Origin of the sequence: Paenibacillus sp. Marseille-Q4541 (assembly GCF_018310695.1) — a bacterium.
Lineage (GTDB): Bacteria > Bacillota > Bacilli > Paenibacillales > Paenibacillaceae > Paenibacillus.
Genome location: NZ_JAGXCY010000021.1, coordinates 1 through 57,671, shown reverse-complemented (window position 1 = coordinate 57,671; position 57,671 = coordinate 1). Strand labels below are relative to the sequence as shown.

The 57,671-nt window shown below is 44.3% G+C and carries 56 protein-coding genes, 1 tRNA gene, 1 other RNA gene and 1 pseudogene (1 of these 59 running past the window's edge); 17 read left to right on the top strand and 42 right to left on the bottom strand.

What is annotated here, in order from left to right; translation table 11 throughout:
* Both KFT32_RS18635 and KFT32_RS18630 read left to right on the top strand, forming a co-directional pair.
* On the top strand, positions 1-327 hold the final stretch of the coding sequence (locus tag KFT32_RS18635) for a hypothetical protein (protein ID WP_211748751.1). The gene continues 342 nt to the left of window position 1, outside the view; the window shows 327 of its 669 coding nt (coding positions 343-669); its start codon lies off the left edge, out of view; it ends in the stop codon at positions 325-327.
* A gap of 135 nt (positions 328-462) precedes the next feature.
* A complete protein-coding gene (locus tag KFT32_RS18630; RefSeq protein WP_211748750.1) occupies positions 463-690 on the top strand; it encodes a hypothetical protein in 228 nt (75 codons plus the stop codon).
* A 172-nt stretch (positions 691-862) separates the two neighbouring features.
* On the opposite strand, the gene KFT32_RS27710 is transcribed toward KFT32_RS18630, so the two are convergent.
* Entirely contained in the window at positions 863-1,057 is a 195-nt protein-coding gene (locus tag KFT32_RS27710) for a helix-turn-helix domain-containing protein (protein WP_481856351.1), read from the bottom strand.
* Between the two features lie 161 nt (positions 1,058-1,218).
* On the opposite strand from KFT32_RS27710, the gene KFT32_RS18620 reads away from it, so the two are divergent.
* The 11 genes and pseudogenes from KFT32_RS18620 to KFT32_RS18570 all read left to right on the top strand — a co-directional run bounded on the left by KFT32_RS18620 (position 1,219) and on the right by KFT32_RS18570 (position 10,344).
* Positions 1,219-2,574 (top strand): hypothetical protein, encoded by a 1,356-nt coding sequence (locus KFT32_RS18620; RefSeq protein WP_211748748.1) that lies wholly within the window; start codon positions 1,219-1,221, stop codon positions 2,572-2,574.
* Positions 2,575-2,867: 293 nt separating this feature from the next.
* The gene (locus KFT32_RS18615; protein WP_211748747.1) at positions 2,868-3,320 is read left to right on the top strand and encodes a sigma factor-like helix-turn-helix DNA-binding protein; all 453 of its coding nucleotides are present in this window, start codon (positions 2,868-2,870) and stop codon (positions 3,318-3,320) included.
* 138 nt (positions 3,321-3,458) lie between these two features.
* Positions 3,459-3,890, top strand: coding sequence for a hypothetical protein (locus KFT32_RS18610; protein ID WP_211748746.1), 432 nt, complete (start codon positions 3,459-3,461; stop codon positions 3,888-3,890).
* A 360-nt stretch (positions 3,891-4,250) separates the two neighbouring features.
* Complete coding sequence (locus KFT32_RS18605; protein WP_211748745.1) at positions 4,251-4,655, top strand: hypothetical protein; 405 nt, start codon at positions 4,251-4,253, stop codon at positions 4,653-4,655.
* A gap of 141 nt (positions 4,656-4,796) precedes the next feature.
* A complete protein-coding gene (locus tag KFT32_RS18600; RefSeq protein WP_211748744.1) occupies positions 4,797-5,270 on the top strand; it encodes a hypothetical protein in 474 nt (157 codons plus the stop codon).
* Positions 5,271-5,371: 101 nt separating this feature from the next.
* The gene (locus KFT32_RS18595) at positions 5,372-5,908 is read left to right on the top strand and encodes a hypothetical protein (RefSeq protein ID WP_211748743.1); all 537 of its coding nucleotides are present in this window, start codon (positions 5,372-5,374) and stop codon (positions 5,906-5,908) included.
* A 184-nt stretch (positions 5,909-6,092) separates the two neighbouring features.
* On the top strand, positions 6,093-7,292 hold the full coding sequence (locus tag KFT32_RS18590; protein ID WP_211748742.1) for a DUF927 domain-containing protein: 1,200 nt from the start codon (positions 6,093-6,095) through the stop codon (positions 7,290-7,292).
* A complete protein-coding gene (locus KFT32_RS18585; protein ID WP_211748741.1) occupies positions 7,280-7,771 on the top strand; it encodes a hypothetical protein in 492 nt (163 codons plus the stop codon). The genes KFT32_RS18590 and KFT32_RS18585 overlap by 13 nt, the downstream gene beginning before the upstream one ends.
* Before the next feature lie 337 nt (positions 7,772-8,108).
* A pseudogene (locus tag KFT32_RS18580) lies at positions 8,109-8,508 on the top strand (JAB domain-containing protein).
* Positions 8,424-8,738 carry a hypothetical protein gene (locus KFT32_RS27705; protein ID WP_211748784.1) on the top strand — a complete coding sequence of 105 codons (315 nt, stop codon included), beginning with the start codon at positions 8,424-8,426 and terminating at the stop codon, positions 8,736-8,738. Before KFT32_RS18580 ends, KFT32_RS27705 begins: the two are co-directional and overlap by 85 nt.
* A gap of 64 nt (positions 8,739-8,802) precedes the next feature.
* On the top strand, positions 8,803-10,344 hold the full coding sequence (locus tag KFT32_RS18570; RefSeq protein ID WP_249435973.1) for a recombinase family protein: 1,542 nt from the start codon (positions 8,803-8,805) through the stop codon (positions 10,342-10,344).
* A gap of 1 nt (position 10,345) precedes the next feature.
* On the opposite strand, the gene ssrA is transcribed toward KFT32_RS18570, so the two are convergent.
* From ssrA to KFT32_RS18530, 8 genes are all read right to left on the bottom strand, one after another.
* Positions 10,346-10,709, bottom strand: a transfer-messenger RNA (tmRNA) gene (gene ssrA, locus KFT32_RS18565).
* Between the two features lie 253 nt (positions 10,710-10,962).
* Positions 10,963-11,439 carry an SsrA-binding protein SmpB gene (gene smpB / locus KFT32_RS18560; protein WP_211748740.1) on the bottom strand — a complete coding sequence of 159 codons (477 nt, stop codon included), beginning with the start codon at positions 11,437-11,439 and terminating at the stop codon, positions 10,963-10,965.
* Positions 11,440-11,748: 309 nt separating this feature from the next.
* Positions 11,749-12,777: a Gfo/Idh/MocA family protein gene (locus tag KFT32_RS18555; protein WP_211748739.1), complete on the bottom strand. Its 1,029-nt coding sequence runs from the start codon at positions 12,775-12,777 to the stop codon at positions 11,749-11,751.
* Positions 12,778-12,842: 65 nt separating this feature from the next.
* Complete coding sequence (locus KFT32_RS27615; protein ID WP_349304925.1) at positions 12,843-13,901, bottom strand: Gfo/Idh/MocA family protein; 1,059 nt, start codon at positions 13,899-13,901, stop codon at positions 12,843-12,845.
* Between the two features lie 13 nt (positions 13,902-13,914).
* A complete protein-coding gene (locus tag KFT32_RS18545; RefSeq protein WP_249435972.1) occupies positions 13,915-14,808 on the bottom strand; it encodes a sugar phosphate isomerase/epimerase family protein in 894 nt (297 codons plus the stop codon).
* 63 nt (positions 14,809-14,871) lie between these two features.
* On the bottom strand, positions 14,872-15,696 hold the full coding sequence (locus KFT32_RS18540) for a carbohydrate ABC transporter permease (RefSeq protein WP_211748738.1): 825 nt from the start codon (positions 15,694-15,696) through the stop codon (positions 14,872-14,874).
* A gap of 45 nt (positions 15,697-15,741) precedes the next feature.
* Positions 15,742-16,704, bottom strand: a complete 963-nt coding sequence (locus tag KFT32_RS18535) for a carbohydrate ABC transporter permease (protein ID WP_211748737.1) — start codon at positions 16,702-16,704, stop codon at positions 15,742-15,744.
* A 21-nt stretch (positions 16,705-16,725) separates the two neighbouring features.
* On the bottom strand, positions 16,726-18,105 hold the full coding sequence (locus KFT32_RS18530) for an ABC transporter substrate-binding protein (RefSeq protein ID WP_211748736.1): 1,380 nt from the start codon (positions 18,103-18,105) through the stop codon (positions 16,726-16,728).
* Between the two features lie 135 nt (positions 18,106-18,240).
* Between KFT32_RS18530 and KFT32_RS18525 the strand changes: the two genes are divergently transcribed.
* The gene (locus tag KFT32_RS18525) at positions 18,241-20,058 is read left to right on the top strand and encodes a cache domain-containing sensor histidine kinase (RefSeq protein WP_211748735.1); all 1,818 of its coding nucleotides are present in this window, start codon (positions 18,241-18,243) and stop codon (positions 20,056-20,058) included.
* 46 nt (positions 20,059-20,104) lie between these two features.
* Entirely contained in the window at positions 20,105-21,175 is a 1,071-nt protein-coding gene (locus KFT32_RS18520; protein ID WP_211748734.1) for a response regulator, read from the top strand.
* A gap of 146 nt (positions 21,176-21,321) precedes the next feature.
* Here KFT32_RS18520 and rnr read toward each other — a convergent pair whose 3' ends face one another.
* From rnr to KFT32_RS18475, 9 genes are all read right to left on the bottom strand, one after another.
* Positions 21,322-24,015, bottom strand: a complete 2,694-nt coding sequence (rnr, locus tag KFT32_RS18515; RefSeq protein ID WP_211748733.1) for a ribonuclease R — start codon at positions 24,013-24,015, stop codon at positions 21,322-21,324.
* A gap of 282 nt (positions 24,016-24,297) precedes the next feature.
* Positions 24,298-24,528 (bottom strand): preprotein translocase subunit SecG, encoded by a 231-nt coding sequence (gene secG, locus KFT32_RS18510; RefSeq protein ID WP_211748732.1) that lies wholly within the window; start codon positions 24,526-24,528, stop codon positions 24,298-24,300.
* A 91-nt stretch (positions 24,529-24,619) separates the two neighbouring features.
* A complete protein-coding gene (locus tag KFT32_RS18505; RefSeq protein WP_211748731.1) occupies positions 24,620-24,805 on the bottom strand; it encodes a YjfB family protein in 186 nt (61 codons plus the stop codon).
* A 221-nt stretch (positions 24,806-25,026) separates the two neighbouring features.
* Complete coding sequence (gene eno, locus KFT32_RS18500; RefSeq protein ID WP_211748730.1) at positions 25,027-26,313, bottom strand: phosphopyruvate hydratase; 1,287 nt, start codon at positions 26,311-26,313, stop codon at positions 25,027-25,029.
* A 113-nt stretch (positions 26,314-26,426) separates the two neighbouring features.
* Positions 26,427-27,971: a 2,3-bisphosphoglycerate-independent phosphoglycerate mutase gene (gene gpmI / locus KFT32_RS18495; protein WP_211748729.1), complete on the bottom strand. Its 1,545-nt coding sequence runs from the start codon at positions 27,969-27,971 to the stop codon at positions 26,427-26,429.
* Between the two features lies 1 nt (position 27,972).
* On the bottom strand, positions 27,973-28,728 hold the full coding sequence (tpiA, locus tag KFT32_RS18490; RefSeq protein WP_211748728.1) for a triose-phosphate isomerase: 756 nt from the start codon (positions 28,726-28,728) through the stop codon (positions 27,973-27,975).
* Positions 28,729-28,766: 38 nt separating this feature from the next.
* Entirely contained in the window at positions 28,767-29,948 is a 1,182-nt protein-coding gene (locus KFT32_RS18485) for a phosphoglycerate kinase (RefSeq protein WP_211748727.1), read from the bottom strand.
* Positions 29,949-30,198: 250 nt separating this feature from the next.
* Positions 30,199-31,203, bottom strand: a complete 1,005-nt coding sequence (gap, locus tag KFT32_RS18480; protein WP_211748726.1) for a type I glyceraldehyde-3-phosphate dehydrogenase — start codon at positions 31,201-31,203, stop codon at positions 30,199-30,201.
* 114 nt (positions 31,204-31,317) lie between these two features.
* Positions 31,318-32,340 carry a sugar-binding transcriptional regulator gene (locus KFT32_RS18475; RefSeq protein ID WP_211748725.1) on the bottom strand — a complete coding sequence of 341 codons (1,023 nt, stop codon included), beginning with the start codon at positions 32,338-32,340 and terminating at the stop codon, positions 31,318-31,320.
* A 302-nt stretch (positions 32,341-32,642) separates the two neighbouring features.
* Here KFT32_RS18475 and KFT32_RS18470 point away from each other — a divergent pair.
* Together KFT32_RS18470 and clpP are read left to right on the top strand one after the other, a co-directional pair.
* Positions 32,643-32,717 (top strand) — tRNA-Arg (locus tag KFT32_RS18470).
* Between the two features lie 196 nt (positions 32,718-32,913).
* A complete protein-coding gene (gene clpP, locus KFT32_RS18465) occupies positions 32,914-33,510 on the top strand; it encodes an ATP-dependent Clp endopeptidase proteolytic subunit ClpP (RefSeq protein WP_211748724.1) in 597 nt (198 codons plus the stop codon).
* Between the two features lie 84 nt (positions 33,511-33,594).
* On the opposite strand, the gene KFT32_RS18460 is transcribed toward clpP, so the two are convergent.
* The 24 genes from KFT32_RS18460 to KFT32_RS18345 form a co-directional block, all read right to left on the bottom strand.
* Complete coding sequence (locus KFT32_RS18460; RefSeq protein ID WP_211748723.1) at positions 33,595-34,359, bottom strand: SIMPL domain-containing protein; 765 nt, start codon at positions 34,357-34,359, stop codon at positions 33,595-33,597.
* Positions 34,360-34,528: 169 nt separating this feature from the next.
* Positions 34,529-34,798 (bottom strand): HPr family phosphocarrier protein, encoded by a 270-nt coding sequence (locus KFT32_RS18455; protein WP_211748722.1) that lies wholly within the window; start codon positions 34,796-34,798, stop codon positions 34,529-34,531.
* Between the two features lie 128 nt (positions 34,799-34,926).
* Entirely contained in the window at positions 34,927-35,871 is a 945-nt protein-coding gene (gene whiA / locus KFT32_RS18450; RefSeq protein ID WP_211748721.1) for a DNA-binding protein WhiA, read from the bottom strand.
* Positions 35,872-35,876: 5 nt separating this feature from the next.
* A complete protein-coding gene (locus KFT32_RS18445; RefSeq protein ID WP_211748779.1) occupies positions 35,877-36,842 on the bottom strand; it encodes a gluconeogenesis factor YvcK family protein in 966 nt (321 codons plus the stop codon).
* Positions 36,843-37,031: 189 nt separating this feature from the next.
* On the bottom strand, positions 37,032-37,937 hold the full coding sequence (gene rapZ / locus KFT32_RS18440) for an RNase adapter RapZ (RefSeq protein ID WP_211748720.1): 906 nt from the start codon (positions 37,935-37,937) through the stop codon (positions 37,032-37,034).
* A 77-nt stretch (positions 37,938-38,014) separates the two neighbouring features.
* Positions 38,015-38,965, bottom strand: coding sequence for an ROK family glucokinase (locus KFT32_RS18435; protein ID WP_211748719.1), 951 nt, complete (start codon positions 38,963-38,965; stop codon positions 38,015-38,017).
* A gap of 178 nt (positions 38,966-39,143) precedes the next feature.
* The gene (gene trxB, locus KFT32_RS18430; RefSeq protein ID WP_211748718.1) at positions 39,144-40,106 is read right to left on the bottom strand and encodes a thioredoxin-disulfide reductase; all 963 of its coding nucleotides are present in this window, start codon (positions 40,104-40,106) and stop codon (positions 39,144-39,146) included.
* Positions 40,107-40,144: 38 nt separating this feature from the next.
* Complete coding sequence (locus tag KFT32_RS18425) at positions 40,145-41,890, bottom strand: tetratricopeptide repeat protein (protein WP_211748778.1); 1,746 nt, start codon at positions 41,888-41,890, stop codon at positions 40,145-40,147.
* A gap of 306 nt (positions 41,891-42,196) precedes the next feature.
* Positions 42,197-43,144: a ribose-phosphate diphosphokinase gene (locus KFT32_RS18420; protein ID WP_211748717.1), complete on the bottom strand. Its 948-nt coding sequence runs from the start codon at positions 43,142-43,144 to the stop codon at positions 42,197-42,199.
* Positions 43,145-43,275: 131 nt separating this feature from the next.
* The gene (gene hisJ, locus KFT32_RS18415) at positions 43,276-44,094 is read right to left on the bottom strand and encodes a histidinol-phosphatase HisJ (RefSeq protein ID WP_211748716.1); all 819 of its coding nucleotides are present in this window, start codon (positions 44,092-44,094) and stop codon (positions 43,276-43,278) included.
* Between the two features lie 19 nt (positions 44,095-44,113).
* The gene (hisIE, locus tag KFT32_RS18410) at positions 44,114-44,812 is read right to left on the bottom strand and encodes a bifunctional phosphoribosyl-AMP cyclohydrolase/phosphoribosyl-ATP diphosphatase HisIE (protein WP_211748715.1); all 699 of its coding nucleotides are present in this window, start codon (positions 44,810-44,812) and stop codon (positions 44,114-44,116) included.
* Complete coding sequence (gene hisF, locus KFT32_RS18405; RefSeq protein ID WP_211748714.1) at positions 44,809-45,567, bottom strand: imidazole glycerol phosphate synthase subunit HisF; 759 nt, start codon at positions 45,565-45,567, stop codon at positions 44,809-44,811. The genes hisIE and hisF overlap by 4 nt, the downstream gene beginning before the upstream one ends.
* 56 nt (positions 45,568-45,623) lie before the next feature.
* On the bottom strand, positions 45,624-46,379 hold the full coding sequence (hisA, locus tag KFT32_RS18400; protein WP_211748713.1) for a 1-(5-phosphoribosyl)-5-[(5-phosphoribosylamino)methylideneamino]imidazole-4-carboxamide isomerase: 756 nt from the start codon (positions 46,377-46,379) through the stop codon (positions 45,624-45,626).
* 27 nt (positions 46,380-46,406) lie between these two features.
* On the bottom strand, positions 46,407-47,030 hold the full coding sequence (gene hisH, locus KFT32_RS18395; protein WP_211748712.1) for an imidazole glycerol phosphate synthase subunit HisH: 624 nt from the start codon (positions 47,028-47,030) through the stop codon (positions 46,407-46,409).
* 3 nt (positions 47,031-47,033) lie between these two features.
* Positions 47,034-47,651 carry an imidazoleglycerol-phosphate dehydratase HisB gene (hisB, locus tag KFT32_RS18390; RefSeq protein WP_211748711.1) on the bottom strand — a complete coding sequence of 206 codons (618 nt, stop codon included), beginning with the start codon at positions 47,649-47,651 and terminating at the stop codon, positions 47,034-47,036.
* Between the two features lie 90 nt (positions 47,652-47,741).
* Positions 47,742-49,043, bottom strand: a complete 1,302-nt coding sequence (gene hisD / locus KFT32_RS18385) for a histidinol dehydrogenase (protein ID WP_211748710.1) — start codon at positions 49,041-49,043, stop codon at positions 47,742-47,744.
* A gap of 248 nt (positions 49,044-49,291) precedes the next feature.
* Positions 49,292-49,927, bottom strand: coding sequence for an ATP phosphoribosyltransferase (gene hisG, locus KFT32_RS18380; RefSeq protein ID WP_211748709.1), 636 nt, complete (start codon positions 49,925-49,927; stop codon positions 49,292-49,294).
* Between the two features lie 38 nt (positions 49,928-49,965).
* Positions 49,966-51,186, bottom strand: a complete 1,221-nt coding sequence (locus KFT32_RS18375) for an ATP phosphoribosyltransferase regulatory subunit (protein WP_211748708.1) — start codon at positions 51,184-51,186, stop codon at positions 49,966-49,968.
* A gap of 271 nt (positions 51,187-51,457) precedes the next feature.
* Positions 51,458-51,973, bottom strand: a complete 516-nt coding sequence (locus KFT32_RS18370; RefSeq protein WP_211748707.1) for an acyltransferase — start codon at positions 51,971-51,973, stop codon at positions 51,458-51,460.
* Positions 51,974-51,978: 5 nt separating this feature from the next.
* Entirely contained in the window at positions 51,979-52,623 is a 645-nt protein-coding gene (gene ppaX, locus KFT32_RS18365) for a pyrophosphatase PpaX (protein WP_211748706.1), read from the bottom strand.
* A gap of 17 nt (positions 52,624-52,640) precedes the next feature.
* Entirely contained in the window at positions 52,641-53,663 is a 1,023-nt protein-coding gene (gene lgt, locus KFT32_RS18360; RefSeq protein ID WP_211748705.1) for a prolipoprotein diacylglyceryl transferase, read from the bottom strand.
* Between the two features lie 108 nt (positions 53,664-53,771).
* On the bottom strand, positions 53,772-54,710 hold the full coding sequence (hprK, locus tag KFT32_RS18355; protein WP_211748704.1) for an HPr(Ser) kinase/phosphatase: 939 nt from the start codon (positions 54,708-54,710) through the stop codon (positions 53,772-53,774).
* A gap of 244 nt (positions 54,711-54,954) precedes the next feature.
* The gene (locus KFT32_RS18350) at positions 54,955-56,073 is read right to left on the bottom strand and encodes an ABC transporter ATP-binding protein (protein WP_211748703.1); all 1,119 of its coding nucleotides are present in this window, start codon (positions 56,071-56,073) and stop codon (positions 54,955-54,957) included.
* 147 nt (positions 56,074-56,220) lie between these two features.
* The gene (locus tag KFT32_RS18345) at positions 56,221-57,375 is read right to left on the bottom strand and encodes a PucR family transcriptional regulator (RefSeq protein WP_211748702.1); all 1,155 of its coding nucleotides are present in this window, start codon (positions 57,373-57,375) and stop codon (positions 56,221-56,223) included.
* Positions 57,376-57,671 lie beyond the last annotated feature (296 nt).

Here is a 57,671-nt window from a genome sequence, read left to right as displayed (position 1 = left end):
TTCAACACGGTCGCCTTTCTTACTCATCTTCTTTGTTCCGAGCAAATCGAACTTACCGATTCACGCAGCGTCAAAGGCATGAACGACCTGCTCACAGAAGCTGAACTACCAGATGAATGCGTAGAGCTTGAAGATGTTGCTATATCTGTGGAGCATTACACTCACTTCTACCGTCAACTTCTGCCCAAGACACAATCCATCCTCGGCGATCAGGCTTCCTTGAAGCTAGGTCGCTTTTTGTTTGCCTACGGATACCGAGATGTCCTAAGCAAAGTGGCCGAAAGTTCACCGAATCAACCCGAACCAATCATAACGGTGTTGGACTAGGAAACGGTAAGCAGCCAACGGTTCAATCTGAACCTAATTACCGAAAGAGCAAATGCAGATCGCCTGTTTGCTTGCCTCTTACTTGCACTGGACAATCAGCCTGAAAGCCCCGAACAACTAGACATTCAGGACATTATGAATCTGATCCCTTTAGGTAGTGGAGGCATCTGCAATCCAGGTAGCTACAACTATGCCTTCATTGCCTTGCTAGGAAAGCAGAAAGGCAGAGATTACTTTCTGTTTGATGAACCTGCGATGGCTGAGGCATTTACACAACAAGCCAACCAGTCTACGAGAAATATGGGTTTTCACAAACATCATGCCAATCTTACTGTAAAGATAAATCCAAAATACAAAAAATAAATATAACAGTCATGAATCATCCAAAAGTAAAAAGGAACGGGCAAAGAACAACTGCTTCTAAGCCCACTCCTCTATTTTCTACGGTATTGTTCATCTATGTTGTTGAATAGATCATCAAGCATACGCTGCACCAACCTGACATCCTCAAGAGAGCGACTTTGTAGCTTTGATCTCACAATTTCGATATGCTGCTGCTATTTGAGCAGGCTTTCAGTTTTCTCAAAAAGGTCGTCACAGACACCTCCAAAGTATCGACTATTTTCACCAACATCTTCAGTGAAATATTACGGTTCCCCCGCTCAATTTCTCCAATGTAGGTGTCTTGTGATTTTGCTCTTTCTGCAAGCTCCACCTGAGACAGTCCCATTTGTGTCCGCAACGTCTTAATTCTGGCACCTACCAGCGTCAATAGATATAAGCTTAATAGGCGGAGACATATCTCATAGTTTTTCGCTATTTTCTTATTCTCAAAATTGATTTTATCGTAAAATACACATCAATAGGATAACCTTAGGAGGTACATTGTAAGTGAATAGATTCCGATATAATTCCATATTTCTTTTTATACTAATATTAACCCTTCTCCCTTTCGGTAGCTTCGCTAACGCCGCTGAAAAGACTGCTACACCTGTAAAGGAAAACTATTACTTTGTCTACAATAGCGCTAAGGTCGACAGTAAAGATCTCGCTGCTATCAAACTGTACATGGCAAAATTCAAGAACACCAATAACATCTCGTTTGACGCCAAGGGTTATGCCACTGCACCTAAGCTTTATGATGCACTGAAAGCCTATCAGAAGAAAGTAGGCGGCAAGGTCGCCGGTGTCCAGATCTTCGGCCTGGCTAGCGACGTGCCTTCCTTCACTTACACCCACAAGATGAAGTTTTTTCTGGGAAACGCCGAATGGAACGGGGTCGAGGAAAATAAGAATGACAAGTTCGTATCCGACTTCCTCTATTCTAACTTCAAAAACGACAGCAAGTACCTGAAGGACGTCTCCGTCTACGGCATCGTTCAGGAGAAGCTTCCGATCAGCGTCATCCCGGAATGGCCCGTCTCCCGCCTGCCTTTAACGAAGGGCGAGATCGCCAAGTACATCGGCAACTATGACACCTACCGTATGCAGACCAAAGGTAAATCTGTTCCGACCGTTGTCCTTTCGGCCCCTGTCGAGTTTCAAAAAGGACTGGACACCGCTCAGGACGACATTGCATTCTTCATGAACCGCCTAAAAGAGAACAAGGAATTCAGCCTTTTTCAAAATACCGACCAACGCATATATTATAAGGATCTGGCTGTGAACTTGGCTAAGGAGAATAAGACTGGAGTAATGGACCTTGTGGTGGGCAGCCGAGGTGACAGCGGTGGGGCTTCCCTGAAAAAAGAAAATATGAAATATTTCTTCGACCGTAAGAGCGTCGCCGGCCTGAATGCGAACTACTATACGGCCTTCCTCTGGAACTTCGACGCCGCTGTGGGTCTTGACGGGAACAGTGTCGTCCATGACGGCCTATTGAAAGGGAAAATGATCAATCCTATCGCCCATACCGTCCCGATGTTCGGCAGGGGTGTCTTTAACTATCTGTGGCTCCACATCCCCACGCCGGAGGGTGAGACGGGGGACGACTGGAACGACTACGTCGCGGTGGATAAGGAGCATCTAGAGTGGGATAATCCATTCTTCTTCGTCTACAAGTACTACGAGGCGATTGGCAGCGGCAAAACCCGCCTGCAGAGCTTCTTTGAGGCTGACGTGGCCTACGCAACCCTGACCGTGGCCAACAAGAACACCTCTCGGTTTTACGGATTTAATGCCATGTATTCCGCGAACAGCTTCGAAAACCTGTTCTCAATGCACTATCTTGGACTGGCCGACTATTAATTGTTTGGGTCTACCGGAATCATCCGGTAGACCCTTCTTTTTTTCTAGAATTACTTCTAGAACCTTACTCTAACAAACAGTCAAAATTGCTAAAGTCTTTGTTGATACATACTTTGTAAATAAATTTGAAAATAAATGTATATTATATATCTGTATAACGCCGAGACGCTCGGCGTGCGGCACGTAGGATCATAGAAAGCACACAGTTAAAATCATTAAGCTACTCTAGCATACAAATACTCTCTTGATGAGCGAATGACTTCAGACAATATAACGAAAGATGCGTGTTGATTTTGGAGAAAAACATCAAATATGCCTTAGAAGATGGATCTTTACCGAAATACAAAGCTAGGAACATCCTAGCAAGACAACTTGCCGAGGATGGAAAATCAACTAAAGAAATTGCCGAGATACTAGGGGTAAGTATTCGAACTGTACAGAGACATCTAAAAATGATGCCAGATATTCATGATCCGGCAAGAAGACTACCGGGCAACAATTATAAGCTTTCAGGAGACCAGATGCGAGCCATAACAACTGCTATCTCCTCACCTCCCACTGAATCTGGATTCTTGCTTTCCGAGTGGACAACTCACATGTTACAACAGTATATATGGGACGAATTTGAGATCATTGTGTCAAGAGAGAAGGCACGGCAATTACTTCAGAGCAATTGTTCTACCACCAAGCAAATACCCTCAGAATGCCGAGCTAAAGACAAAGATCAGGAAGTGGAAGCAAAATAACGATACAGCAATTTGGATATTTGGACACTTGTACTTAGGCACCCAAAATAGGCAGGTAAAATTTAAAAGCAGGAAAAAACCTTTCATTGATGATGATCTATTGATGACCCTGAGGAAATTGAGCAGGCGAAAATTGATTTGACTAAAAAGGCAACACCTCAGATTGCGCTCTGTGCATTGAATTTGAAGACTAACGACCTTCGATGTATCTTCTTAAATCCAATTGCTGATGAAAATAAGCAGGTAAATAAACTCTTCGTCAAAGCTGCGAATCTATCACGAAAGAAACAAGTCATATTTTTAACAACTAGATCGAGCATCATTGGAAAAAATCTAGAAACAAGAAGATACTCTCTCCGAAACAAATCAATTATTCTTGAGTATCTTCCCGCCTCTTCATTCATATTCGAGCCCCTCCGTTCTTTTAGAAGAGCAATTCTAACTAAATTCTCACTTTTAGACCACAAAGAATCCAACGGCATAAAGGAAAGAAGTTCGAAAGCAAAAGAGTTCGGAAAAACAACATATGATGTTTTATCAAAATATTTCGAAGAGAAGAGCACCTTTTAGCGTGTCTTCTCTTTTTTTATTGTTCTGCGACATATTTGATTGTAGCGACATATTTATTTGCATAGAAGAAAATCCAAGAAAATATATGATAATTATAGATTTATTTCATTAAATCAATTCTAATCAAACTAGTTAAGAAACAATTATAGCTTATCAAACAGACCTTCCTTACCAGTCAGATGATTTACAATATTTGTATCCTATTGGATAAAAAAGAGCTCCTTAAAGTAATATTTAATTCAGAAATACTACTGTTCCTTGAAAACTAAAGCGCCGGAAATTATACGCTCTGACCGGGTAGTCGTTTCCAGACACAACAGTCGATATTTGTCGGACTACTATTCATATGGAGGTTTATTCATGACAACCGCTTCTCGTGTAATCAAATTTTTGGAGAATGATGATCTCCTCCAACTACTTCTAACACTCACCCAAGAGCAAGTAAAAAATCAATCATTACAGCTGAATAACCCGAAAAACGCAGCTAAGCAAACCCGTGTCAGCACCTATCAATCTCTAGCATCCGAATATACCCAATTTCTTGATAGTGAGTATCTTGACAATATTGTGCTGAAAATTAATGGAACGGACGGTACTCCCTTCTCATCAACCGGAGGGAAACTTCTTATTGCCGAAGCCAGCCGCCGTCTCGAATCACCACTATTCGGTTCTCGACTCGGCCTCCACGAATGCGAATCCGAACTGAACGTCTTATGGTTTCCACCTGTTCCTATTAACATCAAAAATTTGGGACAGGAGAATTAAGAGATTATTAAAAGAAATGTTATCCGTTACTTCAATGTAGAGCTTGGTCTTATAGTAAACGATGTGAGTTTATCTATCTTAACCGATGGTGCGGGATGGGAAAAATTCTTTTATGAGTGTTATTTTGTCCCAAAAAAGTTCATGGAGATCACCAGGATTTCCGAACAACACCAACCATCTCCTTGTTCAGAATATAAAGAATCCATCATGGATTACATCCAGGAGGGCAAAACGGAGTCGCTCAAAGCCCTTGTCAAGGAACAACTACCTCATCCGCTTGACTTTGAAATAAATCTACCCGACCCGTTTGTTCCGTCTGAGTCGACTGCTTTGTTTATGCCTTTCTTCCATGTCTCCTTAGATGTTGGTCCCGATACAACGGCAACCGCAATCATTCATAATGTCACACAAGGGTATCAGGTACTGGAATGTAAGGAAGTGGATGGCCGTCTGACTTTGCTCTGCATGTCTCATGAAGGCCCATACGCAGAAACAGTGTCAGATATAATCGGCAATATTCGTGAATTACTTAGCCCATATGTCATGCAGTTCTTCAACAAGAATAGCCTGAAACCGCTTAGTCTGGCCTTCATCTTGACCGATTTAGAGCATTAATCACGGACTGTCTGTCGTTTAAAGCTTTATCCATTTCATTTCTGATGGAAAGAACCCCCGGAGGTTCTTTCCAACTAATCTATCAATAAGGAGCATAACTTATGAGCTTTATGATCAATCGCGAAAAAAAACTGCGGAAATCGAATATCCAAGATGGATCTTATCTAGCTGAAATTATTGAAATCAAGCAGGGCAAGTCCGATTGCAACATCTGGCATGTGGAATTCAAGCTTTTGGCAGAAGGAGAGACTATCAGTAACCGTTATGTAGACAACCCTGAAGTTTATGGCGCTTTCGATGCCTTGATAGATGCAGCGCTCGGGATAGACTCGTGCAATGTTGACCTCAGTGAACTCGTTGGGCACTACGTCAAGGTCATTATCGCGAACGAAGGCAGATATACGAATGTCAAAAGGGTCTACAAAGTTAATAGGCAGGACATGGAAGAAATTGAACGCTATCAGGAAGATCATTTGGAGGAAGATGACTCTGACAATGAGCTAGACGATGATGAATTGGACGATGACGAGCTTGAAATCGAAGATGATCTAGAAGACGATTCTGATCCCGAAGATGAACAGCCTCGGAGAAACCGGCTTTCATCCAATTTGGGACGCAGACGGCGGAATGAATTTTAGTTCATACAGAAGCCATCGTTTCAAGGGTGTTCCCGTTTGGAGACGGGAAAATCCCGTTCTTACTCCGATGAATCTACAAGAAGACGCCTGTTAGAGCAAGGAAAACGCTAAAATTCCCGTTTTCACGTGTATTTGCAAAGAAAATTTAAAAAAGAAAAGACAGAGAACAGAAGGAGTAAACAAAATGACGGATACGGGGAATGAGTATTCAAAGGCTGCCATGAATTACTTCTATCCTGAAATCGTGATGGAAAACGGATTCATATGGGAGGATCGCGGCGAAAAGAAAGGCCGCTTAAAAGTGGCCAAAGCAATTCAGATTAACGAAGTACATGAAAATATAGATACAGGAGAGCTCTCCTTCACTATTACCTTTGAATACAATGGTCAGCAAAAAGGGGCTACTCTTAGACGTGCTGATTTCCAAAGAAACAAAATCATTGAGCTCGCGAAGTATGGAGCAGATGTCTACGAACACAATGCCACCCAGATCATCAAGCACCTCAGAAATGAGGAAGCCAAAGCCCCTAAAAACAGGGTCCATCAAAAGCTTGGATGGGACAGGTATGATAATCAGTTGGTCTTTAAACACTATAAAGCCATCGGAATGGATTCAACTTACAGCGGGACATTGGCCATTCAGCCAAAAGGCAAATATGAGAACTGGAAGCAAGCCGTTGAAAAATGGGTGATGGGAAATAGGAATTTGGAGCTTGCGATTCTGATCGGTCTTTCGTCAGCAGTTGTCGGACTAATTAGTTCCGTAACCAAGATTGACAGTCTCATTTTTCACATTTTCGGAAAAAGCACACATGGAAAGACTACTGCGTCCTCCCTAGCCATTTCAACATTTGGATATCCCGAAACGAACAAGGATGGGCTCATGCAGACCTGGATGTCTACCCAAAATGCTATCATCGGAAGTCTAGTTGGCAACTTCGGACTAATTTTCGGTCTTGATGAAATTTCTATGTCTGATAGTCTGGACTTTTCCAACATGGCTTATTATCTTGCAGGCGGAAAAGAAAAGGGACGCCTGGACAAAGAGTCTCGCTTAAAAGAAACCGGAGCCTGGAGCACGACTATTGTATCCAACGGGGAACAGGCACTGACGTCGAAAACGAATCATAACACTGGGATTCACATGCGAATTTTGGAATTGGGCCATATCACCTGGACGAAAGATGCGCAAAGCGCAGATCGTTTAAAAAGTACCATCTTTCATAACTATGGACATGCGGGACCAATACTGGCTGCAAACCTTCTAGATCGAGGACAATCCAAGTTATACAGATGTGGAAGGATTGGAGTCGTCAAATTGTTGAGTCGATGCATGGACAAGGCCACTTTTCCCAAAGAATCGCCAAAAAGTTGGCTATTCTAATGGTTACGGGAGAAATTGCCCAGAATGCTCTTCGGCTTGATTTCGATCTGAAGAGGATTCTGGATCTACTCCTTGAAAATGAAAAGGCCGTAAACGATGAACGAGATATCGGAGCAAAAGCGCTAGACTACTTCTACGAGCAATTCACCATGAATCGTTCAAACTTTAACGAACTGAGGCAGACTAAGAACGCTCATATGGGTACAGACATTCTTGAGAACAGAAAGGTCTTCGGCGGAACTTATTGGAAGTCTGATGAGCAATTTGTATATATTCTTCCATCTGTATTTCGTCAATGGATGAAGGACGGAGGCTTTGAAGACTCCAAAATTATATTGAAAGACTGGAAATTGAAAGGCCTGCTCGATGCCGAAGAAGATCGCTTCACTCGTAAACGGAAAATTCACGATGATTCAACAGCAGTAACTGTGTATTGTATTAGACTTAACCCGGGACAAGCAGCTTCTACCGAGCAATAATGCAAAATCAGAGTAAGTGGGCCCTCTGCGGGAAAACGGGAAATATCCTATAGCTCCGCCGAGTTCCAACGTTTTGCTGGCCAAGCGATCGGCAATCTGGCGTGATTTTCACGCGGGATTCTCCCAGATTGCCTGAGATTACAGAAAAACCACCATTTTCTATGGTTAAATCCGTCTTTGCCATAATTTCATTCATTTAATATATCCATGATATGGAAAATCTATCATGGAGGCGATTCATAGATGAGTAACAAGTATAACTTACAAGCAGTCGATAGCGGTAATCCGAAATGAGCAAAAAAAGCCGACTCCAGCTATTCAGGTCGTCGGTCTCCGCATGGTTAGAGAGGCATCATCCATACTCTACCCAGGAAGGCGGATTCGCAAGCCCCAGGATGCTGCCGATTTGTTTCGCCAGTTCATTGGTGACTGCGACAGGGAAGCCTTTTGCATTCTCTGTCTGGACACCAAGAATGAGCCGACCGCAATCCATTTAGTATCTACCGGGATGCTGAATGCTTCTCTTGTTCATCCTCGAGAAACGTTTAAGTTGGCGGTTCTAGCCAACTCCGCTGCCATTATCGCTTGCCATAATCATCCTTGATCCAAGCCCAGAGGACATTGAAATAACCGAGCGACTACGGGATTGCGGATGTTTGCTTGGCATCGATTTATTGGATCACATTATTCTCGGACATGGCAACTTCACCAGTATGAAGGAGAACTCGCTGATGTAGACATCATCTACTCAGCACAAGCACTACAAGCACAGAACAAGGGGGAAACAGGAATGAAAATCGCAAACTACCGAACCCGCATCTCACGAGATAAGCTCAAGAAAGCACTCTACAATCCAGATATCTCGGCTTGGGAACAAGCTGGGCAAGTCCGTGAAACGCCAGAACAGTATTACCAATCCGCCGTTGAAGCACTTGATGCGATCGTACGCCGAAACCGAGCCATTTAACCTGACAGATGCAACTCCGTGTCTAAACGGGGTGCCGTCCATAAAACAAAAGGGGGAATCCACCATGACTATTCAACGTGCCGCAGCGTACTGTCGATTCTCCAGTGATAATCAAAGAGACGAATCCATTGACGCACAGGTTCGCGCCATCGAAGAATACTGCAAGAGGAACAGCTACAAGCTTGTGAAGGTCTATGCTGACCGTGCCAAAACGGCGACTTCCGACCGCCGCCCTGAGTTTCAACAGATGATCGCCGACAGCGAAAAGAATCTTTTCGATTGTGTTATTGTCCATAAACTTGATAGATTCTCAAGGGATAAATATGACAGTGCCAAATACAAGCGTAAGCTTAAAGTTAATGATGTAAAGCTATTGAGCGTTACCGAAAATCTAGATGGCTCACCAGAAAGTATTATTTTGGAATCACTGCTTGAGGGTATGGCGGAGTATTATTCCAAGAACCTCACCCGCGAGGTCATGAAGGGAATGAAGGAGACGGCGTACCAATGCAGACATACCGGTGGGCTCCCTCCTATCGGTTACGCAGTCGATCCAACCTCAAAGAAATACATTATTGATGAGAATGAACGCGGCATTATTGAAACAATCTTTTCTATGTTCCTTGATGGCTTCGGCTATAACCAAATAATTACGGCACTCCAGGAGAAAGGGTACCGTTCTCGCTACGGAAAACCGATTGGCAAGAACACCATACATGATGTTCTACGTAACGAGAAGTACATGGGTGTCTATATTTTCAATCTGACGGATGGCAAAGATGCGCTTGGCAAGCGGAACAGTAACCGAAAAAAGAATAGTGAGGATGTTATTCGAATCGAAGGCGGAATGCCTGCAATCATCTCAAAAGATGTGTTTCAGCAAGTTCAGGACAAGTTGTCCACGAACAAGCGGAAATCTGGAAGGTATAAAGCGAAGGAATTATATCTTTTGAGCGGCCTGATTGTTTGCGGAGAATGCCTAAACAATCTCGGTTATGAGTACGCCATGATGGGCAACACAAAGTACAGTGGACGCAACAAGCTAAAGTATGTCACCTACCGCTGTGGCAACCGTGATCAATGCAAAGCCTGTAAGAATCCCGAATTGCGCCGGGAATACGTAGAAAGCTACGTCATCGACGAGCTTCAAAAGAAGATTTTTAACGATGATGCCATCCCGCTACTAGCACGGGAACTTACTGATTTCCAGGAAAAGAAAGATGAAACCTCTCAAATGGAAGCCGTAAGGCTCGAAAGGAATCTGCGCGAGGCAAACAAGCAGATTGAAAATATCGTTAGTGCAGTGGCCAGTGGTGTTTCTAATACATCTCTGTTCAGTAAACTGGATGAACTCGAAGACCAAAAGCTGAAACTCGAACAATCCATCATTGAGCACTGTGCAAAAAAGAAAAAAGCACCTATTACAGAAGAAACTCTACGTCAACTGCTTTCCAAATTCAAAGACCATGTAGTCGCTAGGAACCTTCCCGCAATCAAGAAGTTCGTTGCCAGTTATGTTGAAAAAGTAATTGTATACAAAGAACACGTCGAGCTTATCATATCCCTGAAACGCAAAATCCACAACCGGATTCGGTTGTGGATTTAACATATGGAGGCGAGGGGAGTCGAACCCCTGTCCGAAGATAACGCCACATAAGCTTCTACGGGTGTAGTAACAGATTTAATGTCACCCTAGAGACTCCCCGTTACCGGATTCCCTTCAGGTCAGCCTGATTGTCTTCTTCAGCTAGCCGCAGGCGGAGACTAGACAGCGTATCCCACTAAAGTTGAGCCCTTATCCCGGTACATGGGCGATACAGAGTAAGAGCACGCTCACAGGTTATTAAGCTGCGAAAGCGTAGTTGTTTTGTTGTTTGCCGTTTAATAGGCTTTAGCGTTGATGAAGCGGACGCGTCCCCACTACCCGCTACTCATGCTCGAACTATCCCCGTCGAATCCATAAACGCCCCCTTAATAAAAAGGGCTTCTTTGGATAGATCGGATGTAGTATCCTGAGCAAAAGTAGATCTATTCCGCATCCTTTTCCTCCATGGTAAAAGGATGATCAGAAGCAAAAACTTGTCTTCACGAGATCGTACGTTCCTCTCTCGTACAAACTTAGTATATCACAAACATATATATAATGCGACATACGGAACTCTATATCTTGCAGGAAAACAAGGAGATAGATACCATATATAGCTTCATACCATAAACATTAATCTTACCGGGCAATCTTCTGCTTCTCGCGCAGTGCACGCTGAATGTCACGCTGTGCATCCCGCTTCGCTGCGGTATCCCGTTTATCATACTGTTTCTTACCTTTACCAAGTCCAAGTAACAGCTTCGCATACCCATTCTTTATATAAATCTTCAAAGGTACGATCGAGTATCCATCCTGCTTGGATAGTCCAAGTAGTTTGTGGATCTGAGCTTTATGCATAAGCAGCTTCCGTGTTCTTGTTGGATCATCCGGATTGTTACGGTTCCCTTGCTCGAACGGACTGATGTGCATGTTGTGAATATGAATCTCTCCATTACGAATGGTCGCAAAGGCGTCTCCGATATTCGCACGACCGTTCCGCAGAGATTTGATCTCCGTACCGGTTAGCACCATCCCTGCTTCATAGGTATCCTCGATGAAGTAGTCATGGGAAGCCTTTTTATTTTGCGCAAGCACCTTACTGTCATTCTTCGCCATGTTCTCACCTCTTCTCAAGCATACTGATTAACCATCATAGCGTGGACGGTCTTGCCTGTTACTCTTTTCAAATACAATCTTTTCCGGTCTTCATTGTAACAAATTCGCTCACCCAAAATCAAGGTAACAAACCTCTATATGCATTGTAACCCACACAAGCCTTTTTGAAGCATTACAATTCACTTAGGTAATGTCTCCATCAGCCCTATTTTCTACTCCCTTTTCATTGCTGTGAAAATAAATCAAGGCCCGCAGACTCTTGTTCTGCTGGCCTTACCTCTGCTGCTTACCTTCGCTGCATGCACCCGCTCATCTAACGACGAAATACTCTTTTACCCGAATTTCTTTTTGCTGACGGGAAGAAGCATACGTGCCAAGAATAATCTCCAGTGAATGCTTTCCTTCTTTTCCGGATACAATCGGCTCTCGCTGCTCACGAACGGCATAACAAAGGTCACGAATCTGTTCCCGGTGCCCGTCGGGAATGACCTGAAAAGGAGGAAATACGGGGAGCTGTATCTGCTGTCCTTCGACCTCAAGCTGCACAATATCATCTTCTTCAATAATGAGCGAACCTTTTTCTCCATAGATTTCAATCCGCTGTCCCTTGCCTTTGAACGCCGTCGTCGTAATTTCCAGCACGCCCATAGCTCCACTCTCATACTCAAGCATAGTAATCGCGGTATCCTCTACCTCGATGTTCCTAAGTACATTTCGCGCCTTTCCCTGTAATGAAACGACGCTTCCAGCAAGCCATTGCAGCATATCCACCGTATGAATGCCCTGATTCATCATGGCACCGCCGCCATCCATCTCCCACGTTCCCCGCCAGCCAGCACTGTCATAGTAATCCTGACTACGATAGATTTTGACATAAGCAGAGCATAAACTTAACCTTCCAAGTGTACCTTGCTCAATTAATTGCTTTGCATACTTTGCTTGAGGAGACATTCTTCTTGGAAAAATCGTCGCAAGCTGAACTCCCGCTTCACGGCAAGCCTCGATCATCCGGCTCAAACCCGCCATTTCAATGGCCATCGGCTTCTCACAGAGAATATGTTTCCCTGCCTTAGCTGCCTGAATCACTTGCTCTACGTGCAGACCACTGGGAGTACAGATACATACCGCCTCCAGATCTGCTCTCGCGAGAAAAGTATCCAGATCACTGTACGCAGCTGCGCCATATTGCGATGAGAATCTGGCTGCCTGATCCGGGTTGCTGTCACATACGGCAATCAGCTGTGCTTCTGGTACTTTAACCATCTCAGATGCATGGACCTCTGCAATAATACCGCATCCTATAATTCCATACCTCAGCGGTTCTGTAATAGATTCCATCCCGTTCTCCCCCTGTCCCCATTCAACCCGAATCTCATCATAAGCTCGTAAGTCGAAAGTCTGGATTATGCCTGTGTCATTGACTTCAAGAACTTCACTCGTTTTGCATGCTCATCAGCAAGTAAAGTTGCTCTGGTTGCTTCAAGCAGATCCTCATGAGTGAATTCATGTGCCTTCCCTTGAACACGTCTCAAAAAGTCCTCTGTCACCGTAGACTTGGGTGTGCGAAGCGAAACTTCCTCAAGCTCGTGTTCATGCGTCATCAATAGCAGCAATTCTTCCTCATTGGAAACAGCTGGATCTCCAGCGAGCCTGATCTCTGCGCTCCCTTTTGTTCCCGTTACGAAAATTCGTCCATCCCCCCACGTCCAGCATTTCTCCGGTGCATGCCAGTCCGCATACAGCTGTGCCATCGTTCCTTGATCCAGCTCTACCTGTACCGCTGCCGTATCATAAAACTCCGGGTATTCAGGCAATATCTGTTTCCCCATTCTTCCGCTGGCTTCACTTACTTCCTGCCCTGTCAGCCATCTGAGAAGATCAAAATCATGAATAAGCAAGTCGATGATAATCCCTCCGGATTGTTCTTTGTTAAAATGCCACTTTGGTCTAGTATGTGGGCGTAACCGGTGAGGTTTCCGCATCGTAATGCTAACCAGCTTTCCTAGCTGATCTTGGCGAATCAGTTCTTGAAGCGTATATAAAGATGGCCGATATCGCTCGGTTAATAACATTCCAATCTGGATCTTTTCCCTGCTTATGATCTGTTCCAGTTGATAGAGCCCTTCTCTATCGACGACAGCAGGCTTATCCAGCATCAGGTGTTTACCATACTGTTCACACAAGGTGGCAATCTTGATTTTCTCGCTGTTGATCGCGGAACTGCCTACAATCTGCACCTCTTCATTCATCAGCAGCGCCTCTACACTTTCGGCAAATGGAATCTGATATTGCTCAGCCAATTGTTTTGCGAGCGTTTGATCACCTGCATCATAAATTCCGGCACAGCTGTGTCTAAGAGCCAGCATTTCCTCGATAAAAATAGAGATGTGGGGGTGCTGACAGCCAACAATGGCAAAGACTATTTTTCCATCTGGTTCCGTTCCCCTGCCATCTAAGTTCACAATCTTCCCTCCTTTACGTGCATCTGTTTCCAAGCTGCCTTTTCATCTCAGCCAAGTCATAGGCAAGCCGCTCTTCAGACGGAAAAGGAGCCGCACACTCTAGTGTAATCCAGCCGCTATATCCGCTCTCCTGTACAGCTGTCAGCATCGGCCGATGATCGACCTCCCCTTCCCCAAGCCTACACTGCATAAACGACTCCATCCCATGCCGAGTCCGGTTGCTAAAAGACCCTTCTGCGCCCGCTTGCTCAATCCGCTTCTCATCCTTCACATGGATATGGCTCAGATGGCTTCCAAGCTTGCTCACCGACGTTTTCCCGTAGTCCACATCTGCTATATACATATTGCCTGCATCATGGATAAAGCCGATTCCAGCGTCTCCTACAAGCTGTAGCAGCCGTAGCGCACTGTCTGCATCTTCCACTAAGGTCTGGTTGTGAATCTCAAGAAGCAACTTCACCCCATGCTCTGCTGCTTCTTTGGAACTTCTAACCAAATAGTGAGCTGCCCTCTCATAGTGCTGATCCTCTGCCAGAAAAGCGTTAGGCCCTCCCGGAAAAACCCGGACGTAGGGAACAGATAACACTTCAGCGAAGCGAAATAGCTTTCGGGATTCCTCCATGGCAGCTTCGCATTCCTCATCAGTAAGGGTAGAAAAGTGACCCGTATAGCCTGCCAGTGCAGGGATGTGAAGTCCATGCCCCGCCGCAAGATCACCTAACTCCCTCACTTCAGCAAGTGAAGTATCCAGCCCAAGATGAGGGGAGCGACAGGCAATCTCAATCCCGTCAAAACCAAGCCTAGCTGTCATCTCCATCGCTTCTCGTAGTGGATAATCAATCAAGGACCCACTAAAAGCCGCTAGCGGGATGCTCTTTGTAGCAACAGATTTATTCGTTTTCAGCATACTCACCCCCTCTTGTACCTACATGTTGGAAACACTACTTTCCTACGCAGTCTGAAGTAGCCTTTACTTAATTCCAGAAGCCGAATGATTTTGCACAAAATATTTCTCAGCAAACAGGAAGACAATCAGGATGGGAAGCAAACTCATCAACGCAGCAGCAACCATCAATTGCTCGTTACCAACCCATTGTCCTTTCAGTCCTAAGATACCGATTGGAAGTGTGAACTTTTCACTCGAGCTAAGGTAAATGGATGGAGCGAGAATTTCATTCCACTTCGTCATGAACGTAAAGATAGCTAGTGTAGCTAGTGACGGCAAACTCATTGGCATGTAGATTCGCCAGTAAATTCGCAGCGGGTTGCACCCTTCCATTTTGGCAGACTCCTCATATTCACCCGGAATGCCGAGGAACGCCTGCCGCATCAGGAAGATACCAAAGGGCTGAGCAAGCCACTCTATTACCCACAGCGGGGTCAGCGTATCCAGCATGTTCATGGAGTTAAAGATCATAAAGTGCGGGATAATGATCACCACTGGCGGAATCATCATCGTTCCCAGTACAAACAGGAACAACATATTTTTCATCGGAAAACGAAGTCTCGCAAATGCATAACCGACGAGCGAGCATGATAATAACGTTCCGATCACGGACAGAATAGACACGATAAAGCTGTTCATCGTTTGCGTTCCGAAATCCCCTAGCTTCAGCACTTCCGCATAATTTGACCATTGAAAAACGTCTGGGAACCAGGTAGGCGGAACGGCTGTATATTCACGATAGGTTTTCAGGGAGTTAAGCAATGCCTTGGCGAACGGGACAAGCATGACGAGCGAACTTAGAAAAATAGCCAGATACGCGGCTGCTTTGCGCAGTTTTTTACCGGGCATCCTTATCCACTTCCTTTCTTACGAAGAAACCAGAACGATTATCCGTCAGTTGTAATGCACCCAGCGATTTTGCATTTTCATCTGTACCAAGGTGAGACTGAACAAGATCATAAACAGTACCCAAGCAATGGCTGAGGCATATCCCATATGCATGAACGAGAAGCCTTCTCTATACAAATACAGCATGAGCACAAGACTCGCGTTCCTAGGTCCTCCTGCTGAAGAGATATCTCCGGCCCCTGTCATGACATAGACTTGCTCGAATGCTTGAAAGGTAGAAATCGTACTTAGAATCACAACTAGAAACGTAGTGGGAGAAATGAGTGGCACGGTGATGCTCCGGAATTTACGGAAAGCACCTGCTCCATCGATCTCTGCCGCTTCATATAGCTCTCCAGGAACACTCTGCAGCCCTGCAAGAAACAGAACCATGATGTACCCGATTCCTTTCCATACGGCAATCAGGACTAGGAGAGGAATAACCCATCTTTCACTGTTCAGCCACTGCTGCGGATCGAGTCCCCATTTTACGAGCAACGAATTTGCAACCCCAAATCGAGGGTTAAAAATCGAATCTGCCACATACAGTATGACGGTCCAAGAAGAGATGACTGGGATAAAGTGAGCCATCCGAAACCATTTGAGTCCCTTTAGCTTCTGGTTCAGCATTACAGCAAGGATGAGTGCGAGTACCGTCTGTATAGGCACGAATAGAATTGCAAAATAGAGCGTGTTCCACAGCGACTTCCAGAACAAAGGCTCCTGAAATAACTGCTGATAATTCCCGAGTCCGATCCATTGGGGCGAGGTTAACATATCGTATTTTGTAAAACTGAAATAGAGGGATACAGCCAGCGGTCCAGCCACGAAGACGAGAAAATGAATCAGATAAGGGGACACCATGAGGAGCCCCCACCTTCCTTCTGATCGAATATACCTGCTTCGTCCCGCCGCCTGAACCTTCTGTTTTTTCTCTAGCGATGTCTGAGAAGATTCATTTGGGATCATGGGCGGCTCTCCTTTGCCTTCTTATTTCTGATAGAAACCATCCAGCACTTTCTGTATCTCTTCATTTGCTTTCGTAAGCGTATCCTCTACGGATGTATCGCCAAGGAAAGCGCGTTCCGCATTTTCGTTAAACTTGGATACCCATTCTTCCCATACCGCATTCGTATCCAAGGTTCCCGCAAACTCGAAGCTGTCCAGGAAAGCTTGACGATTCGCTGGGTTCGCCCCTGCAGTGAGGAACACATCCGAATTGGCCACCGATTTCTTCACTGGGACGGCTTCACCGAGTGCGGCCCACTCTTTTTGGACCTCATCTTCCGTCGCCCAGAACTTCATCCATTCCCATGCCGCCTGAGCTTTTGCCTCATCTGCCTTGGCGCTGATCACCCATGAGTTCGCGATAACAGGCGCAAAACGTTTCCCATTCGGTCCAGTTGGTAACAGTGCTACATCATAATTAAGTCCTGCTTCGTTTGCTGCCTGAACACGTGCATAAATGCCAATCCGCATCGCGGCCGAGCCACTTGGGAATACAGCCATCGAGCTTTGGAAACTTTTCAGATCGACCGGATCGGTGAAGATCCCTCTTTTCATGCCATCTACAATCCAATTCATTGCCTGCTTATTCTCAGGGGAATCCACAATCGATTTTGTGTTCGTCTCATCCAGAATGCCCCCGCCATATGATTTCAGCACCGAAAACCATCCTTCTGTAATACTGAAAAAGGTTAAGCCAAACTGGCTTACACTATTCGCATCAAAACTCGCATCCGTCGCTGTTTTTCCACTTGCATCAACCGTCAGCTTTTCGGCTGCTGTCTTCAAATCTTCCCACGTCCAGCTATCCTCCGGATAACTTACACCTGCTTTATCAAACAGATCCTTGTTGTAATACAGCACACCGATCTGAATCCCTTGTGGAATGCCCCAGTAGTGTCCCTCTGCATCTTTATTGAACTCAAGTCCATAGTAATCGTCTTTGTTAAGATCTTTATTGATCCATTCTGTAACGTCCTTCAAAGTTCCGCGTTCTGCATACTTCATCACGAGTGCTCCATCTGACAACCACACATCAGGCGCTTTGCCTGCGGCAATCTGTGTATCGAGCTTTTGATAGAACTGGCCATAAGGTGCGCTTTGTGTTTTTACTTTGATGTTTGGATGCTTCTCGGTAAAAGTAGCGATGAGCTCCTTCATCTTGGCATCACTTTTCCCATCTGAATAATAACCGAGCGTGATTTCCGTTTGCTCCTGCGGAGGGTTATTCGCTCCTGGCTTAGGTTCTGCCGTACCACCCGGTGTTTCCGCAGTGCCATTTCCGCCTTTGCTGCAGCCTGCTGCGAATACCGTCAGCACTAGAAGCATACATACGAGTACGGACATTCCTTTACGCTTGACCATGAAACCGCCCCCCGATATATTTGATCCATCCCACACCTTATATTGTAAATATTGTAAGATAAAGCGGAATGGTTTTTCGTATTCCAGTTGTCTTTTCCTGCACTTAAGTTCGGCAAGGAGGTGAGTAAGCGGTCTATGCTGAAGAATCTATCCATTAACAAAAAGCTGATCACCATCAGCCTTCTGTTCGTTTGTTTGCCCGTACTCCTGCTCGGCGCATACTGGTACAATGCCTCCACTGCAACGATTGAAAAATCCACCATTGCTTCCAATCAGCGCATCGTAACCCAAACGAATGAGTATTTAAACCTGTACATTGCCGGACTCGAAACCTCTACCTACCCTTTTCTCTCGAATGCCAGCATCCAAAGTCTGGTCAATAGCCGCAGCCTATCGCCTTACGCTTACCTTAAATTATCCGAATCCATCGAAAAAGGAATGTTTGCTCAAATGCTCTACGGCCGGGATGATCTTGTCGGCATGTCCCTTGTAGCCAAAAATGGGTTTATTGTTAGCGACTATACCCGCGCCACTGAAATGCTTGATATGGGCCAAATTACGCATCGCAATCGGCTACTCTTAGGAAAGATGGAACAAATGGATGATTTTCATATTGAGGGGATTCGGTACGTAGGCACAGAACCAGTCCTTACCGTGACACGGAAAATTCCGAGCAACCAGAGTTATCTGTTCGAAGGACTGCTTGTCGTTGATCTGAACCTCAGCCAGATTGCTGGGATATGCAAAAATGTTTCTCACCATGAACTTGAAGTCTGGATTGCAGATGCAACAAGCGGCCATATCATCTATCATCCAGACAATCCACGGATCGGCACTTCCCTCACGCCTTCCCTTGTTCGTGATCTTACGTTCAGCAAGACAGGCTTATTACATGAATACGAAGCAAGTCATCAAAATATTTTATTATATGAGCACTCTCCTCAGACAGACTGGATCGTTGCTCTAGAACAACCCAAAAATGCGGTCGTAGGCGAACTATTAGACCTCAGAGCAACCGCAATTTACTGCTTTGCCGTCATTATGATCGTTACCGTGTTTATTCTAGGAGGCTTTTCACTCCAAATCAGTCGAGCTTTATCCCTTCTAGAGCGCTTTATGAAAAGGGTCCAGACAGGCGACTTCACGCTTCCGATAACCAAGATGACCGAACGCCACGATGAGATTGGAAAGCTTTTTCGCAGTCATGCCCATATGGTGGATGAACTGAAACGACTCGTAGACGAAGTACAATCTGCTAAGCTGAAGGAGCGGGAACATGAACTTGCTCAGAAGGAATCTGCTCTCCAAGCGATGCAGTCACAGATCAACCCCCATTTTCTATACAACACACTGGAAGTCATCAATAGTCATGCCATCATGGAGAACAACCAGGTCATCAGCAAAATGACAACCTCTCTTGCCGATCTGTTTCGCTATAATTTAAAAAACGCGCATCAAATTGTTACTCTTCGAGAGGAGATCGGGCATTTGAGAGCGTATTTGGATATTCAGTCTGCCAGATACCGTAAGCTGACGATGGATATAGATTTAGATGAATCTATGCTGGACCATGTTTACCTTGTTCGCCTTACGCTGCAACCTCTTGTTGAGAATGCCTTTATTCACGGTTATCAGAACCACCGACTTCCGCCTACTTATATCGGTTTAGCTCTGAGTCATGAGCAAGGTCGGTATATACTCCATATCAAAGATGTTGGACATGGAATGAATGAAGCAGAGAAAAATCGTCTGAACGCCTATTTTCAACAGGAAGAACTCCTTCATCAAGCAATTGCATCAAGTGGTATTGGACTCGGAAGTGTACATGAGCGAATCCGTTTATCTTTTGGAGATGAATATGGACTGTTTATTGCCTCTTCTGACCAGAAGGGCACGCATTTAGAGGTGAGATTACCAAATAGTACACTTATCCCTTTTCATTCGAAAACCTAGTCTTTCGCTGCTGATCCCACCTATACACTTAAAGGAGGACTTTTTTATGTATAAAGTAATCATCGCGGATGATGAATACATGATTCATCGCAGTCTTGCGAAGCTCGTGGAGTCCTCTGGACTTCCTTTTCGTGTAGCAGGAGAAGCCGAGGATGGGGAGGAGGCACTTATACTACTAGAAGAACAGCCTGCCCTCATCATTACAGATATTTGTATGCCAGGAATAGATGGCCTTGATCTTATTGAAAAAGCGAGAGAAACGTGCCCTGATGTCCTTTTCCTCATCATTTCAGGTTATGGAGAATTCGAGTATGCGCAGCGGGCGCTGCGTTTAGGTGTGGAAGATTTTTTACTGAAGCCAGTCAGTCCAGATAAGTTCCAGCAGACTCTCACAACCATCCATCTCCGATTAGAGAAACAAAAACGTAAAGTTCTTGATTACAGACAATGGGTCCTGAGCCATGAAGAGATGCTAAAAGAATTAACCGATGCCGTCTGGCGCTTGGATGAACCCGCTGCTGAAGAAATACTCCATGAGCTCATTAGTCATTACGAGGAAGACGCTGCTGAGGATATTCCCACCTATACCTTGATTAACATACTGCAGGAGAAACTAGATGGGGAATTGCAATATCGCGGACTCAATCTCCAAGGTACACCTGCCAGCAGAAAATCATGGGCTGATGAAGAAACCGAATCTACCAAAGACTTACCCTCTGTGCATAAACAATGTACAGCTTATATTCAGTTCCTGCTCCACGCTGTGAGGAAATCACGGAATTTTGGCTCACGTACCCATATTTCCAAAGTGATCAAGTATACTGAAGAGCACTTATCTGATCGTCATTTGTCTGTTCAGACAGCAGCTGATGTCGCGGGTATGTCGGTCACTTATTTTAGCCGTTTGTTTAAAGAAGAGACCGGAACCAGTTATGTACAGTATCTCATTGGTTTGCGTATGGAAGAAGCGAGATCATTACTTGAACAGCAAATCCATAGCGCCTCAGAAATTTGTGAACGGGTGGGATATACCGATTACCCCCATTTTAGCAAGACGTTCAAGAAGATCCATGGCATTGCCCCTGCTGATTACATCAAGCATCACCGAAGCATCTAGTCTCCGCCTGAAACACTTCTGATTCACATAAAAAAGAAGCTGGCATGTCAGCCCTATTTAAGGGGCATGACATGCCAGCTTCTATGATGTAACCATTCCTGTTCGTGTCCGCTTATCTTAAGCGTCTCATGTTCTAGGCAGATGGTTTATTTTTTCTTTTTGCGTACAAATGCGGCCATTCCGTTCTTGTTGCCGCCTTTGTTCTTATTCCGTTTACGTTTGCCAGCCGATGACTCACCGTCTCCTACTGGCGGATTCACGGTTTGGTCTGCTGAGCCCTGATCGCCAACGAAGATCCCGCTCTTGGTCGTTTTCTTCTTCCGACCCTTTCCTTGCTGGTATCCACCGCGACCTTCCGAGCTTGAAGAACCTGAACCTGAGCCGAAGGCAGAGCCTGTTGAACTGTATCCACCTTTACCTGAACCAAACCCAAAACTTGGACGGTCCGATGAACGAGATGCGGAATTCGTATTGATGCCCTGTCCGCCGCGTCCACCGTTTTTAGCGCGGTTTCCATTACCGCCAGCATTACCAGCGTTACTTTGGTCACGACGCTTCCCGCCCTGACTTCCAGTCTCGCCCGTTCTACCACGCTGGCCTTCCCGATTTCCACCACGGACACCGCTGCGACCGTCGTTACGTTGTTGGCCACCACGACCACCACCGCGTGGTCCGCCTTGCCCTCCAGGACGTCCTTGGCTAGGTTTCATGTCTACCATCTCAAAGTCGATCGTGTAGTCATCCATATTAACACGGGTTACACGAATCTCCACTTCATCTCCGATGCGGAAGACCTTCGAAGTACGCTCCCCTATAAGTGCCATATGTTGTTCGTCAAAATGGTAATAGTCGTCTGTCAGCATGCTCAGTCGGATAAGGCCCTCAACCGTATTCTCCAGTTCAATAAACATTCCGAAGCTGGTAACACTGCTGATCATTCCTTCGAATACTTCGCCGACCTTGTCGAGCATGAATTCAGCTTTCTTCATTTTCTCCGTGTCCCGCTCAGCCTCTACCGCCACACGCTCCCGCTCAGAAGATTGCTGAGCGATGTCCTGCATACGGCTTGCCAAGTATTCATGACGCTGATCTGGGAGCGCTCCGTTATTCTCAAATACTTCACGCATCACACGGTGAATTACAAGGTCTGGATAACGACGAATCGGAGAAGTAAAGTGACTATAGAACTCAGCAGCCAGGCCAAAGTGTCCCGACATTTCCGAATCATACTTCGCCTGCTTCATAGAACGCAGCATCATCGTACTGATGACCGTCTGTTCTTTTGTCCCTTGAATATCTTCAAGCAGTGACTGCAACGCTCTTGGATGAATCGCATTCCCGCGTCCTTTCACCTGATGACCGAAATTCGCAGCAAAAGCGAGGAAGTTCTGCAGCTTCTCCTGATCTGGGTCCTCATGCACACGATAGATGAACGGAACTTTCAACCAGTGGAAATGTTCCGCTACCGTTTCATTTGCAGCGAGCATAAACTCCTCGATAATCTGTTCCGCTACCGTCCGCTCTCTCTTCACGATATCTACCGGTTTACCTTCTGCGTCGACGATGATTTTGCTCTCTTCAAAATCAAAATCTACCGCACCGCGGCGCATCCGCATATTGCGAAGCTTCATGGCGATTTCCTTCATCAGTTTGAAGTCGTCCACGAGTTCACTGTATCGCTCAATAAGTTCTGGATCTTCTTCCTCCAGAATTTTATAGACATTCTTGTAGGTCATCCGTTCCTTGGTCTTAATGACACTTGTGAACACATCATGTTTGACGACCTTCATCTGTTCGTTGAATTCCATCACACAAGACATGGTGAGCCTGTCAACCTGCGGGTTCAAACTGCATATCCCGTTAGACAAGCGTTTTGGAAGCATTGGAATTACCCGGTCAACCAAATACACACTACAACCTCGGTTATAAGCTTCTTGGTCAAGCTTAGAATTCTCAGGTACATAGTAGCCTACGTCGGCAATATGCACACCAAGCCGGTAATGACCGTTCTCAAGACGCTCAACGTTAACCGCATCGTCCAAGTCTTTGGCATCCTCACCATCAATGGTGACAATGTTTAGACCACGGAGGTCACGGCGTCCTTGACGCACAATTTCTTCTTCAGTAATCGATTCAGGCACCTGTTCCGACTCTGCGATGACTTCATCAGGAAATCCTTCTGGAAGTTGATGCTTGCGGATCACTGATAGAATATCAATCCCTGGATCGTCTTTGTGACCAAGAACTTCAATGACTTCCCCTTCAGCTGCCGCACGGCCTTCCGGATAGCTTACTATCTTTACAACGACTTTCTGACCATCTTCTGCACCTTGAAAACTTCCGCGAGGAATAAAGATGTCACGATTAATCCGCTTGTCATCCGGTATAACGAAGCCATATACTTCATGACTTTGGAATACGCCAACGACTTGAGTGATCGCACGTTTTACAATGCGAACCACTTCACCCTCAAGTCGGCCGCCCTCAGGACCTTTGGAAGTTACACGAACAAGAACGGTATCTCCATTCATGGAACTTTTCAGATCATTGGCATGGATGTACACGTCCGGATGCTCACGATCTTCAGGGATAAGGAAGGCAAACCCCTTCGCATGGGCTTGAAGCCGTCCACGGACCATCTGCATGCGTCCAGGGACGCCATAGCGGTTCGCACTGGTAAGTACAATCTTCCCTTCATCTTCGAGATGATTGAGTAATTTAAGAAATTCTTTGAACTCGGAGGCATCTTCTATATTAAAATGCTGTTCCAACTCCTGATAAGTCATCGGCTTGTAGGCCGTTTCATGCATAAAATCGAGCAATTGCTGTTCCGTTATCATTAGGTTCACCTCTAGTAAACATAAAAGTAGGTCTTTATGTATAAAGTTTAATTCAAAAAAGGAAATGACAAATCGCATCAAAAGGGCAAATTTTGTTCATTTTCCAGAGTCACTGCCATCAATAAGCATTAGTAAAATCTTACCCTAGTATACACGAAATTAATCTAAACTTTCTGATTACCGAAAAACAAGATCGCTATAAAGGATCCACTTTCATCTGTATATTAAAAAAACCTCCGTTCCTCACGGAACGAAGGTCTGAGTTTGTTATCTTAAAAATCATTACTGAACTACGGCAACTGCGATCGCAAGAACCATAAATCCGACTGCAAAACCTATCGTAATTCGTTCAAGTACGAGTTCCATACCGCGTGCTTTGGACTTGCCAAAAAGATGTTCCGCACCGCCGGAGATGGCACCGGAAAGACCTGCGCTTTTCCCTTGTTGAAGAAGAACAACGACAATAACACCGATGGCAAAAATAACGAGAAGCAATTTCAAAACGAGTTCCATAACTTCCACCTCCTAGAAAAAATGTGCGTTTACATCCACGCTGATAAACAGTATTCCTATTGTATCATACAGGAGATGGAATAAGCAATCACTAAACCTTGATATCCAACATACTGCCTGATGTAGGATGAGGAGCTGGCGCAACTGTACTGAGCATTTGTACCATTTGCTGTCCCATCACTTCTGCCTGATTCTTTGCCATCCCCATCACTTGTAGAGAAGCTGCCTGTTTAAGCGATGACTGCGACATGGCCATAGATAAAGATCCGATATCCATTATGATATACCTCCTTTCCATATCCTTATATATCGGATAAAGGAAAAAGAAAATAACTGTCCCTACTGAAGGATATATAGCTAACCTTTATCCAGTAGTTGCAATCCCGTTAAAAGCAACATAGCTAAAAATCCATGCCTGTAAAGCCAAGATAGATTACCGTAAATAAAAAAGAGCCGATCCACGTGGATCGGCTCTTTAAAAATAAGCAGTTACGCTTATTATTTTTTCAAGTTGTAGAAAGATTTCAAGCCGTTGTATTGAGCAAGTTCACCCAATTGGTCTTCGATGCGAAGCAATTGGTTGTATTTTGCGATACGGTCAGTACGGGAAGGTGCACCCGTTTTGATTTGGCCTGCGTTTGTTGCAACTGCGATATCCGCAATTGTGCTATCTTCGGACTCACCGGAACGGTGGGAGATAACAGCTGTGTAACCAGCGCGTTTCGCCATTTCGATTGCATCGAAAGTTTCAGTAAGTGTACCGATTTGGTTAACTTTGATAAGGATAGAGTTACCGATGTGCTCATCGATACCTTTTCCAAGACGCTCAGTGTTTGTAACGAACAAGTCGTCACCAACGAGTTGGATTTTGTCTCCCAATTTCTCAGTGAGGAGTTTCCAACCTTCCCAGTCATCCTCGGAGCAACCATCTTCGATTGTAACGATTGGATATTTTTCAACCCATGAAGCAAGAAGGTCTACGAACTCAGCAGAAGTAAAGGATTTACCTTCGCCTGCAAGTGTGTATTTACCATCTTTGTAGAACTCAGTAGAAGCAACGTCCATACCAAGAAGAACATCTTCACCTGGTTTGTATCCAGCTTTTTCAATAGCTTCCATGATTGCGCCAAGAGCGTCTTCGTTGGAAGTAAAGTTAGGAGCAAAACCACCTTCATCACCTACAGCTGTGTTCAGTCCTTTTGCTTTCAGAACGGATTTCAGACTGTGGAAGATTTCAGCACCTGTACGAAGAGCTTCTTTGAAAGAAGGAGCGCCAACAGGCAGGATCATGAATTCTTGTACGTCAACGTTGTTGTCGGCATGCTCGCCACCGTTAACGATGTTCATCATAGGAACTGGAAGTTGTTTCGCGTTGAATCCACCAAGGTAAACATACAGTGGCAGATCAAGAGCGTCTGCAGCTGCACGAGCTACTGCCATGGATACTGCAAGAATTGCGTTTGCACCGAATTTACCTTTGTTTGGCGTACCATCCAAAGTAATCATCAGTCTGTCGATACCGAGCTGATCAAGAGCGTCCATACCGATAACTTCTGGAGCGATTTTTTCGTTTACGTTTTTAACAGCGTTAAGAACGCCTTTACCTAGGTAACGATCTTTGTCGCCATCGCGAAGCTCAACCGCTTCGTGAGCACCAGTGGAAGCACCGGATGGAACGATTGCGCGGCCGATTGCGCCGGATTCAAGATAAACTTCAACTTCAACTGTTGGGTTACCACGGGAGTCAAGGACTTCGCGTGCGTATACGTCAGAAATAATAGTCATGAGTAATAATCTCCTTTTAAATGTAATCGAATCTATTGATTGGCTAGCTAGGCCTTATAACTCTTATTAAAACAAAGTCAGACAGTCATTTGCAAGTAAGTTCCGCTAACGGACTATTTGCGCTCCGAGATGACGGATTTTCCGGTCATTTCCGCAGGTTGCGGAAGTTCCATCAAGTCAAGAATAGTTGGAGCGATGTCTGCAAGAATACCACCTTCACGAAGCTTCACATGCTCAGAAGTAACGATGAATGGTACAGGGTTCGTAGTATGTGCCGTGAACGGATTTCCATTCTCGTCAAATACCATATCCGCATTACCATGGTCAGCAGTGATCAGTACCACGCCACCTTTGGCAAGAACCGCTTCAACAACGCGTCCCATGCACTCATCCGTTGCTTCTACCGCACGAATGGTTGGCTCCAGTTTACCGGAGTGACCTACCATGTCCGGATTCGCAAAGTTCAAGATGATCGCATCGTGTTTGTCTGCTTCAATCTCTTTAACGCAAGCGTCAGCTACTTCATATGCACTCATTTCTGGTTTGAGATCATAAGTTGCAACTTTAGGAGAATTGATTAGAATACGAGTTTCACCCGGAAGTTCCACATCACGTCCGCCACTGAAGAAGAACGTTACATGAGGGTATTTTTCTGTTTCAGCAATACGCAATTGTTTCTTGTTATTCTGAACCAGCACTTCACCAAGTGTATTATCAAGGTTCTTAGGTGAGTAAGCTACATAACCTTCCACCGTTTCGCTGAACAATGTCAGACAAACGAAGTGAAGACCTTGAGGTAATTTATCTCCGCGATCAAATCCACGGAAATCTTGGTTAGTGAATACTTGAGACAACTGAATGGCACGGTCTGGACGGAAGTTCAAGAAGATAACAGAATCTCCGCTTTCTACAAGGCCAACGGGTTGTCCATCTTCTTTGACAATAACCGTCGGTTCTACGAACTCATCATATACTGATTTTTCGTAAGATTCCTTAACCGCATGCATTGGATCCGTGTATTTAGGTCCATCTCCGTACACGATTGCACGGTAAGATTTTTCAATACGCTCCCAGCGTTTGTCACGGTCCATTGCATAGTAACGACCCTGAACCGTTGCAATTTTACCAATACCTACTTCCTCGATTTTAGCATTTAATTGCTCAAGGAATTTGATACCGCTATTCGGTGAAACGTCGCGGCCGTCCAAGAAAGCATGAATGTAAACTTCGTCCATTCCTTCTTTTTTAGCCAGATCCAACATGGCAAACAAGTGATGAATGTGACTGTGCACACCACCGTCAGACAAAAGACCATACAGATGAAGCTTTTTGCCTGTTTGTTTGGCAGCACGTACAGCACCTACAAGCGTTTCATTATCGTAAAACTCACCATCGCGAATGGATTTGGAGATCCGAGTAAGATCTTGATATACGATACGGCCTGCACCGATGTTCAAGTGTCCTACTTCTGAGTTCCCCATTTGTCCTTCAGGCAGTCCAACCGCTTCTCCACTTGCTGTAAGTGTAGTGTGCGGATATTTAGCCATATAACGATCGTAGTTTGGTTTCTTCGCTTGAGCTACAGCATTACCAACATCGGTGTTACGAAGTCCGAAACCGTCCATAATGATCAGTGCTACAGGTTTTGGTGCTGTCATCTTACTTCGCCCCCTGAACGAGCGCGATGTAGGATTCAGGTTGAAGGCTTGCTCCGCCAACAAGTGCTCCGTCGATATCGCTTTGACCGAGATATTCGGTTACGTTCTCAGGTTTTACACTGCCGCCGTATTGGATACGTACTGCGTTTGCAACGTCTTCGTTGTAAAGATCTTTAATTACTCCGCGAATGTATGCAATAACTTCGTTTGCATCTTGGGAAGTGGAAGATTTACCTGTTCCAATCGCCCAGATTGGCTCATAAGCTACAACAACTTTCGCTGCTTGATCAGTAGCGAGGCCAGCAAAAGCAGCTTCTGTTTGTACTTTACATACATCTTTAGTTTGATCCGCTTCACGCTCTTCCAGTTTCTCACCCACACATACGATTGGAGTAAGGCCGTGACGGAAAGCAGCATGAACTTTCTTGTTTACTGTTTCATCTGTCTCATTAAAATACTGACGACGCTCAGAGTGTCCAATTACAACGTAATCAACACCGAGATCTTTCAGCATAACGCCACTGATTTCACCAGTGAAAGCACCATTGTCTTCAAAATGAAGGTTTTGAGCACCAATTTTAATGTTCGTGCCTTTTACTGCTTCAACCAATGCTGGAAGATTCGTAAATGGAGCGCAAATTACGCTTTCTACACCTTCTACTTCAGCTTTACCTTTTACCGCTTCAATAAACGAAGTGGATTCAGATACAGTTTTAAACATTTTCCAGTTACCTGCGATGATCGGAGTTCTACTCATATCGTACGCTCCTCCTTTTATATCCTGAAATGAATTGCTTATTTATCGTTCAATGCCACAACACCAGGAAGCTCTTTGCCTTCCATAAATTCGAGGGAAGCACCGCCACCAGTTGAGATGTGATTCATTTTATCAGCAAGATGGAATTTCTCTGCTGCTGCAGCTGAATCTCCTCCACCGATGATTGTGTATCCTTCTGTAGATGCACAAGCTTCTGCTACCTCACGAGTACCGTGAGAGAATGGCTCGATTTCAAAAACGCCCATTGGTCCGTTCCATACAACCAGTTTGGAGTTTTTAATAACTTCTGCATACTTCGCACGAGTTTTCGGTCCGATGTCGATTCCTTCCCAATCTGCAGGAATGCTATCGATATCTACAATTTTCGTTTCCGCATCAGCACTAAATTCCTTCGTGATTACGATATCTTCTGGAAGAAGGAAGTTTTTACCCAGCTTCTTCGCTTTTTCAATAAACCCAAGAGCTACGTCTAGCTTGGAATCATCAAGCAAAGATTGTCCGATTTCGTGACCTTGCGCTTTGAAGAACGTGTATGTGAGGCCACCACCGATGAGTACATTGTCAGCAAGGTTAAGCAAGTTATCGATAACATCGATTTTGTCTTTAACTTTAGATCCGCCAATGATTGCAGTGAAAGGACGCTCTGGTTTCGTCAATGCTTTACCAAGAACATCAAGTTCTTTTTCCATCAAAAGACCGGAAACAGCCGGAAGATGATGAGCAATACCTTCTGTTGATGCGTGTGCACGGTGAGCAGCACCAAATGCATCATTTACGAAAAGGTCAGCCAGATCAGCAAATTGTTTTGCCAATTCTGCATCATTTTTCTCTTCTCCAGGGTAGAAACGGACGTTTTCAAGCACAAGTACATCGCCGTTGTTCATTTTTTCGATTTCTGCTTTAACTGCTTCTCCTACTGCTTCGTCTGCTTTAGCAACCGGTTTGCCAAGCAATTCGGATAGACGGTTCGCCGCTGGTGTCAAGCGAAGCGAGTCAACAAATTCACCTTTAGGACGTCCCATATGGCTAGCAAGAATTACTTTTGCACCTTGTTCAATCAGGTATTTGATTGTTGGCAACGTTTCACGAATACGAGTATCGTCAGTAATCTTTCCATCTTCGAGCGGTACATTAAAATCGACACGAACAAACACACGTTTTCCTGCTACTTCTACATCACGTACACTTTTTTTGTTCATCTCCACGTTCCTCCTAAGCGCCATCTGAAAAGAGACAGCTGATATCTTATGTGTAGTAACCATTCGGTGAAACCAAATAGCCCATTCATTTAAACAGCAGTATAGTGCTTATATTTCTCTCTATTTATATAGACCGGTTTCTCCGGTTCTCTGGCATTAAAGATAAAAACCATGATGAAGAGGAGAGACATAAATGTTCTCCTCTTCACCTGGATTTCACATACGGCATTAAATAGCCGATGTGTTATTCTTACAGACCTTTTTTAGCGATGTAAGCAGCAAGGTCTACTACGCGGTTGGAGTAGCCCCACTCGTTGTCGTACCAAGATACAACTTTAACCATGTTATCGCCAACTACCATAGTGGACAGGCTGTCGATTGTGGAAGAAGCTGGATCACTGTTGTAGTCGCTAGATACAAGCGGCTCTTCAGAGAAGTTCATGATCCCTTTCAGAGGTCCGTTAGCTGCTTCTTTCAAAGCTGCGTTTACATCTTCAACAGTTACGTTTTTGTTCAGTTCAACTACCAAGTCAGTTACGGAAACGTTCTTAGTAGGAACACGCATAGCCATACCGTTCAGTTTGCCTTTCAGTTGTGGCAATACAAGGCTAACTGCTTTTGCTGCACCAGTTGTAGAAGGAATGATGTTCTCAGCAGCTGCACGAGCACGACGAAGGTCTTTGTGCGGCAGGTCAAGTACTTGTTGGTCGTTAGTGTAAGAGTGAACAGTTGTCATCATACCTTTAACGATACCGAAGGACTCGTCAAGAACTTTAGCAAAAGGTGCCAAGCAGTTTGTAGTACAAGAAGCGTTGGAGATTACTGTATGGTTAGCTGGGTCGTATTTGTCTTCGTTAACGCCCATAACGATTGTAATATCTTCGTTTGTTGCTGGAGCAGAGATGATAACTTTTTTAGCTCCGCCTTTAAGGTGAGCTTCTGCTTTTTCTTTAGCTGTGAAGATACCAGTGGATTCAACAACGATTTCAACGCCGTTAGCTCCCCAAGGCAAGTTTTCAGGGTTACGCTCAGCAAATACTTTTACTTCTTTGCCGTTAACGATAAGCGCGCCTTCTTTATGTTCTACAGTTGCATTCAGACGACCATGAGTAGTGTCGTATTTGAGCAAGTGAGCCAAAGTGCTTACGTCAGTCAAATCGTTGATTGCTACGATTTCCACTTCGCTGTTGTTGAGTGCTGCGCGGAATACGTTACGTCCAATACGTCCAAAACCGTTAATACCTACTTTAACCATGAGTAAGTTCCTCCCAAGTTTTGCTTAATTTTTTTATATATTCAAGACGAATCTATTTAGATTCATCAAGACAACAAGTTTTGGCTTCATCAAGCTTGTAGCTTTCAAGAAGCGTTATAAATCCTTAACAATCTCTGTAGCTGCCGCCTCATCAATAACAAGGATATCTTCCTGACCGAAACGCAGTACGGCTTTTATGGCATCTGCCTTGTTTTTGCCACCTGCGATGGCAATGACGACATCTGTTCGTGTAATATCCTCCAGACGCATACCTAGTGTAAGCATGGTATGAACAACCTTACCCTCATTATTAAAGTAATAACCAAAGGATTCAGCCACTGCACCTTCATCTCTGATTTCATCAATCGTCGGAGGTGCAAGTTTACGTCTCTTCGCCATTTCCATTGCACCGCCGATCCCATGGATCACGATGCGGGCTTTACGGATTAGACCTAGAATCTCTTGAATGTTAGAGTCCTGCACTAGCGATTCATAGGCATGATTACTTAGAAGATCAGGAACATGAAGCAATCTGTATTCAGCTCCAAGCTTTTTGGCCATGGTAGATGCTATGGTGTTCGCCTGGAACTCCACACTTTCACCAAGTCCGCCTCTCGCCGGAACAAACCATACTCCACGCATCGAAGAGGATGGAGTTAGATGCTCAGCTACAGCAGCGGTAGTTGAACCACCGGTAACTGCGATAACATCTTCATCATTCATTACTCTAAGTAGAGCCTTAGCCCCTGCGCGTCCAAGCTCCCGTTTTGCATATTCAGAACTTTCTGAGTCGCCCGGAACAACAATGACCTTTTGAAGTCCATAAGTTTTCCGAATTTGCTCTTCTATTTCCGATAGTCCAAATAATTCTTTGGCCATAGGTTCTAACATTTCAAGCAACTGCTCGCCGGACTCGCTTATTTTCATGCCCATGCTCTCAATCTCGATAAGGCCTTGCGATTTGAGCAGATCCGTTTCTGATCTGAGCACACGCTCCGTCATATTCAGAGAATTGGCAAGCGTTCTTCGTCCGATTACATCCGAAATCATGATCTGGCGCAGAATCGTATATCTCTTCTTCATCACGTCCATGAGATCAGGTAGAAGCTGCCTCTGCACTTCTAAAATCGTTCGCATGCTTTCCACTCCCGCAAACTCCTTCGTTCCGGTCTCTAATATGGACTAAAATCGTCCCGGGTTAACTTTTTAAGTCCCACGTTTATTTTACCTAAATCTGACGTGGTATGCAAGGGGTCCAAAAGTATATTTTGCAAAGCTTCGCCCCTTTATACACTCCGTTTCCTTACAATGATTTAGTTCACAGCATGTGACCTATTATTATAGGTTGTACATTATAATGGAACATCAAACACCCCCGGCAAACTTTCTTGCAATTTTTTTGGTGATCAGATATAATCATTATTGCTGTCACAGTTTGTGCGCCCGTGGTCCAACGGATATGACGTAGGCCTCCGGAGCCTGAGATCGAGGTTCGATTCCTCGCGGGCGCGCCATTATTATTAACGGCTTCTTATACCTTTAACCGATGAAACCGAATAGGTTTCTTTTTTTATTCAAAAAGTTTGACTTTCTTTGACTTTTTGTTTGGATTTGTTTATGATGTGGGTAATACGGAAACAGTGGTTATATAGATGCTGTTAACGTCACTCTATAAACTAAAAAACTAAATTTCCTAAGGAGGTTTTTCACGTGAGTTACATTCCTATGGTCGTAGAACAAACCAATCGCGGTGAACGCGCTTATGACATTTATTCCAGACTGCTGAAAGATCGGATTATTTTTCTGGGAAGCGACGTCAACGATGTTGTAGCTAACTCCATCATCGCTCAGATGCTGTTCCTCACTGCGGAAGATCCGGAGAAAGACATTCACCTATACATTAACAGTCCTGGCGGTTCCATTACGGCGGGTATGGCGATATATGACACCATGCAATTTATCAAACCAGATGTATCGACTATCTGCATGGGTATGGCAGCTTCTATGGGTGCATTCTTGCTGAATGCAGGTGCAAAAGGCAAACGCTATGCACTTCCAAACAGTGAGATCATGATTCACCAGCCACTTGGCGGTGCTCAAGGTCAAGCAACGGACATCGAGATTCGTGCACGTCGCATTCTCAAAATGCGCGATAAGCTCAACAAAATTTTGGCTGAGCGCACAGGTCAACCTATTGAGCGTATTGAGAAAGATACAGATCGTGATAATTTCATGACTGCTGAAGAAGCTCAAGCTTATGGTCTTGTTGACAAAGTTATCTCTTCTACTCCGCCACAAGGCATCTAATTGTAAATGGAAAAGCCACAGTCCTTTTATAGGGCCTGTGGCTTTTTTTATGACAAATCGCTATTCCTGATTTTAGGAAAGCAACTATTTGAGTTGATAGTGTACAGTAAGTTCTGTCGTCAATTTGATTTCACCCGCTTCAACCGAAGTCGATTTTTCCGCAGTGCTCGAAGCAGCCGTATTCATATCGTACATCTGCTCATAGTAACGCACGGGTTCCGCTGTATTCCCCTGACTCACACTTATTACACTTCCTAGACTGCGTCCTGCAACTTTGGCGATAGCTCCAGCTTTCAAGTTTGCATTAGCCATTGCTTTCTCAATTACTGCTGTTTCAAAAGCATCTTTATTTTCAATGGAAAACTGAATGTTATCAATTTGATTAACTCCCGCTTCGGCAGCAGCATCAAGCAGCTCTCCTACCTTGTCGAGATCACGGTAGCTCACTTTGAGTGAATGAGTAGCCGTATATCCTTTGAGTTGTTGACCTTCTTTTTCACTATACGTGTAATTAGGCTGAACATAGAATTGATTCGTTTGTATGTCTTTGTTCTCTAACTTCCATGTTTTCTTAAGCAGACTCGTCAAACTTTGCATTTTCGTTGCATTTGCTTTTTGAGCTGCCGCAGCTGTTTTTCCTTCAGAACTAATGCCGATAAATAAATAGGCGATATCTGGTTTAACCGAAATTTCACCTTTTCCCACAACAGATACGATATTCTGAACGGCAACTGCTTCTTGTGCTTGTGCTTTTCCAGCAAATGAGAGGGCTCCCCCGCCCCCACCAATGAGCATTGTCCCTGCTATAACGACAGCTGCTGCGGGTTTAATCCATACTGTTTTCTTCATATCACGTGCCTCCTTTTTGATATAAACATCTTCTAACTCGTACATTACAAACTTTTAGACGAAATCTATTTGAAAAATGTTCCATTTCTCAAACTCTTTTATGTATGGGATAAAACGACAAAAAGCCTCTAAAAGAGGCTTTTCTGTATACACATATGAAAACATGAATTTATTGGTTTTCCAATTCTTCCTTGCTTACAAGACTAACTAAAGCATTAACAGCCTGCTCAGCGTCTGCACCTTCGGCGCTAATGTAAATTTCAGTACCTGTACTAATAGCAAGGCTCATAATTCCCATGATACTTTTGGCATTTACTTTTTTCTCATCTTTTTCCACAAAAATTTCTGACGAATACTTATTCGCTTCTTGAACGAACAGTGCAGCTGGTCTGGCATGAAGCCCCGTCTTCAAACGGACTACAACCGGGTGTTTTGTCATGGAAACTTTACCCCCTCTAGAAAATCTCTACCTAAATCAATACTTCATAATTATAAACATTATACCATTATAGCATGAATGAAACTAGAAGAAAAAAAGACTTCTTACCTGATCCACTATATTTATTCTCAAATCAATAGCCCTTTTTCCGCTCTAACTCGTTCAGCCATCTCATCAATTTTGCGCAAACGGTGATTTACGCCCGATTTACTCACCGTCCCTTTTAGTAATTCCCCGACTTCCTTTAAATTAATATCCGGATTCGCGAGTCTTACTTCAGCTACTTCACGAAGCTTATCAGGAAGGGTTTCCAGTCCCACTTCTCTATCCAGCAGCTTAATGTTCTCAATTTGACGAACGGCTGCCCCGATCGTTTTGTTCAAATTCGCCGTTTCACAATTGACAATCCGATTTACGGAGTTCCGCATATCGCGCATAATTCGAACATCCTCGAATTTAAACAAGGCCTGATGTGCACCAATGATACTGAGCATTTCAATAATTTTTTCGCCTTCTTTGATGTAGAAAATAAAACCCTTTTTCCGCTCAATACAACGCGCGTTCAGATTGAATTCATTCGCAAGATCCACGAGAGCCTGACAGTGCTCTTCATACATAGAGGCAATCTCTAAATGGTAGGAAGAACCTTCCGGATTATTAACGGAACCCCCAGCCATGAAAGCACCTCTTAAGTAGGCCCGTTTGCAGCAATTTTTGCTGATCGCATTCGGATTAATCCCAGGTGTAAACAGAAATCCTTCAGATACAATTTCCAGTTCTTTTAATATTTCTTGTACACGAACCGGAATCCTTACAATGTATACATTATTTTTTTTAAGCCGCATTTTTTTACGAACCAATAACTCGGTATGCACCTGGAAGTGTTTTTTGAGCAAAGAATAGATTCGCCTTGCTATCGCGGCATTCTCCGTAGAGACGTCTAAAATAACCTTCTTATTCGACAGCTGTACCGAGCCAAGCATGCGAATGAGAGCAGATAACTCTGCTTTCTCACAGCAGGGTTCACTTTCGATCAGGGTTAATTCTTTTTTGGTCTGTGCCGCAAACGACAAGGATCTCACCTCTTTCGAATCATCCAGTTTTGCACTAGCGTGTAAATGTGATGACTTAGTTTATTAGCGTCATGCCGTAAATAAGTTCGATACATGACAAGTCGATCTGCGATGCATTCATTGGAGTACTTCAGGATCTCTTCCAGATCAAGCTGTACTGGTTTTGCACCTTTTTCAGCATACATCTCCTGAACGGGTTCAGGAATATCTCCATTGTTAACAATGACATAATCAAATATTTTATGGCCAATGTGGGCATCAATTGCTTTCAGATGATCTCCAACGGAGTAACCGTCTGTTTCCCCTGGCTGAGTCATTACATTGCAAATGAATATTTTGGCTGCCTTCGAAGATACAACTGCTTCTGCCAGCTTTGGTACGAGAAGATTGGGCAGTATGCTCGTATATAAGCTACCAGGGCCGATGATAATTGCATCCGCCTGCTCAATCGCATGAATAGCCTCTGGCAACGGCTCCACGTGATCCGGTTCAAGAAAAACCCTCTTAATCCGCCCACCATGTTCTGGGATCTGGGACTCGCCTGTTATGACAGTGCCATCCTCCATCTCGGCGCGAAGCACAACAGCTTCTGCCGCTGCTGGCAACACTTGCCCGCGTACGGCAAAAACACGGCTAATCTCTCTCACCGCTGTTACAAAATCACCTGTTATATCTGTCATTCCAGCTAAAATCAAGTTCCCCAGACTATGTCCAGACAATCCGCCATTTCCACTAAAACGATAATTAAGCAATTCTGACATCAACGGCTCTACATCAGCAAGCGCTGTAAGCACGTTACGGATGTCACCTGGAGGAGGCATCTGGAGTTCATCTCGCAGCATGCCTGAACTCCCTCCATCGTCAGCAACCGTAACAATTGCCGTGATATCAAGCGGCTTATTTTTTAACCCCCGCAACATGACAGATAGCCCTGTTCCGCCACCCATAACGACAAGATGCGGACGTTTCATTTGTTCTACAGCCACTTTTACCACTTCACCTTCTATAAGAGGTTGCTCAAGGTAAGCAATCCGTTATTCTTTTTAAAACCTTACTTAACGAATGCAGGTATGAGCGGTCCATACATTGTATGTTGTATCCTACGCAGGTGCCATCCCAAAATCAGTAAATCCATTTGAAATCTATTCATAAAACCTTCTCTAATGGCGTTCCCGATCGCGATCTGCATCTCTGTGACTCACAACAACAGATTCCGTCTCGCTTGCCCCTAGCATCTTGCCTAAATACTCGGATATAGCAACCGAACGGTGCTTCCCGCCTGTACATCCAATACCGATGATGACCTGACTTTTTCCTTCTTTCCGATATTGAGGAATGAGGAAGTGCAGCATATCAAGCAGTTTGGTCAAAAACGCCTGCGTCTCCGGCCATTTCATTACATATTCATATACATCACTATTCTGTCCCGTATTTGGACGGAGGTGATCAATGTAATGAGGATTTGGTAGAAACCGTACATCAAATACCAGATCGGCATCAATGGGAATTCCGTATTTGAAACCAAAAGAAGTAACATTTACGGATAACATATGGCTCTCTAAATGCGAGAATCTAGAAATGATTTTCTCTTTCAACTGAGCAGGCTTCATGCTGCTAGTATCCAGTACCTGTGTAGCAGAATTTTTAAGTTCTTCCAGCATCTTGCGTTCCAGCCTGATCCCGTCAAGCGGCATTCCTTCTGGTGCAAGCGGATGTCTCCGGCGGCTTTCCTTATATCGCTGCACAAGAACACTATCTTGCGCATCCAGGAACATAATTTCACAATGAATTGTAAAATGATCCTTAATGTAATTCAAAGATTCAGACAGGGCTGTAAAAAACTCGCGCCCGCGCAAATCAATGACCAATGCTACCTTGCCAATTTTACCATTTGATTGGACAATGAGTTCTGCAAACTTAGGAATAAGTACGGGAGGCAAATTATCAACACAGAAAAATCCTAAATCCTCCAGACTCTGTACAGCAATGGTCTTCCCTGCACCTGACATCCCTGTAATGATAATAAGGGTTGCTCCACCTGCTGGTGATTTTTCACCTTCAAACATGATTTTCCCCCTATCAATTTCAGTTCGTCTATCTATGTCTAGCTCATATAAAGATACGTTAATTCTATTCTAAAAACTTATGAACGAAGTAGCAATCCTGCTGCTCCTACAATTCCTGCATCATTACCTAGTGTTGCTGGAACAATGCTAACTCCTCTTTGAAGAGGTTCTGGAGTAAGATTTGCAAATACACTGCGTACTTCATCAAACAAAATGTCACCGGCTTTGGAAACGCCCCCGCCAATAATAAACATTTGAGGATTTAGTATTGCAGCGATGGCTGCAAGCGATTTTCCAAGGTAGTACGCTGCACGATGAACAATACGAAGAGCTACCTCATCGCCTGCTTTTGCCGCATCAAATACGTCTTTAGCCATAATGGTGTCAACGGATTGCAGAGAAGTATGATCTCCACGTTCTACCGCATCCTTCGCCATACGAATAATACCTGTTGCAGAAGATACCGTTTCAAGACAGCCCATTTTACCACAACCGCATTGAATCGCTTCCAAGTCAGGTACTACATTGGTGTGGCCGATTTCTCCAGCCATCCCTGAAAATCCTTGATAAATCTTGCCATCAATGATGATTCCACCGCCAACTCCGGTACCCAGGGTGTAGCAGATACAGTTCTCGACACCGTCCCCTGACCCAGCCCAAGCTTCTCCAAGAGCCGCAACGTTTGCATCATTATCTATTTTGACGAGCTTTCCTAGCCTATCTTCAAGTATCGAACGGATAGGTACATCTTTAAAACCTACGTTAGGTGCAAATACAATGATTCCTTCTCGCACATTAGTGAATCCGGCTACACCAGCACCGACTCCTGCAAGTTGCTCCCAGCTGTATGGTGATTCTTCTACAATATGACGGACATACTTCTCGATGTTTGAAATGACTGTCTCAACGCCCTTACTCACTTCTGTTGGTCCCTCATATGTATGCAGAAGTGTTCCTTGCGCATTGCAGATCCCGACTTTAATTGCCGTTCCGCCTAAATCCACTCCAACGTAGATATTTTCAGACATTGCTAGCAAGCCACCTTTACTATCTGTAATATTTATTCATACGTTATCACTATAATTGAAGGAAGTGGGGCGGTCAAGACGAATCCCCTTCCATTTCTATCACTTCTCCTTTATTTATCGGAAGCAAAAAAGCTGACCGGAGCACGTTTTTTGTGCTTCCGGTCAGCTTATCATTTTATTAGTCCTTGTTTAATGTTTCGCTCCAGTCATGAGTCATGCTGCCTTCAAGGAATTTCTCGCAATCCATGGCTGCCATACAGCCCGAACCTGCCGCTGTAATAGCTTGACGATATTTGGTATCCTGAACATCACCACAAGCAAATACGCCTGGAATGTTGGTCTCTGTTGTTCCTGGATTACAAGCAATGTATCCACCTGCATCCAGTGTAATTTGATTTTGCAAGAAAGCCGTATTCGGTGTATGTCCAATCGCTACAAAAACACCATCCGCTTCCACCAGCTCATCCTGATTTGTTTCATTATTATGAACTTTTAGACCCGTTACTCCTTTATCGTCAACAACGACTTCGATAGGTGAACGATTCAAAGCCCACTTAATTTTTTCATTCTCTTTTGCTCGATCCTGCATAATCTTAGACGCGCGCAACTCATTGCGACGATGGACGATAGTGACGCTAGAAGCGAATCGCGTCAAGAAGTTTGCTTCTTCCATAGCAGAGTCGCCACCACCAACGACGATAATCTTTTTGTTACGGAAAAAGAAACCATCGCAGGTTGCACAAGTACTTACACCACGTCCCACATTTTCTTTTTCCCCAGGAATCCCCAAATACTTAGCCGAGGCTCCAGTAGAAATAATAACCGAGTCAGCCGTAAGCTCCCCTTGACCTTCTACCTTTATACGAAACGGACGCTCAATCAGGTCAATGCTTTCAACCCAGCCGCTCTTGAACTCAGCTCCAAAACGCTCTGCTTGCTTGCGCATGTTATCCATCAGTTCAGGGCCAAGGATTCCATCAGGAAAACCGGGGAAGTTCTCTACCTCAGTCGTAGTCGTCAGCTGACCGCCTGGCTCCATACCTTCAATAACAAGCGGGCTTAAATTGGCACGCGCCAGATAAATAGCAGAAGTGAGTCCCGCCGGACCTGTACCGATAATAATGGATTTATAGTGAGACATATATAGTAACCTCCCTTTTCAAAATGCTATTTAATGCGCTACATCTTCTCTGATAAAGCCCGAAAGACTGGTTTTAGCAAGTGTGTTGAATTACATACAAGATCGATTTGTTTGGCATATCTGCTCACCGTAGATGCAGACACTCCATAATGCCCGGCTACTTCCTTATAGGTAACTTCCTCGCCTGCAGATTTGACAGTAAGATACTCAAGTGCTGCTGACCACCCTTCGACTAACGAAATGGATGGCAGTTCAGGAGAGACTTGCTTCAAATAGTCTGCCCATAAATATTGAACACCTTCGCGTAAAATATCAGAATACTTATCCATCTTCTCCAAAACTTTGTTAAGTACCGCTTGTTGTCTGTCATCTAACTCAGGCATATCTTGCTCAGGAGTCCCTGTGGCATCTGTAGGACCTGATGCTTTATATGGGTTTTCCCCCTCTGAAAGTGTCTCAGGCGTCCCTATTTCACGCAGTACGGAAAGAGCCAGTTCCTTGAGCTCGGTATTCTCATCCGGTTGCTCTAGAAAATCAGTAAGTGCCTGATATACTTCGTAGTCACCAATATGACGAAGTGCGATTATCACTTGCGCTTTACTTGTATCATCACCATGATGAAGTGCCCAGAAGAAAGACGAGCGGATCAGCGGATCATTTTTGATGTCTTCCGGAATACTCGCGCCATATTTTTCCCATAGCCGGAATTGTTCCTCAAACGGCAAATGGTAATGATAGCTGATCGTTCCTACCTCTTGTTCTTCTTCACGCGATTCCAGCTGCGAAATATAAAATTTAGGTACTTCTGAGTCCGGATCAAGCATCTTCACCATTTCCCAGAGACGTGCAGCCTCTTTGAATCTTTTAGTGTTACAAGCTGCTACTGCAGCATAGTGAACGAGCGACGGATCACTCGCAGTATCTTTGTTCTTGAGTAATCTACGAAAATGAGCATACGCAGACTCATGTTCTCCCAAAATCCCCATCGTTGTTCCCAGTTTAAACACATGTTCCTGCTCAAAAGGTACCAACGTCTGCAGCTGTTTTATCAGTGCCGCTACTTGCTCCTTGTTTCCTTCATTCTGAAAGAAAATAGCAAGATTACATAGCCCATGCAGATTTCCTGGTTCAAATGTCAGTAAATCAAAGATCGTATCCTTTGCTTTGGAGAAACGACCCATATAATAGTAGGCCAGTGCTAGGTTATTACGTGCCGCCGTGAAATCCGGCTGGTCTTTTGTAATTTTCTCCAGCATTTCTGCTGCCTGAGCAAATTTCCCTTCCTCAAGCAAACTACGTGCATAGTCATGCTCAGCGATACCTTCTCTAGCTTTAATTCTTTTTACCGGTGCTTTGCGCCCCAGTTCAAAGAACAGCAGATCTAGCAGCTCTTCTGCCTCATCCAGAAACTGTCCTTGCTCATCCTCTTCCAAATAAGTGACGATAGCTTCTTCTGCGTCTTCAAACTGTTCCATATTAGCGTAGTTATTAGCCATATAGAAATAGCACTCCATCATGGAAGGATCAACCTCGGTGAGCACATGGTTCAAAATTTCATTCGAACGGGCGTAATCCCCCATCTCGGATAGAATACCCGCCACATTACAATGATTGACCGGATTTTCCGGTTCATATTCAGCTGCTTTACTAAAATATTTTAATGCCTTGTCATAATGATTGCGATCCAGCGAGCGGACAGCTCTTTCAAAGAAAAAAGAAGCGTCCAGTTGAATCGGTACAACATTGACAAGAGAGCGATCAGTCCGCTGCGGTTTGCCCTTCATACGTGCCAAGGCACCTCCTTTTATCATACGATTTCATACTCTCCAGTATAACATAATCCCGAGGACTCTTCTCGTGTTGCAGAACTATACAACAGATGAAAAATTATACTTCCGCATTATATAAAAAGGGTAAAAGCACATAAACGATAACTGACATGCACTTTTAGTAGGGTCATCCTCTTTTCATTACCCGCTATTCCCTTGTCCCAAATCTGTCAAATCATATTGTTTAGAGAATGAGTAACCGCCAACGCCAAACAGGGCTCTTCTATGAAGAACCCACACAACTTGTCTACTCGTTATCTCTTAAATACCTGCATCTCTAAAGAGAGTAGCGATAGATCCTCCATCCAGAATAATACGGATCGCTCTTGCGAGCATAGGAGCAACCGAAAGCACTGTAAAACACGGTGGTCCTGAAACAGGAAGTTCAATAGAATCCGTAACCACCACTTCCTCAATATGAGGATGCGTGAGTTTTTCTAGCGCTGGTCCAGAAAAAAGCCCATGCGTCGCGCACACAATTGCAGGATGCGCATTTCTTTCTTTCAGCCCTTCCACTACGTTTACAATCGTGGACCCGGTATCAATTAAGTCTTCAATAATAATGGGCGTTCTTCCGTCAACATCGCCAATCACATGGGTAATAACGGATTCGTTATGAGCTGGACGTTTCTTGATCATAATGGCAAAAGGAGAATCCAGCCTGCTTGCCAGCTTCTCTGCCATAGATGCTCTTCCAGCGTCAGGTGATACGATAACAGGTCTTTCGATGTTTTTACTTTTGAGGTAATCACTAATCAAGTCTAATGCTGTAAGATGGTCCACCGGGATATTAAAAAATCCCTGGATCGCTGCGGCATGAAGATCGATGGTTACAATCCGATTTGCACCTGCAGTCGTCAGCACATCTGCCAATAGTTTGGCAGAAATCGGTTCCCGCGGAGCCGATTTTCTTTCCTGTCTGGCATAGCCGTAATAAGGCAGGATGACATTAACGGTTCGGGCAGAAGCACGTTTGGCAGCATCAATCATGACAAGCAGCTCCACGAGCAGCTCATTAATGGGTCTCGATAGTGATTGCACGAGAAATACATCACAATTGCGAATCGTTTCCTCGTAGTGCACGTAAATCTCCCCGCTCTTGAAGCGGGATATTTTGATTTTACCCGGCTCTACCCCAAGCTTTTGGCATATATTTTGCACTAGCTGGGGATTGGATGATCCCGAAAAAATACGGAGAGAATGTTGCATACATGCCTCCCGAAGACTTTTATTTTAAATACAAGCATTTATCTATGACTGGGTTACCTTCATGAATCATTCAATGAATTTGATATAAAATGGAATGCGCTTTCCTTTTATTATACTACGCAATATATAGATTACAACGAAACCATTGAACGCTCCCTCTGCTTAAATGTAGCAAGTTCGGTATAACCGATCTCCCTCAAAAGCCTTCGGCCAGCATCAATATTCTCTCCTACTTTCACCGGATCGTGGGCATCAGATCCAATCGTCACTGGAATACCGAGCTGATAAGCCTGCCTCAGAATGCGCTCACTAGGGAACATTTCGGCACACGGCTTGGAAAGACCGGAGGCGTTAAGCTCAATGGCAATCCCACAGTCAGCAATGACTTCCAGGGTAGAACGCTCTAGCGTAAACCAAGCCTCCCTTTCTTCCGGTTTAGGCTCATATCTAAAGCGTTTGATCACATCAATGTGACCGAGAAAATCATAAAAACCGCTTTTTGCGGCTTTTTGGACAGCATCATAATACTCCCGGTACACCCCAAGGATATCTCTGTTGTCCCACTGATGGACTTGCCTATAGTCAGAGATATCCCATTCTTTCAGAAAATGAACAGAGCCAATCACGTAGTCAAAAGGGTACGCTAAGATGATCTGTTCAATCTCTTTTTCATAACCTTCGATGTAGTCTCCTTCTAGACCGACGCGTACTTCAATATCGCCCTTATATTTTTCCTGTAGATAAAGACATTCCTCGATGTATCTTGGCAGCTCTTCCATAGGCATTGCCATCTCTGGGTAATACTCCGCTGGATCAACATGAAGCAGGGGCATATGATCAGACAGGCCAATATGGCTGTAACCAAGTGAGATGGCCTGCTTTACATAAGACTCCAGTTCCCCTACTGCATGTCTGCATCTGGCATGGTGTGTATGATAATCGATTAACATGAGTGTCTCCCCCTTACAACTAGTCGCGGCGAGGACGCTCGTGACGCAGACTGAGTTCTTTTAACACTTCGTCGAGAGGCAGTTTTCGTTCTTCCAACAAGACTAACAGATGATAAATTAAGTCACTGACCTCAAGCTTCAGCTCTTCGTTATCTTTATTTTTCGCTGCAATAATTGTTTCCGATGCTTCTTCACCAATTTTTTTCAGGATCTTGTCGACCCCTTTGTTAAACAGGTACGTGGTATAGGCCCCTTCTGGACGATCTCTTTCACGCTCTGCAATCACCGTTTCTAGGTCAGCAAGCACATCAAATCGGCCACCTGTGTATACAGATGATTCTGGTTCGTTTTTTTCCGTATGCACACCGTGGATTTCCCGATAAAAACAAGTTGTTTCTCCTGTATGACAAGCAGGCCCCTTCGGTTTAACCAAAAATAGCAAGGTATCTCCATCACAGTCGTATTTTACAGATACAATCGTTTGGACATTGCCAGAGGTTGCGCCCTTATGCCACAATTCACTTCGCGAACGAGACCAGAACCATGTCTCTCCTGTAGTTAATGACTTTTTAAGTGATTCCTGACTCATATAGGCAAGCATCAACACGGCTCTTGAATCTGCATCCTGGATCACCGCAGGAACAAGCCCCTGTTCATCCCACCTAATATATTCGGTTACCTGTTCCAGTGACAACTGATCGTTTAATTGATCGCTCATCGAATTTCCACCCCTTTAGCTTTCAAATGCTGTTTCAGATGAGGAATTGCTATTTCTTTGTAATGAAAAATCGTTGCTGCAAGTCCTGCATCTGCTTTTCCTGTTGTGAACACTTCCTCAAAGTCCTCTTCTTTCCCTGCCCCACCCGAAGCAATGACGGGAATACCTACGGCATCACTAACAGCAGACGTCAGGCGAATATCAAAACCGTTCTTTGTCCCATCCGTATCCATGCTTGTAAGCAGCAATTCGCCAGCTCCGAGCTTCTCTGCACGTTTGACCCACTCCAGCGCTTTGATACCGGTAGGCTTACGACCGCCGTGTGTGTACACTTCCCATTCGCCAAATACATCGTTCCACTTGGCATCTACCGCTAGTACGATACACTGAGAACCGAATCTGAGCGCACCTTCCGTAATTAAAGATGGATTCAGCACCGCTGCTGTATTGATTCCAATTTTGTCCGCACCTGCACGCAGAATCGTTTTCATATCATCTACATGCTTGATTCCACCGCCCACCGTAAAAGGAATCGCTATTTCCCCGGCAGTCTGGCGCACAACTTCTACCATCGTCTGCCGTCCTTCTACCGACGCGGAGATATCGAGGAATACGATTTCGTCTGCACCTTCACGATCATATAAGGCAGCCAGCTCCACTGGATCTCCAGCATCACGCAGATTCACGAAATTCACACCTTTAACGACTCTGCCGTCTTTTACATCCAGACAAGGGATAATTCGTTTCGCTAGCATCGATCAGACCTCATCTCCAGCTTATTTTCTTCTATATTTTCTAGCTACGGTTTCAACTATTTAATATCAGTAATGCCGCTGTTCTGTACCGTCTCTATTGCCTGTCTCAGATCGATTGCACCTGTGTAAAGTGCTTTTCCAATAATCGCTCCGCTTACGCCATCCTCACGGTGTCTATGTAGCTTCACGAGGTCCTCCATCGTACTTACACCACCGGAAGCAATGACCTGCTGACCACTTGCTGCGGCCAATGCAACGATTGCCTCTACATTTGGCCCTTGCATCATACCGTCTCTGGAGATATCCGTAAAAATAAAAGTTTGTGCTCCGTAAAGAGATAATTCTTTGGCAAGCACTTCAGCTTTAACTTCCGATGTTTCTAGCCAGCCTCGTGTAGCAACATAACCATTCCTAGCATCTATACCAATGGCAACCTTATCACCATAAGTACCAAGCACTTGCTCCGTGAACTGACGATCCTCAATAGCAGCTGTACCTAAGATTAACCTGTTGACCCCAAGATCGAGCAGTTTCTTTACGTCCTCCATACGACGAAGTCCTCCGCCAACTTGAACAGGAACCTGAACCGTAGCTGCAATTTGCCCGATGACATCCACGTTAACGGGCGATCCTTCTTTTGCCCCATCGAGATCAACTAGGTGAATAAAAGATCCCCCTTGAGCTTCCCAAGCTTTTGCAGCATCTACAGGACTATCATGATAAACTGTTTCTTGATTGTAATCTCCCTGGACAAGACGCACACATTTTCCGCCTCTAATATCAATGGCCGGGTAAATCGTAAATGGTTTCATCGCATAAGCCCCTTTATCGTTTCTATATTAAACACCGGATTCAGCCAGTTTCAAAAAGTTCTTCAGCAGCTGCATGCCAAACTCCCCGCTTTTCTCCGGATGAAATTGCATCCCATAAACAGATCCCCTCCCGGCAATCGCCGTGACAGGAAAACCATAATCAGTTACAGCAAGCAGATCCGCATTATTTTCCGGCTCCACATGATAAGAATGTACAAAATATACGTGACCTTCCGTCAGATCCTGAAATAACGGGCTCTCTTTCTGCTTGAACTCAAGTCCATTCCAGCCCATATGCGGTACTTTGTAAGAAGGACGAGCCTCAAACCTTACTACTCGGCCCGGTAAAATGTTCAGACCTTCATGCTGACCATGTTCTTCACTACTGCTGAAGAGCAGCTGCATCCCTAGACATATCCCGAGCAGCGGAATCTCTTTTTCCTGGACTTCTTTAACTACTTTATCAAGGCCCGTTTCCCTCAGATGCTGCATGGCATCACCAAAAGCGCCAACCCCCGGTAAAACAACGCCCGAAGCGGTCAAAATATCTTCCCTACTACTCGTTATCCGTGCTTCATAGCCAAGCCTTTCAATCGCCTTGCTTACACTATGAAGATTTCCCATCCCATAGTCAACGATGGCAATGGTCATAAACTACAGCACTCCCTTCGTAGAAGGAACTCCCGTAACGCGAGGATCAACGAGTGTAGCTTCATCCAGTGCTCTGCCAAGCGCCTTGAAAATTGCTTCGATCATATGGTGCGTATTTTGTCCGTAGTGAACAATAACGTGCAGTGTAAGACGAGCCTCTAACGCGAATTTCCACAAAAACTCTTGAACAAGCTCTGTTGAGAAACTTCCCACCTGCTGAGAAGGATAGACTGCACGGTATTCAAAATGAGGACGATTGCTGATATCAATGACAACCTGAGCTAGTGCCTCATCCATAGGAACAAATACACTAGCATAACGTTTGATCCCTTTTTTATCGCCCAAAGCTTCACGAAGTGTCTGTCCAAGACAAATGCCGATATCTTCAACGGTGTGATGATCATCAATTTCTATATCACCCTTTGCCTTCACCTGAAGATCAAACTGTCCATGTTTAGTAAACAGATCCAGCATGTGATTCAGAAAAGGAACATCTGTCTCTATTTCGGAACGACCGCTCCCGTCTACACCAAAACTAAGCTGAATATCTGTCTCATTCGTTCTCCGGCTGACCGCTGCCCCGCGCCCGTCTTCAATAAATTGTTGCTCCTCATTTCCCATCTTGTTCTCCACCCTTCGTAAACTCTTCTATATTTGTGATTAGATCGTCTTTGGATCGTCATTCCAATAGATAAATAAAATGATCTTCATTTAATATGAGTTCTCATCTTTTCTCTCTTGCTTTAACCGCACTTCAATCGCCCGAGCATGACCTTCTAGCCCCTCGTGACGAGCAAGGCCAATAATGGCCTCACCGCTTGCCAGCAGTGCTTCCTTGCTATAGTAAATTAAGCTTGATTTCTTGGTAAAATCATCGACATCCACGGGTGAAGCATATCTCGCGGTTCCATTCGTCGGGATAATATGATTAGGACCTGCAAAATAATCCCCCACCGGCTCGGAACTGTATGGACCTAGGAAAATAGCGCCTGCATGACGGATATACGATACATAGGCCATAGGCTCTTGTACCATCACCTCAAGATGTTCCGGGGCAAGCTTGTTAACAACTTCAATACCATCAAGTACGGTATCAACAACGATGATACTGCCATGACTTTCGATCGAAGCGCGAGCTATCTTTTCTCGCGGTAGCTGCTTCAATTGCTTCTCTACCTCAGTCTGAACTTCTTCTGCTAGTAGCTTTGAAGTTGTGACCAGAATAGCAGAGGCCATCTCATCATGCTCTGCCTGAGACAGCAGGTCTGCTGCGACATATTCGGCATTCGCCGTTTCATCCGCGAGCACGACAATTTCGCTTGGTCCCGCGATACTATCGATATCGACAGCACCGAATACTTCTCGCTTCGCGAGCGCCACATAAATATTGCCGGGTCCACATATCTTGTCGACCTTGCCAATACTCTCTGTGCCGTAAGCCAGCGCCGCAATAGCTTGCGCGCCGCCAACCCGATACATCTCGCTTACACCTGCTTCCGCAGCAGCAACGAGAATGTACGGGTTAATCCCTTCACCGCCACTCGTAGATGGCGGCGTAACCATGACAATCTCCTGCACGCCTGCGACCTGTGCCGGAATCACATTCATCAGTACCGAAGAAGGATACGCTGCTTTTCCTCCAGGTACATAAACTCCCACTCGATCAAGCGGTCTAATGATTTGCCCTAGTAAGCTTCCATCCGGTTCAAAATCCATCCAGGAGTTTCGCTTTTGCTTTTCATGAAATGTACGGATATTTTTGGCCGCTTCGCGAATGTGTGATACAAAAGCAGGGTCTACCTTCTCGTATGCAGCCATCATCTCTTCCTTGGTCACTCTCAGCTCACCTGGAGCCAGGATTACATGGTCATGTTCGGCTGTATATTGGAGTACTGCCGAATCCCCCTCCCTGCGGACATCTGCTATGATTTGGCGTACCGCTTCATTCTGCTCTTTCGTTCCATAATCCACATTCCGCTCTAGACGAAAATCCTGAGCCGCTACAATTTTCATCTTATCCCACTCCTTATCCTGCATAGCATGTAAAGCAATTTCACAATGGCATTCTTCTTTTTTAATTGTCACCCTTGCTGCTTTTCAGCAGGAATGCACCTTCTTAGATACTAAAAATGAGACTTGTTTACATTTCAATGTTCGAGGGTTGTATTTTTAAGTTCTTCGCCTGTTAAGTTGTTTTTTAACTTTTTGGGCTCATTAGCTTCTATGGACCTGCATTCCTGCCAATAAGGCCAGTCGTTCCACTACTTTGAAGTTAAATTAATAACGTGTTGCAACGAATCGCATAGTCCCTGAATTTGTCCGTTCTTCATTCGGTAACTGACTCGGTTGGCAATGAGACGGCTTGTAATGTCAAACATGCTTCCAAGCTCAACAAGCCCGTTTTCTCGTAATGTCTGTCCGGTCTCCACCATATCAACGATTCGATCTGCCAGACCAATCAGCGGCGCAAGTTCAATGGAACCATTCAATTTAATGACTTCTACCTGCTGTCCCTGCTCACGAAAATATTGAGAAGCTACATTGGGATACTTGGTTGCCACCCTTTGTCTAATGCCCGGCTCCCAATCAGGTAATCCGATGACAGACATACGGCACCTTGCGATACCTAGATCAAGCAACTCATACACATCTCGATTTTCTTCGAGTAATACATCTTTACCGACAATGCCGATGTCAGCGGCACCATACTCCACGTAAGTAGGAACATCAACAGGCTTTGCCATAATGAACTCCAGAGATGCCTCCGGGAGTGGGATGACAAGCTTCCTTGTATCATCAATATCTTCAGGAATGGGTATACCTGCGGCACGGAATAGCTGGGAAGCTTTTTTATAAATTCGCCCTTTGGGCATAGCCACTTTCAAAATTTCATTCATATGCCTTGCTCCTTCCTTATTTGATATAACAAGCATTTCTATACCGTACTGCTGTAAGTATATACCTTCTCATATTTGCCTTGGAGTGTTGACACCGCACAGTTATTCCCCTGTTCATTCGTGTCAACGCCCTGATGATAACGATCCTTAGATCCTTGCATCAGTCTGGTCACCACCGTTCGTCCCTCTGTTCGAAGCTGTAAGGCTTGAGACAAAGCCTCCACTCGATGTTCCTTCGTGTACTCAATAAGTACAGGAAGCGGCTGCTCTGCTCTAATCCCCTGTACTCCATCGATAATGCGGTTTGTCTTCAGGGCAAATCCGGTCGCAGGAATGTCTTTCCCAAACTGTTTGAGTAACTTGTCATATCGTCCCCCACTACATACAGGGAATCCAAGTTCTGAAGCATATCCCTCAAACGTCATTCCTGTATAATAGGAAAAATCGCCGAGCATCGTTAAATCGATCAGTACATGCTTGGATACTCCATAAGCTTCGAGCACTTCCCACACAGAGCAAAGGTGATGCATTGCTTTGCGTGCTTCTTCACTTGAGCTAAGGGATTCGGCCCGTTCACATATTTCCTTTCCACCCCGCAGACGCAAAATGGCTTCCAATCGTTCCTTTTGCTCCGAAGATAAGGAAAGGCCTTCGATTTTTTCACGGTAACCTACATAATCACGCTTAAGCAATACTGCCTTCAGTTCTTCTTGTAAATCCATTTCCCCTGGGACAATCTCACCGAGCAACCCGTTTAGGAAACCTACATGGCCCATAGCAATCTTAAAGGACTGTACTCCTGCTGCTTGAAGTGAGCTGATAGCTAATGCCACCACTTCAGCATCCGCTTCTGGAGAATCATCACCAACTAATTCAACACCAGTTTGAAAAAACTCAGCTTCACGTCCTGCCTCTTCTTCTATTGCACGGAATACATTCGCATGGTACGAAAGCCGTAAAGGTAACTTCTCATCTTTGAGCATAGAAGACACAACCCGGGCAATCGGTGCAGTCATATCAGAACGGAGCACAAGTGTTGTCCCCCGGTTATTTAACAATTTGAACAGCTTTTGATCAGACGTTGAGCTTGCCACACCTACGGTATCGTAGTACTCCATCGAAGGGGTAATAATTTGGCGATATCCCCAACTGCTCATACATTCCAGTACCCTGTGCTCAATTCGTCTTAATTTATCAACTACATGAGGAAGATAATCACGTACACCTGCCGGCTTTTCAAAACCTTTTGGTTTAGACATTTCTGTTCACCTCTGCGTCCTTAGTTCCGTATTTTAAATGTTTTATTATCATCATTATCTTTATTACATTAAAGTGCTACCAATCTAACAAATTAAAGTATTATTCGATATCTTACCACGTCTTCCCTTTTATCGTCAATTCACTGTTATTTTTCTAATATTGTTCCTATATACCCTTTTGTGGAAATAAAACTCACCCTAACAAAAAAAGACCGCTCGATAAGCGGCCTTCCGTATTTCATATTCTTTTCATCTTAGTTTCATCCCAAGCTTAATGGAACGCATCAAGTTGGTGAATATCTTCCTTTTTGGGACCGAGTTCCCTTAAAGGATTGCCTCCTACAAAGGCACCTGCTGCTACATTTTTATGTACAACAGAACCTGCAGCCACAACGGCTCCGTCCCCGATCGTCACTCCCGGTAAAATCGTCGTATTCGCACCAATCAGTACGTTATCTCCTATAGTAACATCACCTAGACGATATTCATCTATGAGATATTCATGCGCCAAAATCGTTGTGTTGTAACCAATGACAGAATTGTTCCCCACATGAATCCTTTCCGGAAAAAACACATCCACCATCACCATGAGTGCAAAAGCCGTATGATTCCCTACCTTCATCCGAAGACGGCTTCTATAAATCCAGTTTTTCAGAGGCAGGATAGGACAATATCTCGCGAGCTGCACCCAGATGAAGTTACGTACCCCTTTAAAAGGACTAACAGTCTGGTATATGTGCCATAACGAATTATGCCCTTCAACAGGATAACGTTCCAGCTTCCTCACAGCATCTATTGCTCCTTTTGAATCAGAGTAAGAATATCGTGCATATCATGCAAAATATAATCAGGGCCATACTCTTTAAGTTTTTCTTCCCCTTTAAGTGACCAAGCTACACCCGCAGCTTTCACTCCCGCTGCTTTGGCAGATTGAATGTCCACCGGACTATCTCCCACCATAAGTGTTTCCGAAGGATCCACTTGAAGTTTCTCCACTGCAGTTAGGACAGGTTCAGGGTGCGGCTTTGGATAAGTTACATCGGAGACCGTTACGATGACCTCCATATATTTCATAAGATCGAATAACTCCAGTACGCGAAGCGTACTTGGTCTTATTTTTGTAGTTACCACACCCATGCGAATTCCTTGCTCATGGAGCTTTTTCACCACATCCATCACACCTGGAAACGGTTGTACCATGTCATCATGATGGACAGAGTTGTAAGCCCTGTAACCAGTAACATATTCTGCTACATCAGGTTTACCGGTAAAAGCCTGCATCTGTTGCTCCAGAGTTCCTCCCATGTGAGGAATGATTTCTTCTCTGGAGAGTGCACCCGGGCCAAGTTTACTCAAAACATGGATAAACGAGCTGATAATCAGCTCGTTAGTATCGATAATCGTGCCATCTAAATCAAATAAAACCGTTTTAATCATACGATATTGCTCCTTTATTACTCCTTTTTCTGATCAGCGCTGGAATCGATACGAGACGATTCGTCTACCATATCTTTTTTAGAATCCAATTCTGATATGTTGTCACTTCCCCCATCTACAGGAGTTTTACTGGACACAATAGGGTCTAGATAACGTTCATTTGCCGCCCCTGTTACACGTCTAACTACGATGAGTATGATCGCGACAATAATAATGACGATGGACAAAACTTGTGATATACGAATATTCCCATAAGCAGGATCTAAATGTCCGAGTTCAAAGCCCATTGCTGTCATTGGTGACCACAGACTATTCACGAGAGCCGCTAGCCATTCTGGTCCTTGGAAACCTAAACTGTCTGTCCGCAGCGCTTCGATAAAGAACCGACCGATGGAGTACCAAATAAAATAGGATAGAAACAGCTCTCCTGCACGCAGGAACTTTTGACGACGCAAAACCAAAAGAAGTATCAGACCTACTACATTCCAAAGAGATTCATATAAGAAGGTTGGATGGTGGTATGTACCCTGAACGTTCATTTGGTTCACAATAAAGTCAGGTAGGTGCAAAGTATTTCTAAGGAAAGACTCTTCTACAGGACCACCGTATGCCTCCTGATTGACAAAGTTACCCCAGCGCCCAATGGCCTGCCCAATGATAAGGGATGGTGCGCAAATATCTACGATACGCCAGAAATTATAACCTTTATGCCTGAAATAGAAAAAGCCACATATGATAGCACCAATCAGTGCTCCGTAAATGGCTATACCGCCATTCCAGATTTTAAATACATCCCATAGATTATCCTTATAGTCATCCCACGTGAAAGCTACATAGTAAATTCGTGCCCCGATAATAGCAGAAGGAACGCCTAGCAACAATAAATCCATGAAAAAATCAGAGGGAATACCAAAGCGCTTCCCCTCTTGTATCGCTAGTAGCAATCCGACAATAGCCGCGGACCCCAATATTAGTCCATACCAATGGACACTGAGAGAACCGATAGAAAATGCAATCGGATCAAGTAATAAGGTACCCATTTACCCACTCCCCTATTTCGTTGATAAAATAACCCATGATGGTTTGTTACATCCTCTATCTAAAAGAATACAATACATTTTGAACCTCTAGTTCTCCCTATTTCAAGTTCAATCCATATCATCGTTATCTTCAGCAATGGTCGCCGTCAGCTTGTTTGTAAATTGAAGTGCGGCATTGACACCCATTCGTTTAAGACGGAAATTCATTGCAGCCACTTCAATAATAACCCCAAGGTTACGACCTGGGCGTACTGGAATCGTAACTAACGGTACATCCGTATCAATAATTCGAGTCGTCTCCTCATCAAGACCAAGACGGTCATACTGTTTATCCTGCTGCCATGCTTCTAGGCGAACCACGATTGTAATTCTCTTATGGTTACGGATTGCACCCACCCCAAACAGAGTCATTACATTAATAATCCCGACACCGCGGATTTCAAGCAAATGACGAATGAGTTCCGGTGCAGTACCGTGCAATTGATTATCGGCAGTCTGGCTAATCTCAACAGCATCATCGGCAACAAGACGATGTCCACGCTTAACAAGTTCCAAAGCTGCCTCACTTTTGCCGATACCACTACTGCCCGTAATTAAAAGGCCAATACCATAAACATCACAAAGAACACCATGAATCGTAGTCGTTGGTGCCAATTTCCCCTCGAGAAATCCAGTAATGCGGCTTGAGAGTAAAGTTGTTGCCATAGAACTGCGTAGTACAGGTAGATCTTTCTCATTACTGATATCAATTAGTTCTTGAGGAATATCCAGTCCACGAGTGACTACAATACAAGGGGTCTCTTCGTGGCACAGGCCTTCCATCCGTTCCCGACGTTCGTTCTCGGGTAGCATCTTAACAAAAGCAAGTTCTGTTTTCCCTAACAACTGTACCCGTTCCGACGGATAATATTCAAAATATCCTGCCATCTCTAGACCAGGTCTGTTTAGGTCATCTACTGTGATCGGTCGTTTAAGACCATTTTCCCCAGAGACTACTTCTAGCTGAAATTCATTAACAAGTTGGGATACTTTTACCTTTTTAGCCATGTTGTATCTTCCTTTCGGTACGACAATATAACGCGGGTTCTAAGAGCAAGTGTTGCCACTATTATGTACAATTCTCTACCTATATTAATCTGATAGTCATTGTACTCATCGTATCGGAAAATGAAGCCGATTGCAATGTTCATCAGTTCACAAGACCAAAGAGAGGATGCAAAAATAAAAGGGTTGCCTGGCTTTATAAAAAGCCTGACAACCCCAATATTATTATTCAGTACTCGTATTAATCTTAAACAAGTACGTTTGCTTCTGTTTCTTTATCAAAGATATGAACTTTGTTCATGTCGATTGCCATTTTTACTGTGTTACCGTCACGAGTGTTCGAACGTCCATCTACACGTGCGATAGTAACATCACTACCTACACCACTCAGGTACAAGAGCAATTCATGACCAAGGTTCTCACTTACATCTACTTTAGCAGTAAAAGCAGTGTGCGGAGAAGCTTCCAAGAATACTGGCTCTTCGTGAATATCCTCTGGACGAACACCCAGAATCACTTCTTTACCAGCATAACCTTTGCTCTTAAGCACTTGTGCTTTGCCTTGTGGAATTTCCACATCAAGGCCGGTAGATGAGAAGCGAAGGCTATCGCCTTGTTGCGATAATTTACCAGAGATAAAGTTCATTGTAGGTGAGCCGATAAAGCCAGCTACAAACAGGTTCGTTGGATTATTGTAAAGCTCTTCTGGTGAAGCAGCTTGTTGAATATATCCATCTTTCATAACTACGATACGATCACCCATCGTCATTGCTTCGATTTGGTCATGCGTTACGTAGATAACAGTAGTTTCAAGACGTTTAGCAAGCTTCGTAATTTCCGCACGCATCTGTCCACGAAGTTTCGCATCCAAGTTAGAAAGCGGCTCATCCATCAAGAAAACTTGTGGGTTACGAACGATCGCACGACCCAAAGCTACACGCTGACGTTGACCACCGGAAAGAGCTTTCGGCTTACGATCCAGCAAATGTTCGATATCTAGAATTCTAGCAGCTTCACGAACACTCTTATCGATTTCTTCTTTTTTCACCTTACGCAATTTCAAACCAAACGCCATATTTTGATATACGTTCATATGCGGGTAAAGAGCGTAAGATTGGAATACCATCGCGATATCGCGATCTTTAGGAGCTACGTCATTTACTACGCGGTCACCAATATATAGTTTGCCATCGGAGATTTCCTCAAGGCCAGCGATCATCCGAAGTGTTGTAGATTTACCGCAACCGGATGGACCTACCAGAACAAGAAATTCTTTATCCTTAATATCTAAGTTAATATCAACAACCGTCGCTTTATCAGATCCTGGATATTGTTTGTAAATATGTTCTAAGCGTACACCAGCCATGATTATTGCCTCCTCAGCATCAATTCGTTTTTTTAATTTTGAAAGCGAATACATCCAATTAACACCATAATGTAATCGAATTCATTTCCTGTCCTTATATTAACCCGAGAAGCCTACTCATGACTATGCACAATTCACACAAAAAAATCAGGAGGTTTTCGTCACTTTGTACATGAGCAATGTCAACTTGACCAAAACTGCATCTTTAAAAGTCCGAACATCAAGCCCAGTCTCTTGCTTTATCTTGTCTAAACGGTAGATTAGTGTATTGCGATGTATATAGAGGCGCTTCGCTGTCTCACTAACATTGCAGTCGAGTTGAAAGAATGTTTCTAGCGTCGAAATCGTTTCATCTTCAAATAATATAGAAGAAGTACTCATTCCGATCAGATAATCAGTTCTCTCTTGTTCAGGGATACTATTGATTAAACGTTCTAAGTGAAATTGCCAAGGCAAATAAACATGCTCACCCACTTTGAACTTCTTACCAAGTTCCGTAGTTTCAATCAGTAGAGAGAAGACGCCTGGTAAGGAGGTAATGTTCGTTTCTGGTTTAGATACAGAAAGATGAAAGACACCAACCCACTCATTAGCAATCACCTCATGAAGTCCTTCTGTAAAAGCAGCGAGCTCTTCCTCCATGGTTAACTGCAATCTTTGCTGCTGGATATCATTTTCAGCATCATCGTCAGCACGATCAAGCACTAAATCTAACTCAGCTAATATACACCACTTATCTTGTACTAACGGTATCAGGAGCACATCTCCGTCAAAGTAAGTCTGAAGCAATTTGTTTAACGATTTAAGAGATATCCCTGATTCATGAGCCCCGTCGTAAGTCAGATAAAAAGGGATCATCCCTTTTGTCAATTGATCTTCATATAGGTGTAGAGTCTCCGGCAAAGGCAAGGCCTTGACCTGCTCTATACTTTCCTTAATCCAACTCCCAAATTGCTCTAGGGAATTGGTTTCCTCAACTTGTACGATATCATTAGCATTCTTATTGGAGTTTAACGATAGTATTATCCATTCAATAAGGGCTCTTTCTGATGTTTTAATCTCCCCTACTGGAGTAGATAGTAGCATCTGGCTACCATTATCTTTACCCTTACCCAGATAGAAATATAGTGAGTTCTCGTCTTCAAACGATGAATTATGGCTACCTTTAATAGGAATACCTTGATTTGCTGGAACATCATTTATTTGAAATGGTACGTTAAGAATGTGTTGTAATTTTTGCAACAGTGCCTCATAATTCGCCACGTCTACCACCACTTTACGACTGTATTTTCTAATCCACAACTTATATTAGTCCTTACTATTATATTCACTCATCGAAAACAGTATAATACAGGCGGGGTACCTCTACCAAATCATTTATTAAAAAAATTGTATACTAGTCTTCCCAATAACCTTGTTCACCATCTGTGTTTATTTCTTTAAAATGACGTAGATTAATATTTCTATACTATCTATTCTAACGAAATAACCAGAAAAAAAGAAAACAAAAAAAGTCACCAGCAATATGCTGATGACTTTCGTATGAGCCATGAAGGGCTCGAACCTTCGACACCCTGATTAAAAGTCAGGTGCTCTAC

Excerpts from the sequence above, each read along its gene's own strand:
- KFT32_RS18630 (WP_211748750.1), top strand. The coding sequence starts at position 463 with ATGAATCTGATCCCTTTAGGTAGTGGAGGCATCTGCAATCCAGGTAGC.
- KFT32_RS27710 (WP_481856351.1), bottom strand. The coding sequence starts at position 1,057 with ATGGGACTGTCTCAGGTGGAGCTTGCAGAAAGAGCAAAATCACAAGAC.
- KFT32_RS18605 (WP_211748745.1), top strand. The coding sequence starts at position 4,251 with ATGACAACCGCTTCTCGTGTAATCAAATTTTTGGAGAATGATGATCTC.
- KFT32_RS18600 (WP_211748744.1), top strand. The coding sequence starts at position 4,797 with ATGGAGATCACCAGGATTTCCGAACAACACCAACCATCTCCTTGTTCA.
- KFT32_RS18595 (WP_211748743.1), top strand. The coding sequence starts at position 5,372 with ATGAGCTTTATGATCAATCGCGAAAAAAAACTGCGGAAATCGAATATC.
- KFT32_RS18590 (WP_211748742.1), top strand. The coding sequence starts at position 6,093 with ATGACGGATACGGGGAATGAGTATTCAAAGGCTGCCATGAATTACTTC.
- KFT32_RS27705 (WP_211748784.1), top strand. The coding sequence starts at position 8,424 with ATGTTTGCTTGGCATCGATTTATTGGATCACATTATTCTCGGACATGG.
- KFT32_RS18570 (WP_249435973.1), top strand. The coding sequence starts at position 8,803 with ATGACTATTCAACGTGCCGCAGCGTACTGTCGATTCTCCAGTGATAAT.
- smpB (WP_211748740.1), bottom strand. The coding sequence starts at position 11,439 with ATGGCGAAGAATGACAGTAAGGTGCTTGCGCAAAATAAAAAGGCTTCC.
- KFT32_RS18555 (WP_211748739.1), bottom strand. The coding sequence starts at position 12,777 with ATGGAATCTATTACAGAACCGCTGAGGTATGGAATTATAGGATGCGGT.
- KFT32_RS18545 (WP_249435972.1), bottom strand. The coding sequence starts at position 14,808 with ATGCTGAAAACGAATAAATCTGTTGCTACAAAGAGCATCCCGCTAGCG.
- KFT32_RS18540 (WP_211748738.1), bottom strand. The coding sequence starts at position 15,696 with ATGCCCGGTAAAAAACTGCGCAAAGCAGCCGCGTATCTGGCTATTTTT.
- KFT32_RS18535 (WP_211748737.1), bottom strand. The coding sequence starts at position 16,704 with ATGATCCCAAATGAATCTTCTCAGACATCGCTAGAGAAAAAACAGAAG.
- KFT32_RS18530 (WP_211748736.1), bottom strand. The coding sequence starts at position 18,105 with ATGGTCAAGCGTAAAGGAATGTCCGTACTCGTATGTATGCTTCTAGTG.
- KFT32_RS18525 (WP_211748735.1), top strand. The coding sequence starts at position 18,241 with ATGCTGAAGAATCTATCCATTAACAAAAAGCTGATCACCATCAGCCTT.
- KFT32_RS18520 (WP_211748734.1), top strand. The coding sequence starts at position 20,105 with ATGTATAAAGTAATCATCGCGGATGATGAATACATGATTCATCGCAGT.
- rnr (WP_211748733.1), bottom strand. The coding sequence starts at position 24,015 with ATGATAACGGAACAGCAATTGCTCGATTTTATGCATGAAACGGCCTAC.
- secG (WP_211748732.1), bottom strand. The coding sequence starts at position 24,528 with ATGGAACTCGTTTTGAAATTGCTTCTCGTTATTTTTGCCATCGGTGTT.
- KFT32_RS18505 (WP_211748731.1), bottom strand. The coding sequence starts at position 24,805 with ATGGATATCGGATCTTTATCTATGGCCATGTCGCAGTCATCGCTTAAA.
- eno (WP_211748730.1), bottom strand. The coding sequence starts at position 26,313 with ATGACTATTATTTCTGACGTATACGCACGCGAAGTCCTTGACTCCCGT.
- gpmI (WP_211748729.1), bottom strand. The coding sequence starts at position 27,971 with ATGACAGCACCAAAACCTGTAGCACTGATCATTATGGACGGTTTCGGA.
- tpiA (WP_211748728.1), bottom strand. The coding sequence starts at position 28,728 with ATGAGTAGAACTCCGATCATCGCAGGTAACTGGAAAATGTTTAAAACT.
- KFT32_RS18485 (WP_211748727.1), bottom strand. The coding sequence starts at position 29,948 with ATGAACAAAAAAAGTGTACGTGATGTAGAAGTAGCAGGAAAACGTGTG.
- gap (WP_211748726.1), bottom strand. The coding sequence starts at position 31,203 with ATGGTTAAAGTAGGTATTAACGGTTTTGGACGTATTGGACGTAACGTA.
- KFT32_RS18475 (WP_211748725.1), bottom strand. The coding sequence starts at position 32,340 with ATGCGAACGATTTTAGAAGTGCAGAGGCAGCTTCTACCTGATCTCATG.
- KFT32_RS18460 (WP_211748723.1), bottom strand. The coding sequence starts at position 34,359 with ATGAAGAAAACAGTATGGATTAAACCCGCAGCAGCTGTCGTTATAGCA.
- KFT32_RS18455 (WP_211748722.1), bottom strand. The coding sequence starts at position 34,798 with ATGACAAAACACCCGGTTGTAGTCCGTTTGAAGACGGGGCTTCATGCC.
- KFT32_RS18445 (WP_211748779.1), bottom strand. The coding sequence starts at position 36,842 with ATGAAACGTCCGCATCTTGTCGTTATGGGTGGCGGAACAGGGCTATCT.
- rapZ (WP_211748720.1), bottom strand. The coding sequence starts at position 37,937 with ATGTTTGAAGGTGAAAAATCACCAGCAGGTGGAGCAACCCTTATTATC.
- KFT32_RS18435 (WP_211748719.1), bottom strand. The coding sequence starts at position 38,965 with ATGTCTGAAAATATCTACGTTGGAGTGGATTTAGGCGGAACGGCAATT.
- trxB (WP_211748718.1), bottom strand. The coding sequence starts at position 40,106 with ATGTCTCACTATAAATCCATTATTATCGGTACAGGTCCGGCGGGACTC.
- KFT32_RS18425 (WP_211748778.1), bottom strand. The coding sequence starts at position 41,890 with ATGAAGGGCAAACCGCAGCGGACTGATCGCTCTCTTGTCAATGTTGTA.
- KFT32_RS18420 (WP_211748717.1), bottom strand. The coding sequence starts at position 43,144 with ATGCAACATTCTCTCCGTATTTTTTCGGGATCATCCAATCCCCAGCTA.
- hisJ (WP_211748716.1), bottom strand. The coding sequence starts at position 44,094 with ATGTTAATCGATTATCATACACACCATGCCAGATGCAGACATGCAGTA.
- hisIE (WP_211748715.1), bottom strand. The coding sequence starts at position 44,812 with ATGAGCGATCAATTAAACGATCAGTTGTCACTGGAACAGGTAACCGAA.
- hisF (WP_211748714.1), bottom strand. The coding sequence starts at position 45,567 with ATGCTAGCGAAACGAATTATCCCTTGTCTGGATGTAAAAGACGGCAGA.
- hisA (WP_211748713.1), bottom strand. The coding sequence starts at position 46,379 with ATGAAACCATTTACGATTTACCCGGCCATTGATATTAGAGGCGGAAAA.
- hisH (WP_211748712.1), bottom strand. The coding sequence starts at position 47,030 with ATGACCATTGCCATCGTTGACTATGGGATGGGAAATCTTCATAGTGTA.
- hisB (WP_211748711.1), bottom strand. The coding sequence starts at position 47,651 with ATGGGAAATGAGGAGCAACAATTTATTGAAGACGGGCGCGGGGCAGCG.
- hisD (WP_211748710.1), bottom strand. The coding sequence starts at position 49,043 with ATGAAAATTGTAGCGGCTCAGGATTTTCGTCTAGAGCGGAATGTGGAT.
- hisG (WP_211748709.1), bottom strand. The coding sequence starts at position 49,927 with ATGAATGAAATTTTGAAAGTGGCTATGCCCAAAGGGCGAATTTATAAA.
- KFT32_RS18375 (WP_211748708.1), bottom strand. The coding sequence starts at position 51,186 with ATGTCTAAACCAAAAGGTTTTGAAAAGCCGGCAGGTGTACGTGATTAT.
- ppaX (WP_211748706.1), bottom strand. The coding sequence starts at position 52,623 with ATGATTAAAACGGTTTTATTTGATTTAGATGGCACGATTATCGATACT.
- lgt (WP_211748705.1), bottom strand. The coding sequence starts at position 53,663 with ATGGGTACCTTATTACTTGATCCGATTGCATTTTCTATCGGTTCTCTC.
- hprK (WP_211748704.1), bottom strand. The coding sequence starts at position 54,710 with ATGGCTAAAAAGGTAAAAGTATCCCAACTTGTTAATGAATTTCAGCTA.
- KFT32_RS18350 (WP_211748703.1), bottom strand. The coding sequence starts at position 56,073 with ATGGCTGGTGTACGCTTAGAACATATTTACAAACAATATCCAGGATCT.